This window comes from Mesorhizobium qingshengii (genome assembly GCF_027563465.1).
Taxonomy (GTDB): Bacteria; Pseudomonadota; Alphaproteobacteria; order Rhizobiales; family Rhizobiaceae; genus Mesorhizobium; species Mesorhizobium qingshengii_A.
Genome location: NZ_JAPFQA010000022.1, coordinates 1 through 54,976, shown reverse-complemented (window position 1 = coordinate 54,976; position 54,976 = coordinate 1). Strand labels below are relative to the sequence as shown.

Here is a 54,976-nt window from a genome sequence, read left to right as displayed (position 1 = left end):
GATCCTGCATCGGCCACAAGTCACGGAACGGGAATATGAAGCATACCCCCACCGCGCCAATGTCGGCAGGTCTTGCTGCGCTGGAAGCACAGCTGGCGCAGGATCTCGACTTTCTCGAGCTGCCCGCCAAGCCCTGGGTTCCCGAGCGTTCGAACGATGGCGTGCCGGTCCGTGACGTGGTGGTGATCGGCGCCGGGATGTGCGGACTTGCTGCGACGGCAAAGCTGGTGCTGACCGGAATAACCAATGTCGTCGCCTATGATGCGGCTCCGGCCGGGCTCGAGGGGCCGTGGGTAACGTTTGCCCGCATGCAAACGCTCCGGTCGCCGAAGACCCTGCACGGTCCGTCGCTCGGCCTGCCACAATTGACGTTCCGCGCCTGGTTCACGGCGCAATGGGGCGTTGAGGCCTGGCGGTCGCTGGACAAAATCCCCAAGGGCCAGTGGATGGACTATCTGGTCTGGTATCGCAAGGTCCTTGCGCTGCCGGTGCGCAACAGCGTGCGCATGACCGGCGTCACTCCCGTTGGTGATCTGATTGCAATCGATATCGAGGGCGCGGAAACAGGTCGGGTTCTCACCCGTCATCTCGTTCTGGCCACAGGCCGGTCTGGCCTCGGCGGTTTTGCCGTGCCCGATTTCCTCAGGGGTATCGACCGCGCCTATTGGGCCCATTCTGCTGACGACATCGATTTCAACGCGTTGAAAGGTAAGCGTGTGGCGGTCATCGGCGCCGGCGCCTCTTCCATGGACAATGCCGCGACGGCACTCGAGGCGGGCGCCAGTTCAGTAGACATGTTGATCCGGCGCAAGGAAATGCCGCGCATCAACAAGCTGACCGGCATCGGCAGCCAGGGTGTGGTGCACGGCATCTACCACCTGCCCGATGCCTGGAAGTGGAAGTTCTTCGACTACACCGCCTCGACCCAGACGCCGCCGCCGCGTTCATCGACGCTTCGCGTGTCTCGCCACCCGAATGCCCGGTTCTTTCTCGACTGCGGCATAATCGCGGTAAAGGAAGATGCAGGAGGCCTCCTAGTCGAAACCACGCAAGGGTCGATGCACTACGACTTCCTGATTGCTGCAACCGGCTTTTCAAACGACTTCAATGGCCGCCCGGAATTTGCAGCTCTCGCGCCACATATTCGCACCTGGTCGGATGGCCGATATACGCCGGATATGGGGCCGGCTCATGCGGGTATGTCCGACGCGCCCGATCTCGGTCCTACCTTCGAGTTTCGCGAACGTGTCCCCGGGTCCTGCCCGATGCTGTCGCACATCCACTGCTTCAATGACGCCGCCATGCTGACCCACGGCAAAGTGTCCGGCGATATCCCGGCCGTCAGTGCCGGCGCCGACCGTCTGGTCCGCGGCATTGCCGCGTCGCTGTTTGCCGAGGATGTCGAAACCCATTTTGCAAATCTGGTCGCTTACGACATCCCCGAACTTCTGGGCGACGAATGGGTCGATTCAACACCCTTGCTACAGAAGGAGGCCGCGTTGTGATCGACGCAATGGACAAGGCCGCCGGTCTTTCGCCGCACGATGCGCTTTTTGCCGCACGGCGGTTTCGACCCGAATTCGTGCGAGGGGCGGAGGAATGTCGCCTCTCTGTGCTGCAGCCGGCAAATGACCAGGGGCTGGCGCCGAATTTGCGGGTTGCTCTGGCCCGTCGCATGGCCGCTCTGAATGCCGATCCGGTCCTAATGGCCGAATATGATGTGCAGCTGGCTCAGCTTGGTCCGACTGAGCAGCTTCTGGCCTTGGCCCAGGGTGAAACGGATTTGAATGAACCCCTGGCGACCATCGTCCGTCATGTTGACCTGATCACCCTAACGCCGAAAAAGGCGGAAGCGAGCCACATCGCCCTCCTCGCCAAGGCCGGATTGAACAATCCTCAGATCGTCGCGCTCTCCGAGCTGATTGCCTTTGTCAACTTCCAGACACGGGTGGCGGCCGGCTTGCGGCTGATGAGGTCGACATGATTTCCTCGGTTCGTCTGAAGCCATTGAATTGGCATCCGTACATCGCGCCGGTCGAGCTATCCGAGGCCACGCCGGAACAGCTTGACGCGATGAAGGTCACGCCATCGGCCAAGAAAGTTTCGGAATATGTGCGCACCCTTGCGCATGACCCAGAGAGTTATCTTGCCCGCACCATCTTGTTCAACGCAATCATGTACGTCGAAGGTGGGCTTGCCCGTCCCGACCGCGAACTTGGCGCATTGGGTGCCTCGATCGTCAATGGCTGCAAATTCTGTGCCGTTGTTCACGCCCGCAGGCATGCAGAGCTGACCAAGAGCGACGAAGTGGTCACCGCGCTGTATCTCGACAAACCTGAAGCGCTCGGCCCACGCGATGCGGCAATCTACAGCTTTGCCCGCCGCCTGTCGGCGGCACCGTCGGAAGCGACGGCAGACGATATCGCCGCGCTTCGATCCGTCGGCATGGATGACCGCGAGATCATCGACCTGATCCACGCCATATCGATCTTCGGCTGGGCAAACCGGCTGATGCACGTTCTCGGCCATGCGGAGAGCGGATGATGATGATGCATGCGGTCAAGGCACTCCGTCCCACACTCTGAAGGGCACCAACCAGAATGCTTGAACTCAAAGATCTAAAGCTGTCCTACGGAAGCACGCAGGTCCTGAACGGCGTCAATCTCTCGGTAAAGCGAGGTGACGTTGTGTCAATCATCGGCCCCAGCGGCACCGGCAAGACCACCCTGCTGAAATGCATCAACTACCTGGTCAAGCCGGCATCTGGAACCATCGCGTTCGATCAGATTCGGATGGATTACCAGCGCGCTGACAAGGCAGCTATCCAGGCGATCCGGCTGCGGACAGCGATGGTCTTTCAGCAATTCAACGTCTTCAAGAACATGACCGTCCTCCAGAACGTCATGGATCCGCTGGTCGTCGTGCAGCGCAAATCCACGGACGAGGCGCGTGAAATCGCGCTTAGGGAGCTAGAACGAGTTGGCCTCTCCGCCAAGCGGGACAGCTATCCGTCCCAGCTGTCAGGCGGACAGCTCCAACGGACTGGAATCGCACGAGCGCTGGCGGTTCGGCCGGACGTGATGCTCTTCGACGAACCGACATCATCGCTTGATCCTGAACTGGTCGGTGAAGTTCTGAAGGTGATCAAGGACGTCACGTCATCCGGGATCACTTCGCTGCTTGTGACCCACGAGATGCAATTCGCAAAGAACATCTCAAACCGGATCGTCTTCATGGATCGTGGCGTGGTTGCCGCCGACGGCAGTCCGGCTGAGATCTTCGATGCGCCTTCCAACCCGCGACTTGCTCAATTCCTGCAGTCAGAACTTGCTTTTCAATAACTCAACAAGAAGGGAACCTAAGAAATGTCTGCAATCACATCCAGTTTTCCCCGTCGTTATGCCCTGGCCGTCGTCGGCGGCATCGCAATTGCCCTTGCCACAGCAGGGATCAGTTACGGTCAGACCGTTCGGACAATCAAGATCGCGACGTCTGCCGAATCCAAGCCGCTGGCATGGGGCGCGCTCGGCGTCGAGCCGCAAGGCTATGAACCCGACCTCCTGAGGGCGATTAACGCAAAGTTGCCGCAGTACAAGTTTGAAATGGAAGGTGTCTCCGATATCGCGCAGGAAACCGGCCTGGCCACAGGAAAGTACGACATCGCGGTCGGTGGCTACTACAAGTCGCCCGAGCGCGCCAAGCAGTTCTTCATTCCGGAAAACCCCATGGGCGCAAGCCTGATGAAGATCTACAGCAAGAAAGGCAGCGGCATCAAGGAAATGAAAGATTTGGTCGGCAAGAGGATCGTTCCGACCACGGCCGGCGGCGGAACCTACAAGTTCATCATGAATTGGCAAAAGGAAAATCCGCAATACAAGCTTGATGTCACGGCATCGAGTGCCGGTATTCCGTACCCGAACCGACTGGACGAAGTTCAGAACGGCAAGTTCGACGCGCTGGTCCTGCCTTCAAATCTGGGCGAGCAGACCGTAATCGATGAAAAGAAGCTTGATATCGTGGCGTCGGAACCAGTCTTCAGCAACAACACTTATATGCTTGTTCACAAATCGGATGAAAACAAGGTTTTGGCTGATGATGTGAACAAAGTTCTCAAGGAATTAAAAGACGACGGCATGATCGAAAAGCTCTCGCGGAAGTGGTTTGGCGAAGGCATCGTCAAATATATGAAATAACACGTCCATCTGCGTAGATAGTTTCTAGTCAGCGGCAAGGCTGAATTGCAAGAAGGAGCGTTTCAAAGTGGATGTTTCTGCTATGATTCCCGAGTTGTTCTCGGCGTTGCCGCTGACGCTCGCCATCACGTTTACGGCCATGTTCGTCGGCTTTTGCTTGGCGCTCGTCGCGACAACACTCCGGGTTCGCAGGATACCAGTGGTCAGTCACCTGACCGACCTCTACGTGTCCTATGCCCGCAGCGTTCCCGTCGTCCTCCAGTTGTTTGTAGCGTTCTACGGGCTTCCCTTATTGGTGGCCCTGTTGGGCGCTGAAGACTTCTTCTCGCCGACGATCGCTGCGATGGTCGGACTGAGCTTTTATCACGGTGGGTATCTGTCGGAAGTGATGCGGCCCGCATACCTGGCTGTCGATCGCGGCCAGCATGATGCAGCCGACAGTCTAGGATACACCTTTCGCCAGAAGATCGCTCGCATCGTGGGTCCTCAAGCGGTTCACTTCGCATTGCCGGGTTATGGAAACTCCATCATCTATCTGATCCACAACGTTGCGCTGGTCATGTACATCGGGGCGGCGGACGTGATGGCGACCGCGCACTTGATCATGGAGCGCGACTATAACCAGTACCAGTTCGAAACATACCTCGTGCTGGCCGTCATCTATGCGCTGATGTGCCTGATCGCTTGGTTCATCGTGCACTTCTTCGAGCTTCGCTCGCCGATGCAGGCACCTGAGGCGACGACAACAGCTCAGATCAAGAACGCGGCCATCGCCAGCGTCTGACCTAAGGGTGAACCATGTTCGATACCGAAATTTTGCTGCAGGACACTCAGGAAATTCTGGGCGCCGTACCTGTAACGCTTGGAATGGCGCTCACGATTTTCGTCTTGTCGACGATAGTCGGCAGCATTTTTGCACTCGTCGAATATAGACGAGTGCCGGTTTTGCGAGAGCTTATCATGGCTTACAAAATCGTCTTCAAGGGCGTTCCGATGGTCATCGTGATTTTCCTCGCCTATTTCGGTCTGCCCCCGGCATTCCAGTTCCTGCTCTCGTTGCTCGGGATCAACTTCAACGCCCATGAAACACCCAACTGGGTCATCCTCGTTATTGCGGTGACAGGCTGCATCGCCGCGTTCCAATCGGAGATTATCAAGGGAGCCCTGAACGCCTTCGACACCGGTCAGTCAGACGCCGCCCATTCGCTGGGCTATACAAACGGCCAACTGTTCCGACGGATCCTATTTCCCCAGGTGGTCCTCACGGCAATTCCCGATCTTACTACCTCGATGATGGTCATCATGAAGGCGCTTTCTCTCGGATTCGCCATCGAGGTAGTCGATATCTTCGCCCAGTCCCAGTTGACCGCCGCGCTGAACTACTACTACCTCGAAGCCTTCGTGATTGCCGTCGTGATCTACATGGTGATTGCCTATATCGTCACCCAGATTGCCGACAGGCTGGAGCAGGCGTTGAGGGTGCGGACCTAAGGGCAGCCTCCTCGCAGCTCTCTTGAGTGGAATTCGTTCAGCTGAAGCGCAGTCTCGCAGGTAACCCAGGATAACCTCACAGGATCGAGACAGACGGCCAAGTGGTTGCCCATGAGCTGCCGGCCGGCCATTACCCGACGCCGATCAGCCGTCGCCATCTCGAAGTGCAATTGGGCGGTACATCAGGCGGTCAACGACGCGGCTGCAATTTTGGCACGGGTTGAGGGCCGCGACGATCTTGGGGGCCTCAATGACTGCAACAGGAGCATTGCTATGCGGGTCAGTATTCTGGGCGCCGGAGCGATTGCTTACGGCCTTGCCGCCTATTTGGCGGAAGCGGGACACGACCCAATGCTTTGGTCGCCGTCCGGAGAGCGCACCAAGGCGTTGGCTGGCGGCGAATTGCTGAAGGCCACGGGGGCTATCGAGGCAACGGTACCGGTGCGAATCGCCAAGGATTGCAAAGATGCCATTGCCAATGCAGACGTCGTCATAATCGCGCTGCCGGCTAACGGCCACAAGATGGTGATGGACGCTGCCACTCCTCATCTGAGCGAGGGTGTACCGGTCATCATCAGCTCTCACAGTTCCTTCGGAGCGCTGTATCTCTCCAAGCAACTGGCGGGGCGCAAGGTCAGCCTGCCGATCGTCGTCTGGGGCACAACGCTCGTGACCGGCCGCCAGCGCGGACCAACTGAAATCGATGTTGCCAGCGTTCGCCAGAAACTTGATGTTGCGACGCTGCCTTTCAATGCGCTGGACCAAGGGTTCCAGCTTTGCACGGCCTTGTTCGGCGATCGTTTCGTCAAGCGCGACGGCCTGCTTGCGATCGCGCTTAGCAACCTCAATCCGCAGAACCATCTGGGAATTGCCCTTCTCAATCTCACACGCATGGAGAAGGCCGAGCAATGGAGCCAGGGGGGAAACGTCACCCCGGCCGTTGGCCGCGTTATCGAGGCTCTCGACGCCGAACGATTGGCGATCGCTGACCGTTTTGGCATAGCCGTACGCACCGTCGAAGAGCATTTTTCATTGTCGTTCCATGTCCCCATGAGCACCGTTTCGAAAATGAACCAGGAGATGGATCGCCAAGGCCGAGGCGGCTTTGGCCCGACAACTATCGAAAGCCGCTATATTCTCGAGGATGTTCCGTTCGGACTGCTGCCGACCGTATTTTTGGGGAAGATCAGCGGAAATCCAGCGGCCCTCCACGAATCTGGAATTTCCATATTGTCGGCGGCTTATGGCCGCGATCTCAGGGGAGACAATGATATTCTTCCCGCACTCGGCATTGAGGGAATGGCAAAAGCAGATCTCGAAAACCTTTGCCGTAAGGGATTTTAACAACTCTTCGCTGTGATTGCAGTATAGGCCGATACACCTCAGAAGCCGCGGGCGGTGCTCGCCGGCGAGCAAGACGTGGCAGCCGCCTCGGCGAGGGCCTGGAGAAGTCCCTTTAAGACCCGGCACAAAGCCCGCATAGTCACGTCCCGCCGTGGCTACCAATGCCAAACAACATAACGCCCGGCCTTGGAAGGATTATCAGCCATCGGCGGATGCTCGAATCGATATTGTCTTATCCCCTCCAGGGGGATAGGAAGAAAGCCATGAGCGAACAGCCACACATCCACGAAACGCACCCCGATATCGTCAAGCGCCTGAAACGCGCCGACGGACATCTCAAGGGCGTCATCGAAATGATCCAAGCGGGTCGGCCTTGCCTCGACATCGCCCAGCAGCTTCATGCTGTCGAGAAGGCCATTTCGCAGGCCAAGAAGACGCTGATCCAGGATCACCTCAACCATTGCCTTGAAGACGTCGTCGGACCGCTGGCGCGCGAGCAGCGCCGCTCGATCGACGAATTCAAGGACATCACCAAGTACCTGTGAGAGACGCAATGATGGACAAAATCCGCGATTGGTTCGGCTTCGGCCCGATGACACAGGGCTTCGGCGCCCATGGGCACGATCATGGCGATGGTGGTGGCCATGGCCACAACCACGGCGTCATCGACCCGACGATCGCGACGACGACGCGAGGCATCTGGGCGATCAAATGGTCATTCGTCGTTCTGGCCATCACGGCAGCGCTTCAGCTCGTCGTCGTGATCCTTTCCGGGAGCGTGGCGCTGCTGGCCGATACGATCCACAATGTCGGCGACGCGGTGACAGCCGTACCGTTGTGGGTCGCGTTTGTGCTGGCCCGCCGCCAGCCGAGCAAGACCTTCACCTACGGCTTGGGCCGCGTCGAAGATCTCGCCGGAATCCTGATCGTTCTCATCATCCTCTTCAGCGCCATCGTCGCCGGCTACGAAGCGATCGACAGGCTGATCAATCCGCGACCTATCGCATTTCTCGGCTGGGTCGCCATCGCCGGCCTCATAGGCTTCATCGGCAATGAGGTCGTGGCGGTGTTCCGCATCCGTGTCGGCCGCGAGATTAACAGCGCAGCACTGATCGCGGATGGCTATCATGCCCGCACGGATGGCTTTACGAGTCTTGCGGTTGTCCTGGGTGCTCTTGGCGTGTGGCTTGGCTTTCCGCTTGCCGATCCGATCATCGGGCTCCTGATCACGCTAGCGATCTTCGCGATCGTTTGGCAATCGTCGAAAGCTGTCCTCACGCGCATGCTCGACGGCGTCGAACCCGGCATCGTCGATGAAATCCGTCATGCCGCCGAGCACGTGCCCGGCATCGAGCGTGTCCAAAGCGTGCAGGCGCGCTGGATCGGGCATCGCCTGCATGCGGACGTTGCCATCGGTGTACTGGACACCGCGACGGCAAAAGAGGTCCTAAGCGTCACCGAGGCCCTGAAGGAGGAACTGTCTGCTCACTTGCCGGCCCTGGCGGAAGCGAATGTTCGTCTTGAGAACCCGGCCAATCCGCCCGCACCGGGCATGGGAAGCTCTCATGCTCATCATGCTCCCGCGCCCTTCAAGGTCGAGTGCGATCTGGCCGCAGGGACATTGGAAATCGTCGATACGCCTGGCGGCGAGCGGATGCGTCTCACGATCGACCGGCACGCTGATGATTTGACGGCTATGGTGATAATCGACCGGCCAAAGGGACCGGAGACACTTCGCCTCGAGCCCGTCGCCGACGATCATCATCGCCTTGAGAGCACCGTGGCCCCTGCCGAACCCCATGAGTTCGAAGCGAGGCTGATCTTGGCTGCGACGAATCGCGAGCAGGTGCTGCCGTTCAAAATGATCGAGCCGGAAGGCCACCATCACTGAGATACGGTAGCTATCGATGTCTGCCGCGTCGAGGAACCAATGCTGCGATCTGTACCGCATGGCGGCGTTGCAGCTTGCCATTGGCTGACCGCAACCGCCGCCCGGTGATCTGAACACCGCGTTTGGCGTCCATGCGCGTCGGATGGTTGCGAGGGGATTGTCCTGCGGTCCAGTGGTGATCTCATCGCATCCGGTTGAGATCCGACGGGCGGCTCTGAAAGATCGCCTCCATCGAGAAGAAGCCAGTCACAGTGGCCAAATCGAAATTGGTGATTAGCTGTTGGTAGAAGGCGTCGTAGCCTGCCATCCCCTTGGTGACGACCTTCAGCAGATAGTCCCAATCGCCGCCGATCCGATAGAAGTCGGCAACTTCCGGCAGGCGCTCGACATGCCTGCGGAAGTCGTCGGCCCATTCGCGCGAATGGTGGCGGGTCTTGATCATCACGAAGACAATGAGATCGAAGCCGAGCGCCTGCAGGTTGATCTCCGCATGCGATCCGCGCACAAGCCCGCTTGCATGGAGGCGCTGCAGGCGGCGCCAGCACGCGTTTTGTGAGAGGCCAACCTTTTCGGCAAGATCCCGCTGGGACAGGCTGCTGTCATTTTGCAGGCTGCTCATGATTTTCAGATCAAAGCTATCAATTTCTGACATTGATTCGATCAAATGACCCAAGTTTTGGCAATTGTTGCAGAATTTTGATGGGGATTCAACAGCGGCGCGTGGCTATACTGCGGCACAGGCCAGACAAACCAAGTGTTTTAGCTATGAACGTGAACCGTCACCATTTTCCCCCCGCGCTGAGCCTTCTGGAGCAGTTCGCAGGTAGCCTTGGCGACAGTGACGTGGTAACCTCACTTCAGGCAGGGCTGATCGGCATCGACGCGGAGATGGACGGACCCTTTGGACGCAAGACGCTGGTCTATGCGGACTACGTGGCGTCGGGACGGGCGCTGCGTCAAGTCGAGCAGTTTGTGATCGAAAAGATTCTGCCATACTACGCGAACAGCCATACCGAGGCGTCGTTTTGCGGTGGCTTCATGACCCGCCTGCGCCGAGAAGCCCGCAGTACGGTCGCCGCCTTCTGCGGCGCGGATGAGCGCCACGCAGTTATATTCGCCGGCTCGGGAGCAACGGCTGGCATCAACCGCCTGACTGCTTTGCTGGGAATTCCCGGCGCACTCGCGCGGGGTGAGACCCCGTGCGTCATCCTTGGCCCCTACGAGCATCACTCCAACATTCTGCCATGGCGGGAAAGCGGTGCGGAAGTCGTCGAGATTGGCGAGGGCGCCGACGGTGGGCCAGATCTGGCCCAGCTCGCGGAAGTCCTCTCGCAGGTCGGCCCAGACCGATTGATCATCGGAGCCTTTTCCGCCGCATCAAACGTCACCGGTATCCTGACCGACGTGGTCGCCGTCACGCGTCTTCTCAAGCAGGTCGGCGCGAAAGTGATCTGGGACTACGCCGGTGGAGGACCTTATCTGCCCATTTGCATGTCTCCTTCCGAAGACGCAGAGATCGACGCGATCGTTGTTTCTCCGCACAAGTTCCTGGGAGGTCCGGGTGCCTCCGGTGTGCTGGTAGTGCGTCAGGATGCTGTGGTCTCCGTCAAGCCGACTTGGCCAGGCGGTGGCACGGTGAAGTTCGTTTCTCCCAGCGGCCATGATTACAGCGACAGCGTCGAGGTCCGCGAGGAGGCCGGTACGCCCAACGTCATTGGTGATATCCGGGCGGCACTGTCCTTTCTGGTCAAGGATGCGATCGGCGAGAACAAGATTGCGCGGCGCAATCGCCAACTGACCGAACGCGCAATCGACGCCTGGGCATCCGTCGACGAACTCGAACTGCTGGGTCACTTAACTGCCGAACGCCTGCCGATTTTCTCGTTCCGGCTTAGGAACGGCAGGGGCGGCTATGTCCATCAGCAACTCGTGACAAGAATGCTGAGCGACCGGTTCGGCATCCAGGCGCGCGGCGGCTGCGCCTGCGCAGGCCCCTATGTTCATCGCCTCCTCGCGATCGACAAAAGCGAGTCCGACCGTCTACGCCGTGCGATTCTCGACGGTGACGAGATCAGCAAGCCAGGCTTCACCCGACTGAATTTCAGTGTGCTGTTGCCGGACGATAAGGTCGATTACATCATCGGCTCCGTCATCCAACTCGCCGCGGATGCTGCTTCGTTCGAGGAACGGTATGAGTTCGATCCCAAGCGCGCGATATTCTCTCCAGTGCAAGCGTGATCTCAGCCGCATCTCTTCAGATTCAACCGACACGCGCTGGATAACGATGTCCTTGCCCTCTCCGAACGTCACTGCGTTCTTCGATCCGCGCACCTTCTCGGTGCAATATGTCGTTGCCGACCCGGCCACGAAGAAATGTGCAATCGTCGATCCCGTGCTGGACTTTGACGAAAAATCCGGGACCACCAGCACTGCCGATGCAGACCGGCTACTGGATTTCGTCAGACAATGCGACCTGCAGATCGAGTGGATCCTTGACACTCATCCGCACGCCGATCATTTTTCGGCGGCGCATTATCTTCGAGATAGAACCGGAGCGCCCACCGCCATCGGCGCCCGGATCGTCGACGTGCAGAAGCTGTGGGCCGACATCTACGAATGGCCTGAACTTGCGACCGATGGCTCCCAATGGGACCGGCTCTTCGCTGCAGGTGAAAGCTTTCATGTCGGCGAGATACCCGGCAGAATTCTCTTCTCTCCCGGGCACACATTGGCCTCGATCACCTATGTTGTGGGCGACGCCGCATTCGTGCACGACACGGTCTTCATGCCAGATAGCGGAACGGCGCGCGCGGATTTTCCCGGAGGCAATGCCGGTCAGCTCTGGCGATCGATCCAGGAAATCTTGTCCCTGCCGGGCGAGACGCGGATCTTTGTCGGGCATGACTATCAGCCGGGCGGCCGTGCGCCGCGCTGGGAAAGCACGATTGCCGAACAGAAAGCCAGCAACTCTCATTTGGCGCATTGCGCGGCTGAAGCGGAATTCGTAGCGCTTCGGGAGACGCGGGACAGGACGCTCCCCATGCCGAAACTCATCCTTCACGCCCTCCAGGTGAATATCAACGGCGGTCAGCTGCCCGAGCCCGCGGTCAACGGCAAGCGGTTTCTGAAGTTTCCATTGAACGCTCTACCCGATACTGTCTGGGGATAGTGAAGCGTCGCGAAATGCGCGTGAACTTATCGCCGCCATGACCCGCTATGGTCATGTTTCTTGTAGGCCAACAAAAACCCATCAAGCTTATACTTTGCGCAATCCTGCAAAATTTGTTGCGCTCTTCATGTAGTCCCAAAGGCAACATGACGCGCCAGCCGTTGCCCAACATCGGTGCGCACCACCGAATGATCACCTTCGAAATTGATCTCTTCAACTGCAACGCCGAAACTCGACCGGCAGGCTATGCGTTGCGCTGAACACGTTCAGGTGACGGGCGGCGGCAGTTCGCTTCCTTGCGGGTTTGATCGCGCACTTTTGTAAGTTCCATGAGTATCCCTGTCGCCGTCATGGCGGTCATAACCGCGATTGGCGCGGAAGTGTATCTGGCAGTTTGACGCTTTCGAAGTACGCCATTAAGCCACGCCGTCACGTCGTGAAACCCTAAGAATTCACGACCGTCGGGGCTCTTTTCGGTCGATCTAGCTGCCGCAACAACCTCCGGCCTTGGCAGGCGCCGCCATATCCTTGAAGATCACGCAATCCTGTCCGGGACCGCCGGCGCAGGCAACATTGCAGCGGGTTACGAAGCTCTCAAGCCGCCGTTCGAGCAGGCGCATCTCGGCGAGCTTCTGGCGCACCTCGTCAAGATGCACCTGGGCGATGTCGCGCGTTTCCACACAATCGCGTTTGGTGCTGATCGACAGATCCAGCAGGACTCGCACCTGATCGATGCCGAAACCGAAGTCCCGGCACTGCTTGATGAATGTCAGCCGACCCAGATCGTCATCGTCATAGCTGCGTTGGCCGCCGGCGGTGCGCGGGGCAGGGGGCAGCAGACCGATCTCCTCATAATAGCGAATTGTCGGCGTCGTGACGCCGGTGGCCTTGGCGAGCGCGCCGATGGTCAATACGCGGACGTGAAGATTCATCGCAAATACCTCTTGAACTTCAAGTTACTTGAAGGAGTACGCTATCTCGATAGTGATGCGAAAGGAAAATTATTCGATGGGCTTTTTCGGAAACCGGATCGTCCTCGTCCGTTGGACGTCGGCAATGCTGGCGATTTCGGCACTCCTCTTCGCCGCCGCCGTCTTGATGGAAGGAAGCGGGCATCACGAGCCCGCGCGCGCGGCCGCGCACGACGAAGCAGCCAAGGCAGGCGAACAGGCTGCGGGCGGCCATGATGAAGCTGCCGAGAATTCCAATGTGAAACAAGGTGGTGATAGCGCTGAGGTCGGCGAAACGAGCAGTCACGCTGAAGCTAGCGAAACCGGCAGTCGCGCCGAGGCCGGCGACGCGGTCGGGCGCCCCAAAGAAGCGATCCTTGGCATCGACCTTGAAAACCCCCGGCTGGCATGGGGGTTCGTCGGTGTTTCAATCTTGCTCGCCGCCGCCGTTATGCGCTTTGGGGCCGTTGTGCGGCTTGGCAACGCGACGCTCTTGCTAGCCATCCTGCTGGCGGGTGTCGCGGCTATTCTCGATGGCCGCGAGGTAATCCTGCAACTCACTCGGGCCAACGCAAGCGTCGCGGGCCTGGCCACGCTGACGGCGCTTGCCCACGCTGCGGTCGTCATCCTGGCCGTGCTGGCCTGGCAGGCCGCTTTCCCCAACGCCGGATCGGCAACAAGGAGAGATACGCAATGAACATTGGCAAGACGAACGCAGGCACCGGCCTTTTTCTGGGAGCCTGCACGGTTTGCTGTGCGCCCCTGATTGGGCCGCCGATTATCGCCGCCATAGCCGCCGGCGGCCTCGGCTTGGCATTGGTCGGCCAGCTTGGCCTGGCTTTGGGGGTTGTCGCCGCTGGTGGTTTTTTTCTTCTCTCACGCCGCAAAGCCGCGCCGAATGCCGACTTCCAAACGCTCATGGCAGCGGGTCAGTGCGGGTGTGGTCCTTCTTGTGAAGAAAAGCCGATCGCCTGCACGCTCGATGCCGGCGACTTCAAGGAACGGGCGGCGGGCATCCTCGATCTTGCCCGGCGCTCGCTGCGGCACGCATCGCGAACGCCGCTCACTCTAAGTCTCACCTATGAGCCGAAGGCGCTGGATGACATACGCGACCTCGTCGCCAAGGAAAAAACCTGCTGCGCTTTCCTGACCTTCGACCTGACGAACGACGCGCGCGGCGTGTTCCTCACCATCACCGCGCCGCAGTCGGCGGCCGACTCGGCAGACCTGCTCTTCGAGAGCTTCGCCCCTGAACTCGCTGCGTCCAACCTCAAGGAGACTGCCTGAAATGCAACGTCGTCAATTCCTAATGTTCTCGGCCGCCGCTGGCATGGCCGCTGCCGCCGACCCAGTATTCGCCGACAGTGGCGACGAAACGATTCCCGGCTTCGACGAAGCGCTCAAGGCAGGCGGCCCGATGTTGATCCATGTTACCGCGCCCTGGTGCGAAACCTGTCAGGTGCAAAAACCCATCGTGGCGTCGCTGCTTGCGTCACCCGACTTCAAGCGCATGAAGAAATTCGATGTCGACTTCGACACGCAAAAGGAAATTCTGGCTCGCTACCGCGTGCAGATGCAAAGCACGATGATTGTCTACAAGGGTGGCAAGGAGGTCGATCGGCAAACCGGCCAAACCGACCCTGTCGCCATCGACGCGCTGCTGCGCGAGGCGCTGTAAGATGCTGCTTGCCCTGCTTGCCGGTGTTCTGTCGATCCTTTCGCCCTGTGTGCTGCCGCTGCTGCCGGTCGTCCTGACCGGCGCCGTGGCTGAACATAAGCTGGCACCGCTGGCCCTGGCCACCGGCGTTGCCGTGTCCTTCACCGCGATAGGCGTCTTCGTGGCCACCATCGGTTTTTCGATCGGGCTAGACATGACGGTGTTTCGATCGGCCGCCGCCGTGCTGCTGATCCTATTGGGGGCGGTGCTGCTCGTCCCGCGCTTCCAGACTCAGTTTGCCAGTGCGGCCGGCCCCGTGAGTAACTGGACGCAAAGCCGCTTCGGTGGCCTCTCCACCTCCGGCATCTCTGGTCAATTCGGCGCAGGGTTGCTGCTGGGCGCTGTATGGACGCCTTGCGTCGGGCCGACGCTAGGTGCCGCTTCGATCATGGCCTCACGCGGCGAAAATCTCGGCATGGTGGTGTTGACCATGCTGGCTTTCGGCATCGGCACGTCATTGCCGCTGCTGGCTCTCGCACTGATGTCGCGCGAAGCGCTCGTGCGCTGGCGCGGCCCGATGCTGGGCGCGTCCGGCGGCGTCAAGATGGTCCTCGGCGTGCTGCTGGTCATCGCCGGCGTCATGACCCTGTCCGGCTTCGATCGCACGATACAAATCGGCCTCGAACGAGCCTTGCCGGACTGGCTGGTGGCCATCACCACGCGCATATGACAAGTTCGGCTGACATGCCTGTCCTGTTCAGCACTTTCCTGACGTTCGCAGCGGCCGCGCTGGCCGAGATCGCCGGCTGCTTTGCCTTCTGGGCTTGGCTGCGACAGGGGAAATCGATCCTGTGGCTGGCGCCGGGTGTCGCCTCGCTGATTTTGTTCGCCTACCTGCTGACGCTGGTGCCGAGCGACTATGCGGGGCGGGCTTACGCCGCCTATGGCAGCATCTATATCATCGCTTCCTTGCTGTGGCTGTGGCTGGCCGAAGGGCATCGGCCGGACACATGGGACCTGGCCGGAGGGGCGATCGCCATCGTTGCTGCAGGCGTCATCCTGTTCGCGCCACGCGGCGCCTAACCACGATAGCACGCCAGGTCCGAGTCAAGGTCGCCACGCAGGAGTTTGTTATGTATTGGAATCAATAGCGGCGTGCGCCTGTTGCATTGAAATCCGGCGTCGAATGGCCAAATGCATGGAAAGCACAACAATCATCCTGGGCATCCCCATTCCCTCCAACAGTCCAATCTTTCTGGCTGTTGTCGGTGCCCATGTTCTGTTCGGGCTTGCCGCCGTGATCACAGGCGCTGTCGCGATGCTTAGTCAAAAAGGGCGTGGCCGCCACTCTAATTTTGGGATCTTTTATTTCTGGTGCCTGTTCGGTGTGTTCGTCACCATGAGCGCTCTGTCGCTTGTGCGTTGGGCCGAAAACTACAACCTGTTCGCGCTAGGGACTGTTTCTTTCGCGTCGGCATGTCTAGGACGCACTGCCGCCCGACGGCGCTGGCGCCAATGGCCCAGACTGCATCTCACTGGCATGGGCGCATCCTACATCGTGATGCTTACTGCATTCTACGTCGATAACGGCAAGAATCTGCCGCTGTGGAAGGAGCTTCCGGATATTGCGTTTTGGATTCTGCCTGGCGCGATCGGAATGCCGATAATCCTCTATGCTTTGTTCCGGCACAAGCTGGTTCTGGACTTCGATCGCTCACGAGCGGCTATCGTCAGGTCCGCAAATTCCGACTGAGACACGACCGCCGTTCAGCGGCTGATACGTTCTGACGCTCCGGGCAACCGCAGCGATAACCGCCAACGCGTCGGCGGTACCGTCGGCTTCGCCCTTCTCAAAATCACCTTCGGCCTGACCCATCTGGTTTGTTACATGGGCGAAGCAGATCACGTGCTTGTGACGCGCCGCCGCAAACGCGTAGAGCGCGGCTGCTTCCATCTCGACGGCAGCAATTCCCTGCATCCGACGCGCTTCAATCGCACGCTCAGTTTCGCGAAAAGGGGCATCGGTGGTCCAGCTCGCCCCCGTGTGAATTGGTTCGGGCAAGTCCGTTAGGGAAGGGCGTACCCATGCAATCAGGTCGGCGTTGCCTTCGGCGAATTCAGCAGGCGGAGCGTAGTGGTGGCTTGTTCCTTCATCACGAAGGGCGCGGTCGATCAGCACGAAATAGGGCGGCGGTCCGAGAACTGTAATCTGCCCGGCCGAGGTGATGCTGATCAGCAAGAGGCATCCCGACGCAAACAGCTGCTCGGCGACCAGCACGGCGAACGAAGAACCGACCGCACAGCCAACGATGCCAAGCGTCTGGCCATCCAACTCGAACTCGTCAAGGACGGTATGATAGCAGGCCCAGCCCGGTGAGGGGCGGGCGCGGCCATCTTTCCGCAAGCGGCGCACTATGTCGCCGTCCGGATCAAGGACGCATACGGCAGGCACGGGCTCCAAAGGCAGACCTTTCTGCCGCCGCGCCTCGCGCAGCATGTTTTCAACCTGAAACACGGACTCGGCCGAATAGTCCTTCAGCTCGAGCAACGGTGATCGCGGAATTGGTGGCGTCATGTTGCTTGTCCGAATACTTTTGGATGCGGGACCACTTCAGGCCACCGCCGCCTGGACCGGTAGGCCTGCAGCCTTCCATTCGGGATAGCCGTCCTCGAGCCGGTGAACGACATACCCTCGCGTCCGCAATGCCGCGACAGCCTCGAAGGACAGAACGCAATAAGGACCACGGCAATAGGCGATGACCTCCCGGTTCGCGGGAAGCTCCGCCAACCGGCGCTCGAGTTCAGTGAGCGGGATGTTGAGCGCCCCCGGAAGATGTCCGAGCGCAAATTCATCCTCCGAACGGACGTCGAGAACCGTGACAAGGCCGTCATGCAGCCTCGAGACAAGATCTTCGCGCGACACAGCCTCCAGCGCGTCGCGAGTGTGGAAATAGTCGGTCATGACGCGATTGACCTCGGCGACGTTCCGCTCGCCGACGCGCCCCAGGGCCTTCATCAATTCGACCACCTGGGCATCTCCGGCAAGACGATAAAGCACATGCTTGCCGTGCCGCTGCGCCTCGACAAGTCGCGCGCGTCGAAGGATTTGAAGGTGGCGTGAGGCGTTGGCAAAGTTGAGGCCCGCTCGCGCCGCAAGTCCCTCGACGCTGCGTTCGCCCTGGGCGAGATGCTCCAGCAATTCCAGCCGGTGCGCATGCCCGAGCGCCTGAGCTACTTCGGCAAGGCTGGCGAAGATCGCCTGTTTTGGCCCGATGCTTGACATGCGATCTTCTCGATGAAACATTCAGCAGAATAATTGAATGTTATCCAGGAGAGGTAGAGAGCGCAAGCCATGATCCTCCGTCAATTCCTCCATTCCGACCCCGTCGCCGCGTCCTACCTGTTCGGATGCGGCGGCAAGTCGGCCGCCGCCGTCGTCGATCCGGTCGGCGACATCGCGCCTTATCTTAGGGTTGCCGAGGCAACCGGCATGCGCATCCTCTATGTGGTCGACACGCACATCCATGCTGACCACATTTCCGCCGGGCGCTCACTCGCCGCAGCTTCCGGTGCGCAATACGTGCTGTTCGATGGCGCGCAAGCCGGTTTCCCGTTTCGGGGCGCCAAGGACGGCGAGGTGCTCGAGCTGGGTAACGTGACCATGACCGTCATGCACACGCCCGGACACACGCCGGAGCACGTCTCGCTCCTGGTCACCGACAGGACACGCGCGGCCGAGCCATGGTTCGTGCTGACAGGCCACACGCTCATGGTTGGCGATCTCGGACGAACCGAGCTTGCAACCAGCGCCGAGGCCGGTGCGCGGACGCTGTTTTCCAGCGTGCGCCGTCTCAAGCAACTGCCAGATCACGTCGAGGTGCTGCCAGGCGCCTATTCCGGCTCGGTCTGCGGGCGCTCGCTCAGCGGCAAGCCGACATCGACGATTGGCTTCGAAAAGCGCTTCAACAAGGCATTCCGCATCGAGGACGAGGACGCTTTCGTTGCTACTATGATCGCGGACATACCGCCCCCGCCGCCGGATGCGGCGCGCAACCGCGCAGCCAATGCCGGCCTGGCCGCCGCCGCGGCCTGACCGGTGAGCAATGCGGCATCGCTTTCGCGGTCAGCAGGCTCCACGGTCAGGCTTGGGCTCAAGGAAAACTGGCGGCAATTTGCTCTCCTGATGCTGGTGAATGCCTTTGTCGGCGGCATGGTCGGGATCGAACGCACGGTCGTGCCGCTCATCGGGTCGGAAGAGTTCGGCATCACGTCGACGACACTCGTCGTCTCCTTCATCGTCAGCTTCGGCGTGGTCAAGGCGCTTGCCAATCTCGTCTCGGGCCAGCTCGCCGATAGCTGGGGGCGCAAGCGCGTTCTCGTCCTCGGCTGGCTTGTCGGCTTGCCGGTCCCGTTCATGATCATCTGGGCCCCGAGCTGGGGATGGGTGATCGCGGCCAACGCACTGCTCGGCATCAACCAGGGACTGGCCTGGTCGATGACGGTGATCATGAAGGTCGATCTCGTCGGCCCGAAGTCGCGCGGCCTTGCCGTCGGCCTCAATGAATTTGCCGGCTATCTCGCCGTTGGCGTAACGGCGTTCCTCACCGGCTATCTTGCTTCGCGATACGGATTGCGGCCGGTGCCGATCTATCTCGGCATCGGCTACGCGGTCATCGGCGCCATGCTGTCGATCCTGCTGGTCCGCGACACGCGCGACCACCTCCGGCTCGAGGCATCCACTCACGCACAGCAATCCGCGCCGATGAGCTTCCGGGAGGTTTTCGCGCTGACCTCGTTCCGGGATCGCAATCTGTTCGCGGCCTCGCAAGCCGGCCTCGTCAACAACCTCAACGACGGCATGAGCTGGGGTATCTTCCCGCTGTTCTTCGTGTCCTTCGGACTTGGCGTCGAGCGCATCGGCATCCTGAAGGCGATCTATCCCGCGACATGGGGAATCCTGCAGATCGTCACCGGCCCGTTGAGCGATCGCTGGGGTCGCAAAGGCCTGATCGTTGCCGGAATGTGGACCCAGGCCGGCGGCCTGTTTCTTACCGCCGCCACGAGCCGGTTCGAATGGTGGCTTGTCGGCAGTCTTCTTCTCGGCCTTGGAACCGCAATGGTCTATCCAAGTCTGATCGCGGCTGTTTCCGACGCCTCGCATCCAACCTGGCGCGCCCGCTCGCTCAGCGTTTATCGATTCTGGCGCGATCTCGGCTACGCGATCGGCGCGCTCTCCGCAGGTCTCATCGCCGATCGCTTCGGGCTCTCATGGGCGATCACATCGATCGCCTCATTGACGTTTGTCTCTGGAGCCATCGTCGCGCTCGTCATGCGCGAGCGTTCGGGTGGCCTTCTTGATCTCGCGCAAGATACCGAGCCACCAGGCGGAGTAACATAATGGCTTATGAAGGAAGCAATTCGCCAGCGTTCGGTCATTGCGGAGCAAGCTGATGGAAAAATTTCCGACCAAGAACTTCGCCGCGGTGACTGCGGCTCTGGTCCTCTTGCCTGGTCCAACATGGGCACAGGCACCGGCAGACACGGATAGATACGCTTATGGCCCGCACATGATGTGGTGGGGTGGAGGCTGGTACGCCATGATTTTCGGTCCGCTGTTCATGATCCTGATGCTTGCTGTGCTGATCGCCGCTGTAGTCGTTCTTCTGCGTTGGATAGGCGGTCCATGGCAGGGAACAGTGCTCCCACATCACACGCCCCCGGGCCGCACATCGCTCGACATTCTCAAAGAACGCTTTGCGCGCGGGGAGATCGACAAGGACGAGTTCGAAGAGCGCCGACGCGTACTCGGTGAATAAGCCACCTTCGCCGAATGGTTGAAGGCTGCAAAAGTCGCTACCCGACGGAAGTACTTTCGACCAGCCGAAGAAAGGACACTTGTGCAGATACTGCTCATCCTTAATGACCCGCCTTACGGTACGGAGCGTTGCTACAATGGCCTTCGGCTTGCTCTTGCTCTCATCAAGAGCAAGCCTGAAACCATGATCACCGTGTTTCTGATGGCCGATGCCGTGGCGGCCGCGAAAGCGGGCCAGAAGACTCCCGACGGCTACTACAATGTTGAACGCATGCTAAAGGGGGTGGTTGTCGGCAAGGGACAGGTTCTGCTGTGCGGCACCTGTATGGAAGCGCGCGGCCTCGCAGACACCGAGATGGTGCTGGGCGCGCAACGCAGCAGTATGGCGGAACTCGCTGCCGCCACGCTCGCCGCCGACAAGGTTCTGGTGTTCTGAACAGCTGTCGAGGAGTCTGCCGGACATGGCTTTGATCTATCTCAATTATAACGCCAGCACGCTGATCGGTCCTGCGGTTGCGGCAGCCAACTCAAGAAGCCGATGGCATAAGTCCGGCGCGGGCGACGGCTTCGGGTCTCGCTCAATGGGCCGATACCTCACCGGCGCAGCGCGCCTCGGATGTTCGTTCATATGTCTTGGGGCAAGGGCGCACGTTTCCTCCAAATCGGATGAGCGTTTTTCACCAGATTCCGGCAGGTAGTCGACCGGAAGCGGGTCGACCTGATATCCAATAGCTCTCATGGACTCGCTCACACTCATCCTGCGGTTCGTTGGCGTTGCGCAACTGGCCATCGTCGCCTGCCTGGCCGTTCGTGACCTGCGCTTCAGCCTCGTCGGCTACCTCGTTGCAGTGTTCTGCTTTGGGGTCGCCTCGTATTTGATCTGCCCAGTCATTGCAGTCCACGGGGATCTCGGGCTTCTGGACGTTCTGATCTATTTCGGCTGTTTCGGGAATCCGGTCTTCTTCTTGCTCCTGTCGCAGTCGATCTTCGACGACCGGTTCCGCCTGAGACCAGCACACGCAGCTTTGCTTGCCCTGATGGAGATGCTCGGTTTCTGGCGCTTGGCCGAGCTTATCCACGGGCCCTGGAATTGGGGCCTCGACACGACAACCGCATCCCTGATAGCCCAGCAATTCGCCGCGCTCGGCATCATCGTCTGGTCACTGGTCGCAGCCTATCGGGGTCGCGGGATCGACCTGGTTGAACCGCGCCGACGCTTTCGCGAGGTGTTCGTCGCCAGTTGCGGAAGCTACATGCTCGTCGTCGTTGCCTCCGAGATACAGCTCAATGGCCGCATGGCGACCGAGGGACTCGCGCTGATCAATGTGGCTGTTATCGTCGGGTTCGTGCTGGTCGCATCGTTTTGGATGCTGCGGTTCTCGGACAGGGTGTTTGCGATTGCAGCACCAGGACGCAAGCGGGCCTCGGAGGTCCGCGCGCCCGTGGATCAGAATCTCCTGAAATCCCTGGAAGCGTTCATGAAGGCCGGTGGTTTCAGGCAAACCGGGCTCACCATCGGTGGGCTTGCCGACCACCTGCAGGCAAAGGAGCAGGGCCTGCGACGCGTGATCAACGGCGAGCTGGGATTTCGCAATTTCAACGCGTTCCTGAACAGCTACCGGATACGCGCGGCCAGCGGATTGCTGGCAGCCAACGGGCCTGGCCGCCTTCCGATCCTCACGATCGCCATGGACCTTGGCTACGGCTCCATTGGTCCGTTCAACCGGGCCTTCAAGGAAGCGACCGGCAAAACGCCCTCCGAGTATCGTGCGTCTTTTCTTGTGACCCAGAATAGCGAAGCGACCCCTCAACGGTAGAAAACCGCGCCGATTCCGGAATCGGCGCTATTTTGTCAGAGTTCGGCGAGACACCGCCCGACACGCGCCTCCTTATCCCCCCGCACTGAGGCTCAATCCGCTCAGGTGATGGGAGCTGCACAATGAAGCCTGACTTTATCGCCCGCCAGGGAAGACGTCCCAGTGGCCTGCTCGGCCACATCGTGGCGCGCGTCATGGCGATGGAGACAAGAGTGGAAAACGATCGGGCGCTTGAGCTGCTTGAGCTGCGCGCCGATGACGATGTTTTCGAGATCGGCTTCGGCCACGGCGCTACCCTCTATCGTGCGGCTCAAATGGTTCGTAACGGGCATCTCGCCGGCGCCGATTTCTCGGAGGTGATGGTCAAGATCGCAAGAGATCGCAATCACCGATCCATCGAGGAAGGTCGCATGGATCTCAGACTTGCGGACACCGCGAATCTGCCGTTTGACGATGAAGGCTTCGACAAGGCCTATAGCGTCCATACGATCTATTTCTGGGCGAGCTTGGAGCCTCATCTAAGGGAAGTGCTACGCCTGCTTCGCCCCATGGGGCGCTTTGTGCTCGGCTTTCGCCCGCATGAGGATGCGAATGCCGTCGCTTCCTTTCCGGCGTCGATCTACCGATTCCGGACAATTGCCGAAGTGCAAGCCGCACTTCAGCTCAGTGGCTTTGCGGTGGTTAAAACGGTCACCTCGCCACTCCAGTCGCGCCTCATGACGTGGATCGTGGCGGAAAGGCCGGTTCACGGATAATTGGGCCGCCAATCAGCACCGTGCATGCTCGCATTGAGATTCATGGCGTGTGATAGCGCAGGGTTTTGAACCCCCGCGACGAAAATGCATTTATTATCAAATGTGAGAAAAACCAAGAGCGTAAGAGCTCCGTTTTCGACTCGTTCAAGACAAAAAAATACGCGACAATATCAAAGGTGGTGGCGGGAGAGCGCTGCCGCCTTTCGCCCCACTCATCGGATCCGTGGTTCCGCCTTCGTTGTCTTGGGTGAGGATTCATTTTGAGCAGGCGCCTCTGCTCAAGCTGACGTTGACCATCTCGCGCTAATACCGGCGTCGGGATTCAGAGACCTCGTCTCGCCTATAACTGAGATCCGTACAAAGTGTCCCTACAGAAATCGACTTTTGAAATGCTGATTGGGCGCTGCCTCGATCAGTGAATGGGAAACGGTAGTTTTGCCGGACAAGGTTTCAAGCCGCTTGGCATTGCCGAGCAGCGCGAGATCCTTGCCAGTTCAAGATGTTTGTCGCCGCCCAAAATCGAAAATGACACCGCTCGAAGTGGTGAGAGGCGTCAGAATGCCTGGGTTGTCCCGTCTTCAAAGCTTGCGGAATGCATTCTCCTCCTGAGCGGCGAACACATTGTGCGCGTACGCATCCATAATGCTTTCGCATGTGGTCAGCCACTCCCGCGCCACCTGCGCGAGGGGTGCGGTGTAAAAATCGTTCTTCTCGATCTTGGCGAACCACGTCTTGAACTTGGCGACCTCCTGCTCGTTTTCCTCAAGCTCGGCATAGGTGAAATGCCGCACGCGGGTTTCCTCGGCAATCTCCAGCTCATACGCCTCGCACTTGCTGATGAGCTCCTTGTATTCCTCGTCGCGGTCGGCATTGTCGCTTCTTCTCTGCATGTCTGCAGTGGCTCTCGGCTATGCGGCCGGCTCGGCCATGTTGGGTGCTAACGCATGAGCCAGTGGGAGGAAGTCGAGGCCGACGAGCAACCCCCGACGCCATTGCAATCCGAAAGCCCAGGCAAGGTTCGACGGTGGGCAATTCCAGAGACCGTGCAACTCTATCTTGCCGTTTCGGCAGGCGCCGTCATCGGCAGCGTCTTGCGTGCTCTTGCCTCGATCGGCGCCCTTGCCTGGCTTGGTCCGGGCTTTCCCTGGGCGCCTTGTTCGCAAACATTCTCGGCTCGTTCGTCATCGGCTTTTATGCGGCCCTCACCGGCCCGGATGGACACATCCTTGCCGGCACGCGGCGGCGCCAATCCGTCATGACCGGGATTTGCGGCGGGTTCACCACCTTTTCGACGTTCAGCCTTGAAACGTTCCGGCTCGTGCAGGGAGGCCACTGGCCGATGGCAGGGCTGAACGTCGGCGTCTCGATTGTCACCTGGCTGGTCGCCGTGTGGCTTGGCCACATGGCCGCATCGCGTCTCAATCGGTTGGGAGGAGTCTGAACCATGCAGATACCAAGGCAGGCGGTGCTTCTGCGCATTTTCATCGGCGAGGACGACCGGGACGACGGCCGCCCGCTCTATGAATCGATCGTGCTCAAGGCCCGCGAAATGCATCTGGCGGGCGCGACGGTGCTGCGCGGCGGGATGGGATTCGGCCATTCGAGCCGGCTGCACACGACAAAGATCCTGCGGCTTTCGGAAGACTTGCCACTGGTCGTCGAGATCGTCGACAGTGAGGACAAGATCAACACCTTCCTGCCGGTGCTCGAAACGATCATGAGCAGCGGTCTGGTCACGCTGGAGAAGGTACAGGTCCTGCAATATGGTGCCAATCGAAATTAAGGGCCGCCACCGTGCTGACGGCTTCCGTAGGCCGTATAGTGAGTCTGGACAACTCGTCTGATGCCAATGGTCGACGTTCATCGGCGAGGCTCACGGGACGGCAAAAAAGTTTCGGCTAACGTTGCGTGCAGCTTTCTACTTGGCGCAGGGAGCGCTCTCGTTGACAAATCCCATCAACCTTCCGCCGTTGCGCGTCATGGCTGCCTTTTTGTTGGAGAACGTCAATCCTGGCGCATCGGCGATCGGCGCCTCCATTTCGACGCCCAGTGTGGGTAGATCTTTGCTTGCGAGAGCGCTTTGAAGGCGTCGAAAGCCGTACGTGGCTGGCTGCCGCAGAACATCGAAATTCTCGGGCGCGAACGCACCTTGGCGCGCGGCGAGATCCTGTTCCGAAAGGACGATGCGGCGGTCGGAATCTACGAGATCGAGCATGGCCAGATGCGGCTGTCTCGAATCGACCAGGCTGGCAGCGAGATTGTTCTCCATGTTGCTGGCGCGGGCGATCTCATCGCGGAAGCGTCACTTTTCTCCAAGGTCTACCATTGCGATGCCATCGCCGTGACCGATGCCCGCGCGCGTCTCTATCCCAAGGAAGCGCTTCTGGCTGAATACAGGCGAAACCCTCAGGCGGCCGAGGCATTCGCGTCAAGGCTCGCGCATGAGCTGATGGCCCTCAGAACTCGCCTTGAGCTGCGCAACATCCGTTCTGCGCGCGAACGCGTGCAGAACTATCTGGCGCTGAATACGGGAGCCGACGGGTGCACAATCGAACTGCAGGGGACGGTGAAGGATCTCGCAGCGGAACTCGGGCTCACCCATGAAGCGCTCTACCGGACGCTTCGCAAGCTCGAGGCTGAAGGGGAGATTGCACGCGCGAAGGACAAGATCTTCCTGAAGAAAATGGACGCCGTATGATCCCAATCATATGAGCTACCGCTTCATTCGGGATAAGTTGCGATCAATTGCTCAGCTCAGAGAGGCTCCAATGAAACCGTTGACCCGAAGGCTCGGGATCGTTTCGGCGACCGCCGCCGTTGCGCTCCTGGCCGCACTAGCCATTGTCCACCCGCTCGGCGCTGCGTCTTCCCTGCAGCCGCCCATGATGGACCACGCCATGCCGGGATCCGATCAGATGCAGGGCATGATGCAGCATCACCAGCAGATGATGCATGACCAAGGGACGATGCAGATGGATGACCAGGGCCCGATGCAGATGGGCCTGAGTACACCGACGATGCCCGGCCAGGACGCATTCGGCGCGATACAGGAAATCGTCCGCATGCTGGAGGCCGATCCCGAGACCGACTGGTCGAAGATCAACCTGGAAGCGCTGCGCCAGCATTTGATTGACATGAACGAGGTGACGCTCAAGGCAAACGCTTCGCCGACGCCGATCGACGGCGGCCTGCAAATTGACATCACCGGAGACAACCTCACGTCCGCCGCCATTCAGCGTATGGTGCCGGCCCATGCCGAAGAGCTCAATCAGATGAACGGCTGGAGCGCCAGGACTGAAGTTCTGCCCGACGGCGTGCGTCTGACGGTCACCTCGAACGATCCCAAGGAAGTTGCCCACATCCGCGGTCTCGGCTTCATCGGGCTACTCGTCAGCGGATCTCATCACCAGCCGCATCACTTGGCAATGGCAAAGAACGAGATGCCGCACCAGCATTGAGCGAGAGGCGGGATCCACGACCCGTTTGATTCAGGTCAGACCGTCGCGGACGATTGACCCTTATGGTGCGGCCCAAGACAGGGACGCCGCGGTCTGCGCGCGAGGGTGGTCCCGGTTATGGAGCCACCGTGTCGCTGCAGATTTCCATGGAAGCCACGATTGCGACGGGCCTGACAAGCGCAGAAGCGCGGCGCCGTCTCGCTGAATTCGGCCCTAATGCCATCGCAGACCAAACACCGTCTCCGTGGCGGGCTTTCATCGCCAAATTCTGGGGCCCCCTCCCATGGATGCTCGAGGCCGCGGTCGCGCTCCAGCTCGCGCGCGGCGCCTATTTCGAAGCTGCGGCAATTGGGGGCCTGCTGCTGTTCAACACGACCCTGGGGTTTATCCAGGAGGGCCGAGCCGGAGCGGCGCTAACGGCGCTCAAGAAGCGGCTCGCTCCAACGGCCCTTGTCCGCCGCGACGGCGACTGGGTCAGGATTTCCGCCTCGGAACTCGTTCCAGGGGACCTAATCAGGCTGCCGCTCGGAGCATTGGTTCCGGCCGACGCGACCATCACGTCGGGGTCAGTGATGGTCGACCAGTCGATGCTTACGGGCGAATCCGTTCCCGCCGACGCCTACCCAGGAAACCAGGTCCATGCGGGTTCCCTGGTGCGTCGCGGCCAGGCGATTGCCGAGGTGACGGCGACAGGATCGAAGACCTATTTCGGACGTACGGCCGAGCTGGTGCGCGTCGCGCATGCGGCGAGCACCGAACAGGCAGCCATTTTCGGCGTAACCCGGAACCTCGCCATGGTGAACGGCGCAATCGCCATTCTCATTGTCGTCTATGGCTATGCCACGGCACTGCCGACCGGCGATTTGATCCGCCTGGCCCTCACCGTCCTGCTGGCCACAATTCCGGTCGCGCTGCCAGCCACGTTCACGCTCTCGGCCGCCTTCGCCGCCCAGGCGCTTGCCCGCCGCGGCGTTCTCCTGACGCGCCTTTCGGCCGCGCACGAGGCCGCCGCCATGGATGTGTTGTGCGCCGACAAGACAGGGACGCTGACGCAGAACGCGCTGGAAGTGATCGACGTTTTGGCAATGCCGGGCTTCGACCGCGATCGCGTGCTCGCCTTGGCGGCATTGGCAAGCTCCGAGGCCGACCAGGATCCCGTCGACGCCGCCATTCGGGAAGCCGCCAGGCAGACGGTTCCTGACACGGCTGAACGAATCCTGCGCTTCATTCCCTTCGATCCGTCGACCAAGACCTCCGAGGCTCTTGTAGTCGACCGCAAGGGAAATGAGCGCCGCATCATCAAGGGCGCATTCGAGGCGGTCTCCACTGTCGCTGAGATGCCCGCCGACGCCAGGCGCATGGTGGACAATCTCGCCGGACAGGGACATCGGGTGATCGCGGTTGCCACCGGGGCGCCGCCATCGCTCCGTCTGGCTGGCTTGGTCGCTCTCAGCGATCCGCCGCGCGAGGAATCGGCCGGGCTCATCGGGGACCTGCGCGGCATGGGCGTACGCACCGTCATGGTGACCGGGGACTCGGCCGTCACGGCAGCGGCGATCGCCGGGAAGGTCGGCATTGCCGGCGCCGTCTGCCCGCCGGAACGCATTTCGGATGACCTCAGCGCAGACGAGTTCGGCATATTTGCGCGCGTCGTTCCGGAAGAGAAGTTTCGGCTGGTGGAGGCGCTGCAGGGCCACGGCCATGTGGTCGGCATGTGCGGCGACGGCGTCAACGATGCGCCTGCGCTGCGGCAGGCGCAGATCGGCATCGCCGTTTCGTCCGCGACCGACGCCGCCAAGGCAGCAGCAGGCATGGTCATGACCGAACCCGGCCTCGCCGGCGTGGTCTTCGCTGTGCGCGAGGGCCGGATCGGATTCCAGCGGCTGTTGACCTACGCGTTCAACATGATGGTCAAGAAATTCGAGATCGTCCTTTTCCTGGCGGTCGGACTGGCTCTGACCGGCCACGCGGTCCTGACGCCGGCGCTCATGGTCCTGATGCTCATGACCAACGACTTTCTGGCCATGTCACTTACCACCGACCGCGCCAGCCCCGCACCGTCGCCAAGCAAATGGCGCATGCCCAACATCACCGCCGCCGCCGTTGTCCTCGGGGTTTTCAAGCTCGGCTTCTCAACGGCGGTGCTGGAAATCGGAAAATTCCAGCTCGGTCTGGGGTCGCAAGAGCTGCAGACCCTGGCTTTCATCACTCTCGTGTTCGGAGCACAGGCAATACTGTACGTGGTCCGCGAGCGGCGGCACATGTGGTCTTCCAAGCCAAGCAATTGGGTGCTGGCGTCGTCCGCAGCGGACGTTGCAATCGTCTCGGCATTGGCGCTGTCGGGCACGCTGATGGCACCGCTGCCGTGGCGCCTCGTGGGGGCAGTGTTCCTCGCCGTTGCGGTATTCGCCCTGGTTCTCGACCAGATCAAGGTGCCCGTGACGGCAGCATTCAAGGTCGAGTAGTACGTCGCGTCGGGCGGCATCCTGCGGCTGCGCTGGCGCCCGACTGAAAGGTTCAACGACATGACCCGAACAGTCACAACAGACGCTCCCAGACCACCGTGGTGGCGAACCTCGAAGGTCTGGTGGATCGTTGGCATCGCCGCGGTGCTGATCCTGCTACTCGGATTTTTCATCCAGCAAGCGGGCAAGCCAGCTCCAATGCCTTACAGCACGTTTCTCGATCAGCTCGACGCGGCCAATGTTGCCAGCGTCACGTTCAAGGAAACCGAGGTCGACGGCATCTTCAAGCATCCGGTCGACGCCTCCGTCGCCACTGGTACGGCGCACCGCGACAGCTTCAGCACGCGCATGCCCGACTTCGGCGATCCCGCGCTGATACCGGAGTTGCACAAGCAGCGTGTCGTGATCGACGTCAACGTTCCGTCGGCATGGGCCTGGCTGCTCGGGCGAATTCCATTCCCGATCCTGATTTTTCTCGGCGCCATTGTCGTTGGGTGGCTCGTCAGGCTGGTGCGCGGAGGGAAGGCACGATCAGAGTCTGCGATGCCCATGCATGGCATGATGGGACTGTTCGCCGGTCTATTCGGAAAGCAGCAGCAAGCGTCGAACCCGCCAGCGCACGACAGCGACGAGACGAAAAATCAATAGGATGTTCGCTTGACGTGGATCGGTATCAAGCCTGTCGCGCTGGCGGCCGTGAACAGTCCGACCAGCAGGATGAAGACGGCGAAGATACGCTTGAGACGGCGCTGATCCGGGCGACGGACCAACATGGCGGCAGCGATGTACCCGGCATATACCAAGCCGACAGTGGCGTTGAATGCGATGACCAGCAACGAGGTCGCTATCTGGCGCGCCGGTATTGCTGGATGCCGGCGCGCCAAGAGCCGTTCGCGTCAACGCCAGAACGGCGGGCCTCCGGCGTGGCCATGCATCATACCGGGACCAAAGGCCAAGCCAGGCAAGCTCTCCTGCGCCTTGGCCTTTTGTGCGTCGTCAAGTGTGGCGAGAAGTTCGTTCGCCGCGGTTTGCACAGCTTCGAACTGCTTGTGGCCCAAATCACGGATTTTGGTCATCTGCGCAAAATGATCCTGCGGATTGGCGTCGTTGGGATCATTGCCGGCTGCTTCGAACGCTGCCGTCATCGTCCCGGCCGCGTCCTTCAAGGCCGAGGCGTATTTGGTCCAAGCGGCCTCCTGTTCCGGCTTGATGGCAAGATCGGCCTTGAGCGCATCGACCTGCGCGGGGTCGGCGAAGGTCTGCCCGCCGCCCATCATTCCGTGCATCATACCGGGTCCCATCCGGCCACCCATCATTGACCGCATCATTCCGGGTCCCATGCCGCCAGGTCCGTGCATGAACATCGGGCCGAAGCCACCGGGGCCATCAGCGGCCGATTGCGCGTAGGCCCATCCGCCTGCGAGTAAGATCGCGGTGGCGAGGCCACCAAGGACAACTGTTCTCTTCTTCATGTCTGTCTCCATAGTCGAGGCAACAGTCAGTTCCGTTGCTGGGCGCATTCAAGGCGCTGGATGTCACTGGGGTTTTTCAGGAAACCGCCATTTTGTGACAAACTGTGACTGAACCGACCTCTGAAACATCCGGACACAACAATTCCGGGACGGCCGGCACGGGTTCGGGTTACAAGCCCGCGATGAGCGCAGCGCCCCACATCCTTGTCGTTGACGACCATCGGGAGATCCGTGATCTGGTTTCGCGCGCGCTTTCCCGGGACGGCTATCGGGTCAGCACAGCAGCCGACGGGCGCGCCATGCGCAAGGCGCTGGTTGACAGCCGGATCGATCTTGTCCTGCTCGACCTGATGCTGCCGGGCGAAGACGGCCTGTCGCTCTGTCGCGCCCTGCGCGCGGAATCGAATATCCCGGTCATCATGCTGACGGCCAAGGGCGATGAGGTGGACCGCGTTATCGGGCTTGAGATGGGCGCGGACGACTATGTGGCCAAGCCGTTCGGCAGCCGCGAACTGATCGCGCGCATCAGGGCCGTTCTGCGCCGCAGCGGCGAAGCCCCGGCATCGGCGCACGGAGAACGTCCCAAGCACTACCGTTTCGATAGATGGGCGCTCGACACGGGTGCGCGCGAGTTGCTTCGGGACGATGGCGTGACGGTCCCGCTCAGCACCGGCGAATACGACCTGCTGATCGCTTTCGCCGAACGGCCACAGCGGGTGCTCAGCCGCGAACAGCTGCTCGACCTGGCGCGTGGACGCTCCGCCGCCGCCTTCGACCGCAGCATCGACACCCAGGTAAGCCGCCTACGCAAGAAACTGGAGCGCGACCCCGGCGAACCGAAGATCATCAAGACCGTCTGGGGCGGCGGCTACATGTTCACGCCGGCGGTCGAGCATAAATGACGCGGTTCGTTCCCAAGAGCCTGTTCGGCCAGACGCTGATAGTCCTCGTCGCAGGCCTCCTTTTTTCCCTCATTCTCGGTTCGTGGATCTATTCGCTTGACCGCGGGCAGGCAGTCCGCGCCGTGGGCGGTTTCGCACTGGCGCAGCGCATTGCCAACCTGACGCGGCTTGTCGAGGAGACGCCGGCCAGTTGGCGGGAGCGGATTGTCGCCGGCATCAGCGATCAGACCTTTCGCGTCGTCCTTTCAGCCAACGTCCCCGCGTTCAGCCAAACAGAGAGCGATACGGCGGTTTCGCAGGCGATCAGCGAATTCCTCATTGAAGAATTGTCGCTTGGGCAGGAGCGGCGACCGCTTGTGTCGGCGACGGGTGCGGGCGGCATGCTAGCCGGGCGAGGCCCGATGATGCACGGCATGGGCCCATTTGGCATGTTTGGCGGATTCCGGGAGTTGCAGGTTGCGGTGCCTCTCGCCGATGGCCGATGGCTTACCTTCGCAACGGTCGTGCCGGAGAGCGGGTCTGGCTTCTCACGCCAGTTCCTGGTGTCGATGCTGATTATGGCGGTCGTGGTTCTTACGGCGTCAGCGTGGGCGGTGCGCCGCGTTACAGCGCCGCTCGGCGCATTGTCGGCTGCAGCCGAACGATTCGGCAGGGATTTGGACGCGCCGCCTTTGCAGGAAGCAGGCACGACGGAAACCCGCGACGCGGCGCGCGCGTTCAACTCCATGCAGGAGCGCTTGCGCAGGCTCATCGAAACCCGCACGCGATTGCTGGCCGCCATTTCGCATGATCTGCGCACGCCGCTCACCCTGCTGCGCTTGCGCGCTGAAAATGTCGAGGACGCCGGCGAGCGCGAACGAATGCTGGCGGCTATTGCCGAAATGGATGCCATGGTCGGCGCCGCGCTCGACTTCGCGCGCGACGAAGCGAAAACGGAGCGCGCGCGCCCGACTGACGTCACCGCGCTCATTCAAAGCATCGTGGACGACATGGGCGATGTCGGACTTCCTGTCGAAATGAAGCCATCGGAGCCCATCATCCTGGAATGCCGGCCGATGGCGCTCAAGCGCGCGCTGGCCAACCTGATCGAGAATGCCGTCAAGTATGGGAAAACTGCCCGCGTGGCGATCAAAGAGACCCCCGCGTCAGTCACGATCACGGTCGATGACGAGGGGCCGGGCATTCCGGAAACGGAACTTACCCGCGTCTTCGAGCCCTTCTACCGCGTGGAGGGATCGCGCAGCCGCGAGACCGGTGGCGTGGGTCTTGGCCTCGCAATTGCCCTGTCGGCTGTCGAGGCAAATGGTGGTCGGTTGACACTCGGGAACCGGCCAGAAGGTGGACTTGCCGCCGTGGTAATGCTGCCGCGCTCCTGACATTGATCGCGTGACCGTCAACGTCGCGCAGCCCGGAATTTCAGCGGCCCAGTGCCGCAAGTCGTTGACACCGTCCATGGTCATGACATGGGCCGACAGCCGGCGTTCGCTTGTTGCCACGCAACGGATTTCGGACGAGACGAAAAGTCTACAGGATGTCATTTGACATGGATTGGAATCAAGCCGATCGCGCTCGCGGCCGTAAACAATCCGACCAGCAGGATGAAGACGGCGAAGATGCGCTTTAGGCGGCGCTGATCCAGGCGGTGGACCAGCATGGCTGCCGCAATGTTCCCCGCAACCCCGCCGACGAGGAAGGCGCCGACGATACTCCAGTCGATCGATGCCGTGGCGAAACGCGTCACCAAGCCGACGGCGGAGTTGAACGCGATCACGAGCAGCGACGTCGCTATTGCGGTCTGCATCGAGCAGGCGAAGGCGAACACCATCGTTGGCACGATCAGAAAACCAACGCCGACGCCGAGGAAGCCAGTCAGGAAACCAATCCCGAGCCCAGCGATGAAGACAACCCATTGTGGGGCCGGCTTGCTCCAGGGTTCGTCGGTGCTCTTTGAGAGGAGCATGCTGATCGACGCCGCAATCGCCAATCCGGAGAACAGCAGCAGAAGGGTGGAGCTCGAGACGTAAGGAGAGAGCAGCGAGCCCGGAATGCTGCCGGCGATGCCGTAGGCACCCAGCAGCAGACCGGGCTTCCACTGGACGCTATCTCGCTGCTCGACCACGCCTTCGGCCGCGATCCCGCCAACAACGGCCAGCGACGTCCCGATCGCGGTGTGCACGTCCTGTCCGACAAGATAGACCAGTATTGGCACCGCCAGGATCGATCCGCCAGTGCCGGTCAGTCCGAGCGCGCCGCCTATCGCGGCTCCATAGGCGAGATTACCGAGGAGTTGGGGGATGTCTTGCAACGGTTGTGATCCTGACGGTTTGCCTGCGGCCTGCCGATAATCGTGAAGCGCTCTGGTTTTCCAAGCGAGTCGCTCAGCCTCCCATCTGCCAACGCGAAATTGCTTCACTCGGGTGGATGAGTTGGATGATGTTGAGCATCAGGTTGTCGCGGATCATGAAGGCGGCGAACAACTCCATGCCAATCACAAGCACGACCGTTGACCACACGGGCAGTATCCGCGCGAGAACAAAGCCGAAAGTCGCCGCGAAGGTGTCGGCGACCGAGTTGACGACGCTGTCGCCGAAGTAACCCTGCGCGAGCGCCGACTGTCTATAGCGATCAATGACAAACGGCGTGTTTTCGACGACCTCCCAGGTGGCCTCGAGACCAATTGCAAGCGAGAGCTTCAGACCGAATGGCAGGCGTGGAGCGATCAGCCACAGAAGGAGATAGAAGCCGAAACCGTGGATGACATGCGTATAGGTGTACCAGTCGGTGAGCTGCTGCGAGTTTTCCGGGCTTGAGACGATGCCGTGCCATAGCTTGACCGTGCCGCACGTGCAGATCAGCGGATGGCCCATCAAAACAAGAACGACTGCCTGCAGTGCAATCAGTGCTGCGCCAATCACAAGCAGCATGTTGACGGGAATTCGCACGTGCAAATTCATGGCTGGACCGTATCACGCATCGGAGGGCTCGCCATCATTTGACAGGCACCGCGAATATGTGAGGCAGCACAACGCTTGCCGCATAATAGAGCCAATGGACGATGTAGGAGTATGCGAGTCCGTTCGGCACGCGCAGGATCAGATAGGGGAACACGAAGCCGAACACCGTAGCTGCGACCATAAATCTGACCACATAGCCCAATGGTACCCCGCCAAGCGCGAGGAGCACATGTGTGCCTCCGAACAAAACCGCGCAGTAGATAGATATCTTCCAAAGGCTGTACCGGCGGGCGGCAAAGGTGAGGACGAGCGCGACGATCAGAAGCTGCTGAAAAAAGATCTCGATGGTTTTTGGCAGAAAATATGACGGGGTCGCGATCCTGACGTCCGGCGGGTTCCAGGATTCCTTCCAATCGACCGGCGGCAAGTGAGGAAGCACGTATGCCGCGAATACTGTGAAAGCCGCGAATGAAAGCGTCCAGACGGCTAAGCTCGTCAATCGGCTGCCGAACGTCGTCCATCGGCCATAAAGAGACCAGGTCAGATAGACAGGCCAGAAGGTGATAACCGCGATGCCGGCGCAAAAAAAGTAATAAAGGGTGATCGCGACGGAACTCTCGTTATAGCTGGATTGCACACCGAGTGTCGGCAGCAGATAATAGCCGATGTCGGAAATTGCCCATATACTTGCGATTTGCACAAGCGTCCAAATGAACTCTGGCTTTGGTTGGCCATCGCTGCTGAGGGATGAGCTATCCGGCACATCTCCATCGTGAACCATTGGCCCGGTTTCGTCTTCCACCAGCTTTTCCTTCGCCCCAATTACACACGGCGTAACCGCCTGCGGATCGTACTCAACCTGCTCCAACGGGGAGCAGCGAGAGTTCGCCAGTCGCAGTCTCGAGCCGCCCGTCGCGCAAACGGAAGATATGGTCGAAGCGGTCGAGAATCATCTCGTCGTGGGTGACGACGATAATGGCCGCGCTCTGTTCGATCGCGATCCTGCGCAATAGGTCCATCACGATGCGGGCGCGGGCGGAATCGAGCGGCGCGGTCGGTTCGTCGGCGAGAATGATGCGCGGCCGGTTGGCGAGCGCGCGGGCGATGGCGACGCGTTGGGCTTCGCCGCCGGAGAGTTGCGAGGGCATCGCATGCTTGCGGTGGCCGACCTCGAGGTAATCGAGCAGCTCGACGGCGTGCGTATGAGCTGCCGCGGCGCCAAATCCGGCAAGGTGGAGCACTACGGCGACGTTGTCTGTGGCGTCCAGGAACGGCAGCAGGTTGGGGTACTGGAAAATGAAGCCGATCTTGTCGAGCCGCAGCCGGCGCAGATCGGCCTTGAGCCAGTGCTCGTCATAGACGGCTTCGCCGTCGAGCGTGAGACGGCCGCCGCTCGGTTCCAGAATGCAGGCCATGCAGTTGAGCAGCGTGGTCTTGCCAGAGCCGCTCGGCCCCATCAGCCCGACGACCTGGCCGGGAAAGACCTCCATGTTGATGTCAATCAGCGCGTCGACCCGCGCACTTCCCGCCCCGAAATGCTTGGAGAGGTGTTCGACCCTTACGACCGCTTGTCTGCCTGGCTCGGTCATGATCCTACCCTGCCGCCGAGAGCGCTTCCGCCGGGTCCACCTTGAGCGCGAGCCGAATGCCCAGCGTGCTCGCGGCAAGGCAGACCACGATCGTGATCGCGAATACGGCCACGACGCTTTCTGGATCGAAGACGAGCCGCCGCGGGAAAAAGGGCCTGAAGAGAAAGACAAGCGCGAGCCCGGCGACGTAGCCAGTGATCCCCAACGACAGGGATTGCTGCACGATGAGGCCGATGATGGTGCGGTCGGGCGCTCCGACGAATTTGAGCGTGGCGATCGAGCGCACCTTGTCCATGGTCATCGTGTAGATGATCAGGGCGATGATGACGGCCGATACGATCACCAGCAGAACCATGATCAGAAGCTGCTGCTTGCGCGCCTTTTCGATAACGAACTTGCTCAGCAGGGTTTCTTGCTGGGCCTGCGTAAGGGCCGTAAGGTGTTTCCACCGCGACAGCGCTGCCGCCGTCTCGTCGATCGGGACATAGGGCGATACCTTGGCGATGACGGCATTGATCTGGTCGTTGGTTTCCACGGACCCTCCGCGCGCCTGCTCGCGTCGCGAAGCCGGGGGTGCCAGTTCGAACTGGAGCGCCTGCGCGTCGTGCAAGGTGACGTAGGCCACGGGATCGCCGGAGGATGTGACTTCGTTTTGCATCAAGCCGACAACGGAAAACTTGTGATCATGGGTTCCGAGAGGCACCTCCTGGCCGAGCGCAAGCCCAGCGGAGCGGTCGACGATCATTTCGTAGTGGTCGCGCAAAATGTCGCGGCCAGCCGAGAGTTGGCGCGGTCCGCCGGGCCTGCCGGGCTCGAAGCCGATGATGAAGAGACGATGCGGTGCGCCGTTCAACTCGGTCTGGACCGATTGATAGGTGACAGACCCGGCGCGCTGCACGCCATAGACCCGGCTGACCAATTCCCTGGTGTCGCCTGGAATTCGCGATGACTCGGCAAAAGGCCCGTTGGTGCCAGCCTCGACCACCCAGAGGTCTGCGTTGGCCGCACGGGCCTGACGCAATGCGTCATCGATCAGTCCGCCATAGACGCCGGTCATCATGATCACGATGCCGAGCAGCAGGCTCAATCCGAAGTTGGTCAGGACGAAGCGCAGGAGATTGTGCTTGATGTCCCGGTAGGCCAGATTCATCGACGTGCCCCTTCGGTCACCTTGGCCGCACGGCCGACGCGCAGTCCGCTGCGCAACGTCGTGACGACAAGCGCGTGCTCCGGGACGCCGCCGGTAATCTCAAAGCGTCCATCGAGCAACCGGTGCCCGAGTGTCACGGCGCGCTGCTGAAAGGATCCGTCCTCGACGGTCCATACGGTTCCCTGATTATTGCCGAGCCCAGTGATCGCCGCTTCCGGGGCCAACAGGGCCTGCGGCAGCTGGACCGTCGTGATGTGAACCTCGGCCTGTTCGCCCAGGTGCAATTCAGTTGGCAGCGTATCGAATGCGATCTCGACGCGCCGTTCCTCGTTGACGCGATCGCTTTCCGGCTCGATGCGCACCACATGGCCGGCGATGCGCCGGGCAGGCTGAGACCGCAACACGATCTCGGCGGGCTCGCCGACAGAGATCTCGCCGGCCTTGCTCTCGTCGACATAAGCAAGCGCCCACACGGTCCCCGGGTCGATCAGCGTGAACACCGGCTCGCCCGCGCCGAGTGCCGAGCCGAGTTCCTTCAGGCGCGCAGTCACCATCGCATCGTAGGGAGCCGCGAGGGTGTAAAGGTCCAATACCGTTGATTGCAGCTGCTGCTGTGCCTTGGCGTCGCCGATGTTGGCCTTGGCCACGAGCACATCGCTCTGTGCCAGGTTCACATCGGCAAGCGCCGCATCCTGGGCCGCCTGTGCCGTCTGCGCAGCTTCGATAGAGGTGCTGTTGCCCTTTAGCAGCATTTGCCGGCGCTCGTTGATGCTCCTGGCGTTCGCGTAGTTCGCTTGAGCCTTTTCGACGCTCGCCGCAGCCTTTTGAAGATTGGCGTCGGCCAGTTGGACAGTCGCGGTTGCCCGGGCCACCTGTGCACCCTGCTCGCGGTCATCAAGGCGGGCCAGAATCGCGCCTTTGGCAACGCGGTCGCCGACATCAGCGCGCAGATCGACCAGCACACCGGAGACCTTGAAGCCGATCCTGGAGGTCACGCGCGCCTCGACCGTCCCGAGGCCGAAGACCTGCACGGGAACGTCTCGCTCCGTGCTCGCGACTTGGACCTCGATTGGACGCAGGAATACCGCCCATACGCCGAAACCTCCGCCGATGGCGACTGCTAGCGCGATGGCGTACCAGAGCATTCGGGCGGTAACGGGCCGCCGTGCCTTCCCGACGACTTGATCCTGTGCCTTTCCGGGGGCGGAAGGGGTCTCCTTCACGATCGGCTTTGGAATCTCAAGCATGTACGTTCCCTACAACTGAGATGGGACGGGTCATGCTGTCTTTGCTGCGCTTTGGTAGCGGCAATCGCAATGACGTGGATCAAATCGCGGCTTCTGTTGGTCAAACGACCGCGCTTCGGTACGCCAACCCGCAGGCGCTGTCCTGACGGCCCTTGGCAGGTAGCCGCTTTGCTGCTCGGGTTACGGTCGCTCTTGCGGTCATCGCAAGGCCTCGAGCGCCAGAGCGATGCCCTGACCGCCGCCGATGCAAAGCGTCACCACGCCGCGCTTCAGTCCGTCTCGCGCCATCGAATGCAGCAGCCTCGTTGTCAGGATCGCGCCGGAAGCGCCGATCGGGTGGCCGTGAGCGATGGCGCCGCCCTCCACATTGACGATATCCTCGGCGAGACCAAGTTCGCGGGTGACGGCAATCGCGATCGCAGCGAAAGCCTCGTTGATCTCTATCCTTTCGATGTCGCCGACCGCCCATCCCGTCCGTTCGAGCGCCTGGCGCACGGCGGGCACTGGGCCTATTCCGAACATGCCCGGCTCGACAGCGCCCACCCCATAGGCAACGAGCCTGGCCATCGGCGCGAGCCCATTCGCTTCGGCAAAGCCGCGCTCTGCGACCACCATGGCGGCGGCCCCCGTATTCAGTCCCGGGGCATTGCCTGCGGTGATCGTGCCATCCTTGCGGAACGCTGGCTTCAGCTTCGACAGGCTTTCGATCGTGGTGTCCGGGCGGTTGTGCTCGTCGCGAAGAAAGGGTTCCGGCCCCTTGCGCCCCTTGACTTCCACCGCGACGATCTCCGCATCGAAGCGTCCATCAGCCTGGGCCGACGAGAAGCGTCTCTGCGAACGCTCCGCCCAGCGGTCCTGATCGGATCGGCTGATCTGATACTTCGTGACGAGGTCTTCCGTGTGCCATCCGGAATGCTGATCGGAAAACGCGTCGTTGAGGCCATCGCGCAGCATGGAATCATAGATCTGCGCGTCGCCCATGCGATAGCCCCAGCGTCCGCCGCTCATCAGATAGGGAGCGGCGTCCATGTTCTCCATTCCGCCCGCGATCGCGGCGTCCGCAAAGCCGAGCCAGATCTCTTGAGCGGCCGATGCAACGGCTTGGGCACCCGAACCGCAGACGCGGTTGACGGTCATTGCCGGCACCTCGGCGGGAATTCCGCCGTGCATTGCGGCCTGCCGTGCCGGGTTCATCTTGTTGCCCGCCTGAACCACGTTGCCCATCACGACGGAATTCAGCTTTGCCGGGTCGACCTTCGTACGGCTCAGCGTCTCGCGCACGACAGCCGCGCCGAGTTCCACGGCCGGCGTCGATTTGAGGCTGCCGTTGTAGGTGCCTATTGCGGATCGGACCGGAGAGCAGAGGACGACTTCGCGCTTTGACATGGTTCACCTCGAACAGAGTTGCTGGAAGACAATAGGCTCGAAGACAATAGGAATGCTGTCGCCAAGGCCTTGATGCAGATCACGCGGCGGCCTGTATGTCGCGCGGAGCGGCGTATGCCAGCAGGCGCAGCGCGTTGAGCACCACCAGCACCGTCGATCCTTCGTGGAAGACCACAGCAGCTCCGATCGGCAGGCCAAAGAGAGCGGCGGGCACAAGCAGAGCGACCATGCCGAGGCTGATCCAGAGGTTCTGGCGGATCACGGCACCGGTGCGACGGCTGAGCCCCAGCACGAAGGGGAGATGTCCGAGGTCGTCGGCCATCAGCGCCACGTCGGCCGCCTCCAGCGCGACATCCGAGCCGGCCGCTCCCATGGCTATGCCAACAGTGGCGTTGGCCATCGCCGGCGCGTCGTTGACCCCGTCGCCGATCATCGCGACCTTGCCTTCCTGCGCGAGCAATGCCTTGACGATCCCTGCCTTGTCCTCCGGCATCAGTCCGCCTCTGGCTTCGTCGACGCCAAGGTCGCGCGCCACGTTGTCAGCGACGCTCTGGTTATCGCCCGAAAGCATGACGATGCGCCGGATGCCTAGCGTCCGGAGCCTGGAGATCACCTCACGGGCACCCGCCCGAGGCGTGTCCATCAGTCCCAGGACGCCAAGATAAGTTTTTCCATACCGCACCATGATGACGGTGCGACCGGCTTTCTCCAGTTCCGCAGCCATGTCAGTGACGGAAGCCGGAACGGTCGCGACATATTCTGTCGCGAAGAACCGAGGCTTGCCAAGGATTGCGACCTTCTTGTCGACCATGCCACGGACGCCGCTGCCGTTCAGGCTTTCGATCGAAGTCGCGGTCTTGATCTCAGCCTCTCCCAGCCGCTCGATACCGTCTCGCACGACGGCAGCGGCAAGGGGATGGTCGCTGCCGCGCTCAATGGCGACCGCGATGCCTAGAAGCAGTTTTTCGTCTATGCCCGGCGCAGGCATCACGTCGGTCAGCCGGGGTTTGCCTTCGGTCAGCGTTCCTGTCTTGTCGAAGGCGAGAACCGCAAGCGACCCCAGGTTCTCCAGAGGACCGCCTCCCTTGACGAGCACTCCGCCGCGCGCAGCCCGCGCCACCCCGCTCAGGACAGCGCTCGGCACGGAGATCGCCAGCGCGCATGGGCTGGCGGCGACCAGAACCGCCATGGCGCGATAGAAGCTGTTGCCGAAGGGTTCGTCGAGGACCAGGAAGGCGAGCATCAGGGCACCGACAGAGACCAGCACCGCTGGAACGAAGATGCGCGCAAAGCGATCGGTGAAACGTTGGGTGGGCGAGCGTTGCGCTTCGGCTTCCGCCACCATGCGAACGACGCGGGCAAGCGTCGTCTCGCCTGCCAATTTGGCGACCTTGATGTCGAGTGAACCCGCGCCGTTGATACTACCGGCGAAGACACGATGTTCGTCGGCGATCCTGCTGAAGTCGGGGTTCTGGTCCGAGCTGTCGATCGGCCGCTTGTCGGCGGGCATGCTTTCTCCGGTTATAGGCGCCTGATCGACGCTGCTCCGTCCAGCGATGACGATGCCATCTGCGGGCAGGCGTTCATTGGGTCGGACTACCACGATGTCCCCGACCTGGAGAGCGTTTACGGAAACCTGCTCCAGCGTGCCCCCGGTGCGCCGTGTTGCCAGTTTCGGGGCAAGCTGCCCCAGCGCATGGATCGCGCCGCTGGCCCTTCCCATGGCGTAGTGCTCCAGCGAATGTCCGAGGCTGAACAGGAACAGCAGGAGCGCCCCTTCCGCCCATTGCCCGAGCGCTGCCGCGCCCGCGGCGGCGACGAGCATCAGCGTATCGATGTCGAACCGACCATGCCAGAGGCTCACCACCGCTTCGCGCAAGGTGAAGAAGCCGCCCAGGGCGTAAGCAAGGCCATAGAGCCAAAGCGTGGCCTCAGCGGGCACGTAGCCCTCGGTCAACCATCCGGCTGCGAGCGCTAGCCCGCAGGAAAGCGATGCGACGAGTTCCGCGCGTCCACCAAGAAGGCCGTCTTTAGCACTGTCATGCTCATGCGCCGTTTCAGCGGGCGATTGCGCTGCGAGTGGTTCGGCCCTGACGTTCACGCCGCCGCCTTGCGGCGGATGGTGCCTTCCAGCTTCGTCGCGTCCGCCACGGTGTTGGAAATCGTCCCGTACTTGCGGACGTTGGTGTGAAGCAACTCAAGGCGCTGGTCGCTTTCGTCGGTGTCGACGATCAGCTCGTAATCCACCGACACCATCTTGGGCGGAGCATCCTGGCGCTCGCCATGCAGGCGTACCTCAACGCCGCGCAGCTCGAACTTCAGCATCGGGCTCACGCGCTCGATTCCCTTGATCATACAGGCGGCGATCGACGCAAGAAACAGCTCGGCCGGGTTGAAGGCGTCACGACGTCCCGCAATGTCGGTGTCGAGGACGATCTCGGCGTCCTTGGTGTTCGCTAGGGCACCATGCGCATCGACGCGATGCGCGGTGACATTGTAGCTCAGCAGTTTGCTTGGTTCTCCCACCTTCGAACTCCTTATCGATGGTTTCGCAGCGGCAGCATATTGCCTGGCATGCGAGCTTGGCCGCAGGGGAGGCGAACGTTCAACAGCATGAAGGTTCTCCCGGCGCCGCGGACCCGCAACAGGAGCCTTCCCCCGACGGCGACGTTCCGCAGCCGCATCCACCAGCATCCTGTGCCCCTGGCTGTTGCGAGGATGCTTCGCCTTTGACGGGAAATCCCTTGCTGGCCCATTTGGCCATGCCACCTTCCATGTTGGCGACCTTGTCGAACCCCTGGAACATCAGGAAATAGGTGGCCTTGAGACTCCGGCCTCCGCTCTGGCATGCGAGCACCAGCTCGCGGTCACGCGGCAGCTCCACGTAGCGCTTCTCCAGTTCCCCAAGCGGTATCCGAATGATGTCGGGAACGTCGAATGCGAGCCGGTCAATCTCCGCCTGTTCGCGGACGTCGACCAGCACTGCTCCTTCGGCGACCCGACGCCTTGTCGTGGTAGGACAAATCTGTCTGGCTTCATCAAGCATGGCGGCAATCCTTAGGTTGGGGTTTTGACTTCCGAATGGGCTGCAGCGTCATGCCAGCCACAGTTCGACCTTCTCACGGCTCGGCACGCCGCCCGCGTGGACGACCTTGCCGTCGACCACGACCCCTGGAGTCGACATAATGCCGTAGCTCATGATCTCGCGGAGTTCCTCGACTTTGGCCAAGGAGATGGGAACGCCTTTTTCCTGGGCGACGCGCTCGATCAAGGAGGTCGTGTTCTTGCAGTTCGCGCAGCCGGGTCCGAGGACCTTGATCTCTTTCATGGGTTGATGCCTTTCTTGGTTCTTCAGCTGAAAATCATGTTGAACAGGAAGCCGACAGCCAGGATTCCCGAGGCGACCACGCCGATGAAGACGGCGATCAGCTTCACGCTCAGAACCTTGCGCAGGATGATCATCTCGGGCAGCGACAGCGCGATCACCGACATCATGAAGGCGAGCACGGTGCCGAGTGCCGCGCCCTTGCCGAGTAGGGCCTCGACCACCGGGATTATCCCTGCGGCGTTCGAATACATCGGGATACCGAGGAGAACGGCGGCCGGCACGGACCACCAGGCGTCCTTGCCCATGATCGAGGCAAGGAGATCCGATGGCACGTAGCCGTGGATGAAGGCGCCGGCGGCAATGCCCGCGATGATCCACATCCACACCTTACCGACGATGTCGCGGAGGGCTTCGAGGCCAGCCTTGATGCGGTCGACGACGGTCAACCGGTCAGTCGGGAGATCTACGGCACCGGACCGCACGTTGCGGACCCATTCCTCCAGCCAGCCCTCGAGATGCAGCTTTCCGATGACCCAGCCGGACACGATCGCGACGGCCAGACCGAAGGCCAGATAAGTCAACGCGACCTTCCATCCCAGCAATGCGAAGAGCAGGCCGAGAGCGACTTCGTTGATCATCGGGGCCGCGATCAGGAATGAGAACGTCACGCCGAGCGGCACTCCCGCCGAGACGAAGCCGACGAAGAGCGGCACAGCCGAGCAGGAGCAAAACGGCGTGAATATGCCGAGGCTGGCAGCCGCGACATTGCCGATCCCCTCGCGCCGACCCGCCAGCAAGGCGCGGGTCCGTTCCGGCGAGAAGAAACTGCGAACCACGCCCATGGCGAAGACCACCAGCGTCAGGAGCATCAGCACCTTCGGCGTGTCGTAGGCGAAAAACCTTATCGCCTCTTGAAGATGCGAATCAGGCTCGAGAGGAAGCAGGGAAACGATCCAGTCAGATAGTGGAACCAGCTGGGCGTAAGCGGCAAACCAGAGGGCCACGGCACCCACGGTTACTGCAAGCCAAAGGGCTGGCGAGGGCTCCGGGCGCTCAGGTAGGGTAAATGACTGTTCTGTGTTCATGCGACTTACCTGTGACGCGGAACAACGACATCTTGTTGGGCTCAACTCTATCCACTGCGAACCTTCCGCAGTTTGTATATGCTTCCGTCAGAATATTCCTTCAAGGGCATATGCCAGATAATTGATCGCGTCGTAGGTGCTGTACGTTGGCCGGCACGCCACGTCGTTGCGGTGGATCAAACGCAGATTCGGCCAGGAATGCCTCGGGAAAGCCGAGGGAACAGGGAACGCATATGCCGTTGCGGGGATATGCCCGCGGAACTATATTATCTGCATGAAACAGCGACTTGCCCTGCTCTCCGCGATTTCCGAACCGCTCCGCCTTCGGGCTCTGGCGTTGATCTCGGCACATGGGGAGGCATGCGTGTGCCAGCTTACCCACGCGCTGCAGACATCTCAGCCAAGCGTTTCGAAGCATCTCGCCGTCTTGCGTGAGGCTGGTGTCGTGGCTCAGCGGCGAGATGCCCAATGGATGCTCTACCGCATCGCCGATCTTCCCGACTGGGCACAAACGATTGTAAATGGCGCGCTTGACGGGATCGAGCTGGAGCCCGAGCATCAGAATGATCTTAATCGGATGGCCGATGCTCCCGATGGCCCCCCGCCGTCGAGCAGGAGTCCGGCTCACCATCGGCAATTAACTGTCTTGGCAGGCGAACGCGGCTGACGCGTCTGGTGGCGCAGCGAAACTGACGTTGCTGTGGTCAGTTGCCGGGCGCCCAACTGTCGCCACGCTGTCGTTTATCGATTAAGATCGTGCTGGCGACTAAACGGCCGCCACTGGGAGGCATACTTGACTCGTGATGCGCGGCATTGCGTGCGGCAAGGCAATCCACCGAGCCGGCGTGTCCTTTTGAAGGGGGCGCTAGCGGGGGCGGCCTCGCTTGCTTTCCATTCGAGCGCTTCGGCAGAGGACGTTGCGTTCAAGTTTGGCCTCACGCCAGTATTCCTCTCGAACGACCTCGAACTTCTCGGCCATTTGCAAACCTTCCTGTCGTCCAAACTCGGCGGCCCTGTCGAACTGGTGACACGTCGGACCTACCAGGAGATCACCGCGCTGCTCGTGTCGGGCGAGATCCATTCGGCCTGGATTTGCGGCTATCCCTACGTCCAATTCAAAGCCAATCTCGATCTGGTCGCAACGCCAGTCTGGCTCGGCAGACCGCTGTACCAATCCTACCTGATTGCGTCCGCCGACCGCGTCGTCGAAGACTGGACCGGGCTTAAGGGCGATGTCCATGCGTTCTCCGACCCGGATTCGAACTCGGGCTTCCTGGTCACCCGGACGCTCCTCGCGAAGAACAAGCTCTGGCCCGAGGCTTTCTTTTCGCGGAACTTTTTTACTTACGGGCACCGCAACGTCGTTCGCGCGGTGGCGTCTGGCCTGGCACAATCGGGCAGCGTCGACGGCTACGTCTACGAAGTGATGCGCCAAACGGAGCCTGACCTGATCAAGCAAACCAGAATTGTCCGACAATCGGAATGGCTCGGCTTCCCGCCAGTGGCATCGCCAAAATCCCTTGCGAGCGATACCCGGGTGAAGGCCCTGCAGCAGGCACTTGTTTCCATGAAAGATGATGCCGAAGGCAAGAAAGTCCTCGACCTTCTTCGGCTGGACGGCTTTCTGGCAACGGCCCCCTCGCTCTTCGACACGATTGCGGCCGAGGTCGAAATCGTCAGGCAATTCGGATGACCATGATCCGCCGCTTCAGGTCGATCCCGGTCACCTATCGCGTGCCGGCAATCGTTGCGTTGCTGATGGTTGTAATCAGCGCGGTGATTTCGGAACACGTTCTGGACCGCCTCTCGCGCACGCAAGAGGGCTTCCTGGACGGCCTTGCCGAGACATATCTCGACGGCCTCTCATCCGCCGTCATTCCTTCGGTCCTGAGAGGAGATGTCTGGGAGGTGTTCGACGCACTTGACAGGTCCAAGTCGTCTTATGCGGCTCTGTCACCGATCGAAACGGTCGTGACTGGGTCGGATGGTAGAATCCTGGCAGCGACGGACCCCACCCGAATGGCGACGTTCTCGCAACTGCCGGACAGCTATTTGAAGCGCTATGGTCCCGGTATCGTGACGATCGACGAATCCGCGCTGACCGGTTTCGCCAAGCGCGATCTCATCTATCAAGGACAGCCTGTCGGGACCATCCACGCCACTTTCGACGTCTCGCGCCTGTTCGCCGAGCGCCGCGAAATCTTGTTCACTCTGCTGGTAACCAATGGCGTGCTGGCCGTGCTGTTCTCGCTGGGCGGCTTTCTCATCGTCCGGCAGATGATCGCACCGATGCGTGTCCTCGAAAACCACATGCGATCCGCCGCGCATGGATCGGCCGAGCCAATTTCGCCGGGCGAAATTCCAGCGGGGGATTCGGAAGTGGCGGGGCTTTTCCGCGGCTACAACACCCTCGTCCATGCCGAGCGTGAGCGTGCAAACTTCGCCATGCAGTTGGCCGAGGAAGAAAAGCTGTCCAGCCTGGGTCGGCTGGCATCCGGAATGGCCCACGAAATCAACAACCCCTTGGGGGGCCTCTTCAATGCCCTGGATACTTTGAAGACGCATGGCGAAACTCCTGGTGTTCGCGACACGTCGATCAGTCTGATCGAGCGCGGCCTCGCTGGCATTCGGGATGTGGTCGAGGCCGCGCTTGCGACCTATCGTCCGGAACGGTCGCAACGGCTTCTCACCGCGGAAGACTTCGATGATGTCCGCCTTTTGCTCAAGCCTGAACTGCGCCGCCGACGGCAGCGCCTGGATTGGGACATGGCATGGAACGGTGCTGGGGAGCTTCCGATCAAAGGAGGTCCCGTCCGCCAGGCCGTGCTCAACCTGCTTCTCAATGCGAGTACAGTAACGCCGGAGGGAGGAGTGGTTTCATTGAAGGCGGGGAGCAGGGAGGACCGATTGCACATCGAGATCGGCGACCAAGGCCCGGGAATGCCGACGGACATTGCCGCGATACTCACGCACGAGGACCCTGGACCCGCGGTCCGGGCTGGTCGGGGTCTCGGTCTGTGGATGGTCCGTCGTGTAGTTGACGATCTTGGCGGTCGCGCCATTATCACGGCCAAGCAAAACGGAGGGACGGCGGTCACGCTCGAAATTCCCTTCGGCGGGGAGATCGCCAAAGCCAATGCTGCCTGACCGCCCACGGATAGGACTTGTCGAGGACGATCTCGTCATGGGCGGATCGATCCTTCAGCGCCTTGAGCTCGAAGGTTGGCAAGTAACGTGGTGGCAGTCGGGAAGCGAGGCGATCAATGGCATATCTGCGGTTGCGGGTACGCTCGATCTCATCATCTGCGACATCCGGTTGCCCGACATTTCCGGCGAGCTGGTCTTCAACGCCGTGGCCAAGATCCCGAACGCGCCGCCGTTCATGTTCGTTACCGGGTTCGGCGAGGTCGACCAGGCGGTGCGGCTGATGCGGTCGGGCGCAGTCGATTTCATGACCAAGCCCTTCGTCATGGACGAGTTCCTGCGGCGCATCGAGGCGGGGCGCAGGACGACCAACGCGGAGCTTCGCCTGAAAGGCCATTTCCTCGGCGAGTCTCCTGCCATCCAGCATGTGGAAGATCTCCTGCATCGTTATGCGCGACATGACATGCCGGTTCTGATCACCGGAGAAACCGGATCTGGCAAGGAGGTAGCGGCCCGGCTGCTGCACCAGATATCGCCGCGAAGCTCCGAACCGTTCGTGTCCGTGAACTGTGCGGCCATTCCTGCGGAGCTACTCGAAAGTGAGATTTTCGGTCACGAGAAGGGCGCCTTTACGGGGGCGCAGCGACGCCACCTCGGTTATGCCGAACGCGCCGGCAAAGGCACGCTGTTTCTTGATGAGATCGGCGACATGCCGCTGTCGCTTCAGGCAAAGATGCTTCGGCTGATCGAGGAAGGGAGCTTCCATCGCGTCGGCGGCGAAGCGCCGGTTACTCTTTGCGCGCGCATCGTGACCGCGACCCATCGGGATCTTGCGGTTCGCGGCGGAGCGACTGGCTTCCGCGAAGACCTATATTTCCGGCTGGCGGTACTGCCGGTGGAGATCCCGCCGCTCAGACAGCGACCGGAAGACATCGACTGGCTCATGGACCGATTCCTCGAAAACGCCGTCAGCCGCTCCGATACACGCATCCGTGGCTTCAGCGCGCTGGCAGAGGAGGCCGCCCTTGCGCATCCCTGGCCAGGCAATGTTCGGGAACTCAGAAACCGCGTCGAACGCGCCGTAGCCCTCTCGACCAGTGAATGGATTATGCCCTGCGACCTGTTCCCCGACCGCGCGGCCAGGACAGTCAGCGCTTCGTTCGCGCCGCTCGCCGATGTCCGCGACGCCGCCGAGCGCCGCCAGATCGAGCGCGCCCTCGAAGAGACTGGCGGACAGATCGCCAAGGCGGCCGGCCTTCTTGCCATATCCAGGACGACGCTTTGGGAAAAGATGACCCGCTTTGGCCTTGTAGAAGGGCCACGTTCGGGAAGCTGAACCTTCGGCGCTGCAGCATGTTCGGAATTCCGAACGTCGCGACCGGCCAACCGGATGATTCAATGCACTTTCCCTAATGAAATGAGCGACCCGCTCGTTTGGCATGGCTGTTGCTACACCCCTTGGCGGAGAAGACTTCGCCAACGGGAGGAATGCATGGATCGCTGCAACAAGCTGGTCGACGTCGGCCGCCGTCAATTTCTGAGGGGAGGGGCATTTGCCGCCGCAGGGATGGCCACGGCAGTGGCCTTGCCGGCGCAATCTCAGGCCAAGGCCGCACCGGGTCTCGCCCTGGTCGAATACCCTTCGAACAAGTTGGCCAACGTTGCCGACCTGAAGGTCAACGAACCCCTGGAGGTCAACTATCCAGACGAGAACGCGCCCGGCGTGTTGCTCAAGCTTGGAACCAAGGTGGAAGGCGGTGCCGGTGCTGAAGGCGACATCGTCGGGTTCTCGACTGTATGCCCACACAAGGGATTCCCGCTCAACTACAACGCCGAGGATCACTCCTTCAACTGTCCTGGCCACTATTCGCGCTTCGACGCGGATGCCGGAGGGCAGCAGATCTGGGGCCAGTCGACGGCCAACCTTCCCCAATACGCGCTGCGCATCGACGCCAAGGGCGACATCTATGCCGAGGGAGTCGACGAACTCCTCTACGGCCGCCTGAGCAACGTACTTTAAGGGAGGATCGGATCATGGCTTACAAACGTCACATCGACCGTCTGCCGATCGTTCCGGCCGACGCCAAGAAGCACAACGTCACTTGCCACTACTGCATCGTCGGCTGCGGCTATCACGCCTACACGTGGCCGGCCAACAAGCAGGGCGGCACCGATGCCGCCTCCAACGCTTTCGCGGTCGATCTTTCTCAGCAGCAAGCCGCCGAGACGGACGCCTGGTATGCGCCCTCCATGTACAATGTGGTCAAGCAGAACGGCCAGGATGTCCACATCGTCATCAAGCCCGACAAGGACTGCGAGGTGAATTCCGGACTGGGATCGATCCGTGGCGCCCGCATGGCTGAAAACCGCTTCAGCGCCACGCGCGGAACACAGCAGCAGCGCCTGACCTCGCCCATGGTCTGGCGATATGGCCAGATGCAGCCGACCTCCTGGGACGACGCGCTCGACCTCGTCGCAAGGGTGACGGCCGCCGTGGTCAAGGAGCAGGGCGAAGATGGGCTGTTCGTCTCCATGTTCGACCATGGTGGCTCAGCCGGCGGCTACGAGAACACCTGGGGCACTGGAAAGCTCTATTTCGGCTCGATGAAGGTCAAGAATGTCCGCATCCACAACCGTCCGGCCTACAACTCCGAAGTTCACGCCACGCGCGACATGGGCGTCGGGGAACTGAACAATTGCTACGAGGATGCCGAACTGGCCGACACGATCATGGCGGTTGGCACCAACCCGCTCGAGACCCAGACCAACTATTTTCTCAATCACTGGATACCCAATCTGCGGGGTGCGACGCTCGACAAGAAGAAGGCGCAAATGCCCGACGAGCCGCACGCCGCGGCGAGGATCATCATCGTCGACCCGCGTCGCACGGTCACGGTAAACGCTTGCGAGGCGGAAGCCGGGAAGAACAATGTCCTCCATCTCGCACTCAATTCGGGAACGGATCTCGCGCTCTTCAACGCGCTGTTCACCTACATCTCCGACAAGGGATGGACTGACAACGACTTCATCAAGAACAGCACGGTCCAGGAGGGCAAGCCGCGGCCAGCGCTTTACCCGGCACGCGGCGAGGCTGATGGCAAACCCGGTCACCTCACAAACTATTCGGGCGCGATGGAAGGCTGCAAACTCTCAATCGACGAGGCTGCCAAGATCACCGGCCTGAAGGCAGAGGATATCGTTAAGGCGGCCGAATGGATTGCAATGCCCAAGGAGGGCGGCAAGCGGCGGCGCACCATGATTGGCTACGAAAAGGGCCTGATCTGGGGCAATGACAACTATCGCACCAACGGCGCCCTTGTGAACATCGCGCTGGCGATGGGCAACATCGGACGCGAAGGCGGTGGCGTAGTTCGCCTGGGCGGACACCAGGAAGGTTACGTGCGTCCGTCCGACGCGCATGTCGGAAGGCCAGCGGCGTATGTCGACAAGCTGCTGATCGAAGGCAAGGGCGGCGTTCATCACATCTGGGCCTGCGACCACTACAAGACCACGCTGAATGCCCATCAGTTCAACATGGTCTACAAGAAGCGCACCGACATCGTGAAGGATGCGATGAACGCCGTGCCCTATGGCGACCGCGATGGAATGGTCAAGGCAATCACAGCCGCGATCAAGGCCGGAGGTCTGTTCTCGGTCGACGTCGACATCATTCCCTCGAAGATAGGCGCGGCAAGCCACGTCTGGCTGCCAGCGGCGGAGTCCGGTGAGATGAACCTCACTTCCATGAACGGCGAGCGCCGTATGAGGCTTGTCGAGCGCTATATGGACCCACCTGGCAACGCCAAGCCTGACTGCCTGATCGCAGCCGGACTGGCCCAGCACCTGGAGAAGGTGCTACGCGACATGGGCGACACCAAGTATGCCGACCAGTTCAAGGGCTTTGACTGGAAGACCGAAGAAGACGCCTTCATGGACGGCTATCATCAGAACGCCGGCGGCGGCAAGCATGTCACCTACGAGCGGTTGAAAGCCATGGGCAACAACGGCTTCCAGGAACCGGCCACGGCCTTTACGGATGGCAAGATCGTCGGCACGAAACGTCTTTACGCGGATGGCGTGTTTTCCGGGGAGGGCGGCAAAGCCCAGTTCATGGATGCTCCATGGCGCGGCTTCCAGGCGCCTGGCAAGGACGCGCAGAAGGCGAAGTTCAAATATCTGATCAACAATGGGCGGGCCAATCTCATTTGGCAAAATGCCTTCCTCGATCAGGCCAACGACTTCGTCATGGACCGCATGCCGTTCCCTTACATCCAGGTGAACCCGGACGACATGGCCGAACTGGGGGTCAAGGCCGGTGATCTGGTCGAGGTCTTCAACGACGATGGCTCGACCCAGGCTATGGTCTATCCGACGCCGACGGCCAGGAAAGGCGAGACCTTCATGCTGTTCGGTTTCCCAACCGGGGTGATGGGCAATGTCATCAATGATGGCGTCAACGAGTTGGTGATTCCAAACTACAAGCAGACATGGGCGGATATCCGAAAGATCTCGGACGCGCCGGAAGGTGTGAAGCACCTGACGTTCAAGTCGTTGGAGTATCAGGCGTCATAGAGTTCTGCACTCGCTCCGCCGCGGGCTTTCGCAAGCCCGCGGCGGGATTCCTTGGATCCTCATTGAATTTCCAAAAGGGAGAAAATTGAGTGAAGTTCGAAACCATTTTCGTTGCCGTCTCTGTTCTGACCGCGTTTGTCACCGCGGCCAACGCGCAGGACGTCGAAGCAGGCAAAACGGTTTTCAAGAAATGCGCAGTCTGCCACGCTGCTGACAGCACGACCAACAAGGTTGGCCCCCATCTCGGCGGTCTGATCGGCCGCACGGCGGGAACCGTCACGGGGTTCAACTATTCGAAAGCGATGACCACGGCGGGAGCAGGAGGCCTGGTTTGGAACGAGGAAACTCTTGCCAAGTATCTGGTTGAGCCGAAGGCGATCGTTCCGGGCACGAAAATGGCGTTCGCCGGGCTGAAGAAACCCGAGGACATTCAGAACATCATCGCATACCTGAAGACCATTCCCAACTAGAGGCCACATGGAAACCGCCATCGCCCTGACAAACGAGACCTGCCAGGCGGGTGCCAGTGGCAGGGTTATCTCCGTCGATATCGCCGCCGCCAAGGCAGTCGCAATCGCCAGGACCGTGCGCGAAACGGAGCATGTGCCGCTGATGGCGGCGAGGGGCCGAATCCTCGCTCACGACCTTTTCGGATCGATCGACCTGCCGCCATTCGACAATTCCGCGATGGACGGCTACGCGGTCAGGCTCGACGGTTTTGCGGGAACAGGGCCCTGGGTGCTTTCTGTCGGGGGCAGGATTGCGGCAGGTGAATTCCATGCCGGACAGTTCGCTTCCAACGAAGTCCTCCGCATCTTTACAGGTGCTCCGGTGCCCGGAGGATTCGATGCCGTCATCATGCAGGAGCATTGCGAACGCACGAACGATGCCGTGGTTATCACAACGCGCCCAAGGCGCGGGGAAAACATTCGGTATGCCGGCGAGGACGTCCGCGCAGGGGATCGCCTCGTGGCCGTCGGCGAGCAGCTTACGCCCCAGCGGCTCGCACTGCTGGCAGGGCAGGGACTGGCCGAGGTCGAGGTGCTGCGGAAAGTTCGTATCGGGTTGATATCGACTGGCACGGAATTGCAGCAACCCGGTGTGCCTCTCGGCCCCGGCCAGATTTACAACTCCAACCGCGTGATGATCCGGGCGATGCTCTCGGCCGTCCCTTGGGCTGAGATCCTCGACTACGGCATCGTTCCAGATCGTCGCGAAGCTTTGGCCCAAGCTTTTGGCGAAGCAGCTTGCGCATGCGATGTCCTGGTCACGACTGGCGGCGTCTCGGCGGGTGAAGAGGATCATGTCGTGTCTGCTCTCGGCCAGCACGGTGGCACGCTCGATGTGCTCAAGGTCGCGATGCGACCTGGAAAACCCGTCAAGATTGGAATGATTGGGTCGATGTTGTTTGCCGGACTTCCCGGTAATCCCAACGCGGCCCTGGTGACTTTCCGGCAGATTGCGCTGCCCGCGATCCGGGCTATCGCGGGCCTCGCCAGCACAGGGCCGCAATGGTCAGCGGCGGTGGCAGGATTCACTTATGAAAAGCGGCTCGGGCGGACCGAATTCGTTCCGGTCAGGATCACTGGGCGAGACGAGCTGGGACGCCCCGTTCTGGACATGCTCGGCCGTGGTTCGTCGGCGAGCTTAATGGCAATGGCTCTTGCTGACGGAATTGCAATGTTGCCGCCGGATGTCGGCTCGATAGAGCGCGGCCTGGCGCTTCGTTTTGAACCCTTATCCGGCAACTGATCTTGCAGGGATCGCCGTGGCAGCGAGAATTCCTACTAACCCACTGCGCAATAAAGTTGCCGACTGAGCGTCCGCGTAAGCCATCAAAAATATCCTTAACGGCAGATATCTAGCTTGTTAGTCCTTCCGCGCCCTCCAAGGCCGTAATGCCGGCGCGTGCAAACACCGCTTCGGCTGCCGCGATGCCGCGTTCGAGCTCTTGGGGTGTCGCCCCTTCAATGTTCAAGCGAAGTTCCATGGTTCGCCTCCTATGGCTATTTCCGCCAATAGTGAACAAAAAGAGAACACAGAGTCAAGCCTGCCCTTGACGAGGGAGGAATATGTTCCTTATTTCAGCGTGATCTGGAGCAGCAAAGGGACCATGGCTCGGCGTGAAACGCGCTGGCCGGCGAAGCTATGGCAAAAACCGCGGAAGACAATTTTCGGATCGAGGTTTGGGATCGCGACGAGCAGGCCCTATCCGAAACCATTTCGCGTTCCCCCGATTCAACGGTGAGCCAGGCCGCATGGCAAGCTGCCATCCGGCGCCGGCCGGGCATGTTGCTGATCCACTACAACAGTCGGCATGTGATGGAGAAAATCCTGACACCAGGCGAGGTGAAGATCCCACCGCAGGCCATCATTGATGGCAGCGTTCACGCCGGCATGGATGTGGCGCTCGGCGATCTTCGCGAGTGGCATGTGTTGCGGGCCTGGTGCAGATCCTGTTCGCATCATGCAACGGTAAAGCCTGCCGGACTCATCGAACGCTATGGAAAAGGCGCTCTGTTCAGTTCGATCGAGCGAGCGCTCTTCTGCACGAGTTGTGACAGGGGAGGGCCTGTCAGGCTGGAAATTCACAAGCTGCCACGCAATTGAGGGGTGAAGGGATGCAAGACCTCATCGATTTCGTCCAGGCCAAAACTCGGCGCTGGGTTGGACAATCCAATCGCGATCAGCGGCCGGACTGTCGAGAGCCGGAAATGCGCGCGATCTCCGCCGGTCGGCTTCGACGCAAAACATGCGGACCACCGCGGACGGGGACAGTCGGTCCCGCGCCCCGTCCTGCGGCCGGCGCTATGCTGACGCTCCTACGGCTGTCCCGTTCACCGCCCGCGGCGGGGGCGAATTTCCTCCGTCCTACGCGCGACAATCGTCCGTTGTTGCGGACGCGCGCAGGACTGCGGCTTATACGCCGTTCTTCCTTTTAGCGCCGACGGTCGCCGGCGCGAGAAGGCTTGGGCATGGAACCGAATCCCAAGCAGGGTATTGAATCGGACTATGTATCCGAGTTCCGCATGTCGGCTGTAGATGGTACCCTCAGCATCAGCAAAAGGCGCACACGGCGCAGAGACTCAATCTATCCCTACATATCCGCTGCCGGGGTTTCGGTCCTTCCAGCTCTGCACAT

The 54,976-nt window shown here is 60.9% G+C and carries 60 protein-coding genes and 3 pseudogenes (1 of these 63 cut by a window edge); 43 read left to right on the top strand and 20 right to left on the bottom strand.

Annotated features, from left to right (window positions below; all coding sequences use genetic code 11):
• The 11 genes from OOJ09_RS28750 to OOJ09_RS28700 all read left to right on the top strand — a co-directional run.
• Positions 1-39, top strand: the 3' end of a protein-coding gene (locus OOJ09_RS28750; protein WP_269908442.1) for a LysR family transcriptional regulator. It extends 933 nt beyond the left edge of the window; 39 of the gene's 972 nt are visible here — the last part of the coding sequence; its start codon lies beyond the left edge, outside the window; it ends in the stop codon at positions 37-39.
• Positions 36-1,505 carry an NAD(P)-binding domain-containing protein gene (locus OOJ09_RS28745; protein ID WP_269908441.1) on the top strand — a complete coding sequence of 490 codons (1,470 nt, stop codon included), beginning with the start codon at positions 36-38 and terminating at the stop codon, positions 1,503-1,505. The genes OOJ09_RS28750 and OOJ09_RS28745 overlap by 4 nt, the downstream gene beginning before the upstream one ends.
• Positions 1,502-1,984, top strand: a complete 483-nt coding sequence (locus OOJ09_RS28740; RefSeq protein ID WP_269908440.1) for a CMD domain-containing protein — start codon at positions 1,502-1,504, stop codon at positions 1,982-1,984. Before OOJ09_RS28745 ends, OOJ09_RS28740 begins: the two co-directional genes overlap by 4 nt.
• Positions 1,981-2,544, top strand: coding sequence for a peroxidase-related enzyme (locus tag OOJ09_RS28735; RefSeq protein WP_269908439.1), 564 nt, complete (start codon positions 1,981-1,983; stop codon positions 2,542-2,544). Before OOJ09_RS28740 ends, OOJ09_RS28735 begins: the two co-directional genes overlap by 4 nt.
• A gap of 56 nt (positions 2,545-2,600) precedes the next feature.
• Positions 2,601-3,341: an amino acid ABC transporter ATP-binding protein gene (locus OOJ09_RS28730; protein ID WP_269908438.1), complete on the top strand. Its 741-nt coding sequence runs from the start codon at positions 2,601-2,603 to the stop codon at positions 3,339-3,341.
• A gap of 24 nt (positions 3,342-3,365) precedes the next feature.
• Entirely contained in the window at positions 3,366-4,193 is an 828-nt protein-coding gene (locus OOJ09_RS28725; protein WP_269908437.1) for a transporter substrate-binding domain-containing protein, read from the top strand.
• A 67-nt stretch (positions 4,194-4,260) separates the two neighbouring features.
• Positions 4,261-4,977 carry an amino acid ABC transporter permease gene (locus OOJ09_RS28720; RefSeq protein WP_269908436.1) on the top strand — a complete coding sequence of 239 codons (717 nt, stop codon included), beginning with the start codon at positions 4,261-4,263 and terminating at the stop codon, positions 4,975-4,977.
• Positions 4,978-4,991: 14 nt separating this feature from the next.
• A complete protein-coding gene (locus OOJ09_RS28715) occupies positions 4,992-5,684 on the top strand; it encodes an amino acid ABC transporter permease (RefSeq protein ID WP_269908435.1) in 693 nt (230 codons plus the stop codon).
• A 273-nt stretch (positions 5,685-5,957) separates the two neighbouring features.
• Positions 5,958-7,028: an NAD/NADP octopine/nopaline dehydrogenase family protein gene (locus tag OOJ09_RS28710; RefSeq protein ID WP_269908434.1), complete on the top strand. Its 1,071-nt coding sequence runs from the start codon at positions 5,958-5,960 to the stop codon at positions 7,026-7,028.
• A 263-nt stretch (positions 7,029-7,291) separates the two neighbouring features.
• Positions 7,292-7,573, top strand: coding sequence for a metal-sensing transcriptional repressor (locus OOJ09_RS28705; RefSeq protein WP_269908433.1), 282 nt, complete (start codon positions 7,292-7,294; stop codon positions 7,571-7,573).
• 8 nt (positions 7,574-7,581) lie between these two features.
• Entirely contained in the window at positions 7,582-8,919 is a 1,338-nt protein-coding gene (locus OOJ09_RS28700; RefSeq protein WP_269908432.1) for a cation diffusion facilitator family transporter, read from the top strand.
• Positions 8,920-9,100: 181 nt separating this feature from the next.
• Here OOJ09_RS28700 and OOJ09_RS28695 read toward each other — a convergent pair whose 3' ends face one another.
• The gene (locus tag OOJ09_RS28695; RefSeq protein ID WP_256752878.1) at positions 9,101-9,571 is read right to left on the bottom strand and encodes an Lrp/AsnC family transcriptional regulator; all 471 of its coding nucleotides are present in this window, start codon (positions 9,569-9,571) and stop codon (positions 9,101-9,103) included.
• Positions 9,572-9,684: 113 nt separating this feature from the next.
• On the opposite strand from OOJ09_RS28695, the gene OOJ09_RS28690 reads away from it, so the two are divergent.
• Together OOJ09_RS28690 and OOJ09_RS28685 are read left to right on the top strand one after the other, a co-directional pair.
• Positions 9,685-11,157 carry an aminotransferase class V-fold PLP-dependent enzyme gene (locus tag OOJ09_RS28690; RefSeq protein WP_269908430.1) on the top strand — a complete coding sequence of 491 codons (1,473 nt, stop codon included), beginning with the start codon at positions 9,685-9,687 and terminating at the stop codon, positions 11,155-11,157.
• A 61-nt stretch (positions 11,158-11,218) separates the two neighbouring features.
• Positions 11,219-12,088, top strand: a pseudogene (locus OOJ09_RS28685) (MBL fold metallo-hydrolase); the annotation flags it as partial.
• Positions 12,089-12,570: 482 nt separating this feature from the next.
• Here OOJ09_RS28685 and OOJ09_RS28680 read toward each other — a convergent pair.
• Entirely contained in the window at positions 12,571-12,999 is a 429-nt protein-coding gene (locus OOJ09_RS28680; RefSeq protein ID WP_333474496.1) for a helix-turn-helix domain-containing protein, read from the bottom strand.
• Positions 13,000-13,048: 49 nt separating this feature from the next.
• Between OOJ09_RS28680 and OOJ09_RS28675 the strand changes: the two genes are divergently transcribed.
• The 6 genes from OOJ09_RS28675 (at position 13,049) to OOJ09_RS28650 (ending at position 16,448) form a co-directional block, all read left to right on the top strand.
• Complete coding sequence (locus tag OOJ09_RS28675) at positions 13,049-13,735, top strand: hypothetical protein (RefSeq protein WP_269908428.1); 687 nt, start codon at positions 13,049-13,051, stop codon at positions 13,733-13,735.
• Positions 13,732-14,325 (top strand): hypothetical protein, encoded by a 594-nt coding sequence (locus OOJ09_RS28670; RefSeq protein ID WP_269908427.1) that lies wholly within the window; start codon positions 13,732-13,734, stop codon positions 14,323-14,325. Before OOJ09_RS28675 ends, OOJ09_RS28670 begins: the two co-directional genes overlap by 4 nt.
• A 43-nt stretch (positions 14,326-14,368) precedes the next feature.
• Complete coding sequence (locus OOJ09_RS28665) at positions 14,369-14,716, top strand: thioredoxin family protein (RefSeq protein ID WP_269908426.1); 348 nt, start codon at positions 14,369-14,371, stop codon at positions 14,714-14,716.
• 1 nt (position 14,717) lies between these two features.
• Positions 14,718-15,425: a cytochrome c biogenesis CcdA family protein gene (locus OOJ09_RS28660; protein ID WP_269908425.1), complete on the top strand. Its 708-nt coding sequence runs from the start codon at positions 14,718-14,720 to the stop codon at positions 15,423-15,425.
• Complete coding sequence (locus OOJ09_RS28655) at positions 15,422-15,778, top strand: YnfA family protein (RefSeq protein ID WP_269908424.1); 357 nt, start codon at positions 15,422-15,424, stop codon at positions 15,776-15,778. The genes OOJ09_RS28660 and OOJ09_RS28655 overlap by 4 nt, the downstream gene beginning before the upstream one ends.
• 115 nt (positions 15,779-15,893) lie before the next feature.
• Positions 15,894-16,448, top strand: coding sequence for a hypothetical protein (locus OOJ09_RS28650; protein WP_269908423.1), 555 nt, complete (start codon positions 15,894-15,896; stop codon positions 16,446-16,448).
• On the opposite strand, the gene OOJ09_RS28645 is transcribed toward OOJ09_RS28650, so the two are convergent.
• Positions 16,410-17,270 carry a nucleoside phosphorylase gene (locus OOJ09_RS28645; protein ID WP_269908422.1) on the bottom strand — a complete coding sequence of 287 codons (861 nt, stop codon included), beginning with the start codon at positions 17,268-17,270 and terminating at the stop codon, positions 16,410-16,412. The two genes, OOJ09_RS28650 and OOJ09_RS28645, sit on opposite strands and share 39 nt — an antisense overlap.
• Before the next feature lie 36 nt (positions 17,271-17,306).
• Positions 17,307-17,978: an ArsR/SmtB family transcription factor gene (locus OOJ09_RS28640; RefSeq protein WP_269908421.1), complete on the bottom strand. Its 672-nt coding sequence runs from the start codon at positions 17,976-17,978 to the stop codon at positions 17,307-17,309.
• Positions 17,979-18,047: 69 nt separating this feature from the next.
• Here OOJ09_RS28640 and OOJ09_RS28635 point away from each other — a divergent pair, with 69 nt between their 5' ends.
• The 6 genes from OOJ09_RS28635 to OOJ09_RS28610 all read left to right on the top strand — a co-directional run bounded on the left by OOJ09_RS28635 (position 18,048) and on the right by OOJ09_RS28610 (position 23,082).
• The gene (locus OOJ09_RS28635; protein WP_269908420.1) at positions 18,048-18,788 is read left to right on the top strand and encodes an MBL fold metallo-hydrolase; all 741 of its coding nucleotides are present in this window, start codon (positions 18,048-18,050) and stop codon (positions 18,786-18,788) included.
• Positions 18,789-18,878: 90 nt separating this feature from the next.
• Positions 18,879-20,093 (top strand): MFS transporter, encoded by a 1,215-nt coding sequence (locus tag OOJ09_RS28630; RefSeq protein ID WP_269908470.1) that lies wholly within the window; start codon positions 18,879-18,881, stop codon positions 20,091-20,093.
• Positions 20,094-20,145: 52 nt separating this feature from the next.
• Positions 20,146-20,511 carry an SHOCT domain-containing protein gene (locus OOJ09_RS28625; protein WP_269908419.1) on the top strand — a complete coding sequence of 122 codons (366 nt, stop codon included), beginning with the start codon at positions 20,146-20,148 and terminating at the stop codon, positions 20,509-20,511.
• 81 nt (positions 20,512-20,592) lie between these two features.
• Positions 20,593-20,946 (top strand): DsrE/DsrF/TusD sulfur relay family protein, encoded by a 354-nt coding sequence (locus tag OOJ09_RS28620; RefSeq protein ID WP_269908418.1) that lies wholly within the window; start codon positions 20,593-20,595, stop codon positions 20,944-20,946.
• Between the two features lie 301 nt (positions 20,947-21,247).
• A complete protein-coding gene (locus tag OOJ09_RS28615) occupies positions 21,248-22,327 on the top strand; it encodes an AraC family transcriptional regulator (RefSeq protein WP_269908417.1) in 1,080 nt (359 codons plus the stop codon).
• A 122-nt stretch (positions 22,328-22,449) separates the two neighbouring features.
• The gene (locus OOJ09_RS28610; protein WP_269908416.1) at positions 22,450-23,082 is read left to right on the top strand and encodes a class I SAM-dependent methyltransferase; all 633 of its coding nucleotides are present in this window, start codon (positions 22,450-22,452) and stop codon (positions 23,080-23,082) included.
• A 578-nt stretch (positions 23,083-23,660) separates the two neighbouring features.
• On the opposite strand, the gene OOJ09_RS28605 is transcribed toward OOJ09_RS28610, so the two are convergent.
• Positions 23,661-23,972: a Chromate resistance protein ChrB gene (locus OOJ09_RS28605; protein ID WP_269908415.1), complete on the bottom strand. Its 312-nt coding sequence runs from the start codon at positions 23,970-23,972 to the stop codon at positions 23,661-23,663.
• A 263-nt stretch (positions 23,973-24,235) separates the two neighbouring features.
• On the opposite strand from OOJ09_RS28605, the gene OOJ09_RS28600 reads away from it, so the two are divergent.
• From OOJ09_RS28600 to OOJ09_RS28575, 6 genes are all read left to right on the top strand, one after another.
• Positions 24,236-24,523, top strand: a complete 288-nt coding sequence (locus tag OOJ09_RS28600; protein ID WP_333474495.1) for a CrcB family protein — start codon at positions 24,236-24,238, stop codon at positions 24,521-24,523.
• Positions 24,524-24,526: 3 nt separating this feature from the next.
• On the top strand, positions 24,527-24,865 hold the full coding sequence (locus tag OOJ09_RS28595) for a DUF190 domain-containing protein (protein ID WP_269908414.1): 339 nt from the start codon (positions 24,527-24,529) through the stop codon (positions 24,863-24,865).
• A gap of 366 nt (positions 24,866-25,231) precedes the next feature.
• Positions 25,232-25,780, top strand: coding sequence for a Crp/Fnr family transcriptional regulator (locus OOJ09_RS28590; RefSeq protein ID WP_269908413.1), 549 nt, complete (start codon positions 25,232-25,234; stop codon positions 25,778-25,780).
• Between the two features lie 70 nt (positions 25,781-25,850).
• Complete coding sequence (locus tag OOJ09_RS28585) at positions 25,851-26,540, top strand: hypothetical protein (protein WP_269908412.1); 690 nt, start codon at positions 25,851-25,853, stop codon at positions 26,538-26,540.
• A 62-nt stretch (positions 26,541-26,602) separates the two neighbouring features.
• Complete coding sequence (locus OOJ09_RS28580) at positions 26,603-29,005, top strand: HAD-IC family P-type ATPase (protein WP_333474494.1); 2,403 nt, start codon at positions 26,603-26,605, stop codon at positions 29,003-29,005.
• Between the two features lie 60 nt (positions 29,006-29,065).
• Positions 29,066-29,653 carry an ATP-dependent metallopeptidase FtsH/Yme1/Tma family protein gene (locus tag OOJ09_RS28575; protein WP_269908411.1) on the top strand — a complete coding sequence of 196 codons (588 nt, stop codon included), beginning with the start codon at positions 29,066-29,068 and terminating at the stop codon, positions 29,651-29,653.
• Here OOJ09_RS28575 and OOJ09_RS28570 read toward each other — a convergent pair.
• Together OOJ09_RS28570 and OOJ09_RS28565 are read right to left on the bottom strand one after the other, a co-directional pair.
• A complete protein-coding gene (locus OOJ09_RS28570; RefSeq protein ID WP_269908410.1) occupies positions 29,647-29,841 on the bottom strand; it encodes a hypothetical protein in 195 nt (64 codons plus the stop codon). The genes OOJ09_RS28575 and OOJ09_RS28570 overlap by 7 nt on opposite strands.
• 60 nt (positions 29,842-29,901) lie before the next feature.
• Positions 29,902-30,489 (bottom strand): Spy/CpxP family protein refolding chaperone, encoded by a 588-nt coding sequence (locus OOJ09_RS28565; RefSeq protein ID WP_269908409.1) that lies wholly within the window; start codon positions 30,487-30,489, stop codon positions 29,902-29,904.
• A gap of 170 nt (positions 30,490-30,659) precedes the next feature.
• Here OOJ09_RS28565 and OOJ09_RS28560 point away from each other — a divergent pair, with 170 nt between their 5' ends.
• Positions 30,660-31,379, top strand: a complete 720-nt coding sequence (locus OOJ09_RS28560) for a response regulator (protein ID WP_269908468.1) — start codon at positions 30,660-30,662, stop codon at positions 31,377-31,379.
• On the top strand, positions 31,376-32,755 hold the full coding sequence (locus OOJ09_RS28555) for an ATP-binding protein (RefSeq protein ID WP_269908408.1): 1,380 nt from the start codon (positions 31,376-31,378) through the stop codon (positions 32,753-32,755). Before OOJ09_RS28560 ends, OOJ09_RS28555 begins: the two co-directional genes overlap by 4 nt.
• Before the next feature lie 158 nt (positions 32,756-32,913).
• Here OOJ09_RS28555 and OOJ09_RS28550 read toward each other — a convergent pair whose 3' ends face one another.
• The 12 genes and pseudogenes from OOJ09_RS28550 to OOJ09_RS28495 form a co-directional block, all read right to left on the bottom strand.
• Entirely contained in the window at positions 32,914-33,684 is a 771-nt protein-coding gene (locus tag OOJ09_RS28550; RefSeq protein WP_269908407.1) for a sulfite exporter TauE/SafE family protein, read from the bottom strand.
• Between the two features lie 73 nt (positions 33,685-33,757).
• Entirely contained in the window at positions 33,758-34,333 is a 576-nt protein-coding gene (locus OOJ09_RS28545) for a DUF2585 family protein (protein WP_269908406.1), read from the bottom strand.
• Between the two features lie 34 nt (positions 34,334-34,367).
• Positions 34,368-35,135 carry a hypothetical protein gene (locus OOJ09_RS28540; protein ID WP_269908405.1) on the bottom strand — a complete coding sequence of 256 codons (768 nt, stop codon included), beginning with the start codon at positions 35,133-35,135 and terminating at the stop codon, positions 34,368-34,370.
• Positions 35,136-35,187: 52 nt separating this feature from the next.
• Positions 35,188-35,922, bottom strand: a complete 735-nt coding sequence (locus OOJ09_RS28535) for an ABC transporter ATP-binding protein (RefSeq protein WP_269908404.1) — start codon at positions 35,920-35,922, stop codon at positions 35,188-35,190.
• A 4-nt stretch (positions 35,923-35,926) separates the two neighbouring features.
• Positions 35,927-37,072, bottom strand: coding sequence for an ABC transporter permease (locus OOJ09_RS28530; protein WP_269908403.1), 1,146 nt, complete (start codon positions 37,070-37,072; stop codon positions 35,927-35,929).
• A complete protein-coding gene (locus OOJ09_RS28525; RefSeq protein WP_269908402.1) occupies positions 37,069-38,319 on the bottom strand; it encodes an efflux RND transporter periplasmic adaptor subunit in 1,251 nt (416 codons plus the stop codon). Before OOJ09_RS28525 ends, OOJ09_RS28530 begins: the two co-directional genes overlap by 4 nt.
• Before the next feature lie 198 nt (positions 38,320-38,517).
• The gene (locus OOJ09_RS28520; RefSeq protein ID WP_269908401.1) at positions 38,518-39,705 is read right to left on the bottom strand and encodes a thiolase family protein; all 1,188 of its coding nucleotides are present in this window, start codon (positions 39,703-39,705) and stop codon (positions 38,518-38,520) included.
• A gap of 79 nt (positions 39,706-39,784) precedes the next feature.
• Positions 39,785-41,845 (bottom strand): annotated as a pseudogene (locus OOJ09_RS28515) (heavy metal translocating P-type ATPase); the annotation flags it as partial.
• The gene (locus OOJ09_RS28510; protein ID WP_269908467.1) at positions 41,803-42,213 is read right to left on the bottom strand and encodes an OsmC family protein; all 411 of its coding nucleotides are present in this window, start codon (positions 42,211-42,213) and stop codon (positions 41,803-41,805) included. The gene OOJ09_RS28510 and the pseudogene OOJ09_RS28515, both read right to left, overlap by 43 nt.
• A 97-nt stretch (positions 42,214-42,310) precedes the next feature.
• Entirely contained in the window at positions 42,311-42,751 is a 441-nt protein-coding gene (locus OOJ09_RS28505; RefSeq protein ID WP_269908399.1) for a rhodanese-like domain-containing protein, read from the bottom strand.
• A 48-nt stretch (positions 42,752-42,799) separates the two neighbouring features.
• On the bottom strand, positions 42,800-43,033 hold the full coding sequence (locus OOJ09_RS28500; RefSeq protein WP_269908398.1) for a thioredoxin family protein: 234 nt from the start codon (positions 43,031-43,033) through the stop codon (positions 42,800-42,802).
• 23 nt (positions 43,034-43,056) lie between these two features.
• On the bottom strand, positions 43,057-44,118 hold the full coding sequence (locus OOJ09_RS28495; RefSeq protein WP_269908397.1) for a permease: 1,062 nt from the start codon (positions 44,116-44,118) through the stop codon (positions 43,057-43,059).
• Positions 44,119-44,392: 274 nt separating this feature from the next.
• On the opposite strand from OOJ09_RS28495, the gene OOJ09_RS28490 reads away from it, so the two are divergent.
• The 9 genes and pseudogenes from OOJ09_RS28490 to glp all read left to right on the top strand — a co-directional run bounded on the left by OOJ09_RS28490 (position 44,393) and on the right by glp (position 53,586).
• Entirely contained in the window at positions 44,393-44,785 is a 393-nt protein-coding gene (locus OOJ09_RS28490) for an ArsR/SmtB family transcription factor (RefSeq protein ID WP_269908396.1), read from the top strand.
• 126 nt (positions 44,786-44,911) lie between these two features.
• Entirely contained in the window at positions 44,912-45,811 is a 900-nt protein-coding gene (locus OOJ09_RS28485) for a PhnD/SsuA/transferrin family substrate-binding protein (RefSeq protein WP_269908395.1), read from the top strand.
• Positions 45,808-47,265 (top strand): sensor histidine kinase, encoded by a 1,458-nt coding sequence (locus OOJ09_RS28480; RefSeq protein ID WP_269908394.1) that lies wholly within the window; start codon positions 45,808-45,810, stop codon positions 47,263-47,265. The genes OOJ09_RS28485 and OOJ09_RS28480 overlap by 4 nt, the downstream gene beginning before the upstream one ends.
• Positions 47,255-47,551: pseudogene (locus OOJ09_RS32020) on the top strand (response regulator); the annotation flags it as partial. The gene OOJ09_RS28480 and the pseudogene OOJ09_RS32020, both read left to right, overlap by 11 nt.
• A gap of 36 nt (positions 47,552-47,587) precedes the next feature.
• A complete protein-coding gene (locus tag OOJ09_RS28475) occupies positions 47,588-48,598 on the top strand; it encodes a sigma-54 dependent transcriptional regulator (RefSeq protein WP_333474498.1) in 1,011 nt (336 codons plus the stop codon).
• A gap of 156 nt (positions 48,599-48,754) precedes the next feature.
• Positions 48,755-49,282: an arsenate reductase (azurin) small subunit gene (locus OOJ09_RS28470; protein ID WP_091574605.1), complete on the top strand. Its 528-nt coding sequence runs from the start codon at positions 48,755-48,757 to the stop codon at positions 49,280-49,282.
• Between the two features lie 14 nt (positions 49,283-49,296).
• Entirely contained in the window at positions 49,297-51,834 is a 2,538-nt protein-coding gene (locus OOJ09_RS28465) for an arsenate reductase (azurin) large subunit (protein WP_269908392.1), read from the top strand.
• Positions 51,835-51,923: 89 nt separating this feature from the next.
• Positions 51,924-52,304 (top strand): c-type cytochrome, encoded by a 381-nt coding sequence (locus OOJ09_RS28460; protein ID WP_420107565.1) that lies wholly within the window; start codon positions 51,924-51,926, stop codon positions 52,302-52,304.
• Between the two features lie 7 nt (positions 52,305-52,311).
• Positions 52,312-53,586 carry a gephyrin-like molybdotransferase Glp gene (gene glp, locus OOJ09_RS28455; RefSeq protein WP_269908391.1) on the top strand — a complete coding sequence of 425 codons (1,275 nt, stop codon included), beginning with the start codon at positions 52,312-52,314 and terminating at the stop codon, positions 53,584-53,586.
• 109 nt (positions 53,587-53,695) lie between these two features.
• On the opposite strand, the gene OOJ09_RS28450 is transcribed toward glp, so the two are convergent.
• The gene (locus OOJ09_RS28450) at positions 53,696-53,824 is read right to left on the bottom strand and encodes a hypothetical protein (RefSeq protein ID WP_269908390.1); all 129 of its coding nucleotides are present in this window, start codon (positions 53,822-53,824) and stop codon (positions 53,696-53,698) included.
• Positions 53,825-53,982: 158 nt separating this feature from the next.
• Between OOJ09_RS28450 and OOJ09_RS28445 the strand changes: the two genes are divergently transcribed.
• The gene (locus OOJ09_RS28445) at positions 53,983-54,444 is read left to right on the top strand and encodes a hypothetical protein (protein ID WP_269908389.1); all 462 of its coding nucleotides are present in this window, start codon (positions 53,983-53,985) and stop codon (positions 54,442-54,444) included.
• Positions 54,445-54,976: the final 532 nt, after the last annotated feature.

What these genes read in the sequence shown, in the direction of transcription:
- OOJ09_RS28745 (WP_269908441.1), top strand. Translation starts at nt 36, where the DNA reads ATGAAGCATACCCCCACCGCGCCAATGTCGGCAGGTCTTGCTGCGCTG.
- OOJ09_RS28735 (WP_269908439.1), top strand. Translation starts at nt 1,981, where the DNA reads ATGATTTCCTCGGTTCGTCTGAAGCCATTGAATTGGCATCCGTACATC.
- OOJ09_RS28730 (WP_269908438.1), top strand. Translation starts at nt 2,601, where the DNA reads ATGCTTGAACTCAAAGATCTAAAGCTGTCCTACGGAAGCACGCAGGTC.
- OOJ09_RS28725 (WP_269908437.1), top strand. Translation starts at nt 3,366, where the DNA reads ATGTCTGCAATCACATCCAGTTTTCCCCGTCGTTATGCCCTGGCCGTC.
- OOJ09_RS28715 (WP_269908435.1), top strand. Translation starts at nt 4,992, where the DNA reads ATGTTCGATACCGAAATTTTGCTGCAGGACACTCAGGAAATTCTGGGC.
- OOJ09_RS28710 (WP_269908434.1), top strand. Translation starts at nt 5,958, where the DNA reads ATGCGGGTCAGTATTCTGGGCGCCGGAGCGATTGCTTACGGCCTTGCC.
- OOJ09_RS28705 (WP_269908433.1), top strand. Translation starts at nt 7,292, where the DNA reads ATGAGCGAACAGCCACACATCCACGAAACGCACCCCGATATCGTCAAG.
- OOJ09_RS28700 (WP_269908432.1), top strand. Translation starts at nt 7,582, where the DNA reads ATGATGGACAAAATCCGCGATTGGTTCGGCTTCGGCCCGATGACACAG.
- OOJ09_RS28695 (WP_256752878.1), bottom strand. Translation starts at nt 9,571, where the DNA reads ATGTCAGAAATTGATAGCTTTGATCTGAAAATCATGAGCAGCCTGCAA.
- OOJ09_RS28690 (WP_269908430.1), top strand. Translation starts at nt 9,685, where the DNA reads ATGAACGTGAACCGTCACCATTTTCCCCCCGCGCTGAGCCTTCTGGAG.
- OOJ09_RS28670 (WP_269908427.1), top strand. Translation starts at nt 13,732, where the DNA reads ATGAACATTGGCAAGACGAACGCAGGCACCGGCCTTTTTCTGGGAGCC.
- OOJ09_RS28665 (WP_269908426.1), top strand. Translation starts at nt 14,369, where the DNA reads ATGGCCGCTGCCGCCGACCCAGTATTCGCCGACAGTGGCGACGAAACG.
- OOJ09_RS28660 (WP_269908425.1), top strand. Translation starts at nt 14,718, where the DNA reads ATGCTGCTTGCCCTGCTTGCCGGTGTTCTGTCGATCCTTTCGCCCTGT.
- OOJ09_RS28655 (WP_269908424.1), top strand. Translation starts at nt 15,422, where the DNA reads ATGACAAGTTCGGCTGACATGCCTGTCCTGTTCAGCACTTTCCTGACG.
- OOJ09_RS28650 (WP_269908423.1), top strand. Translation starts at nt 15,894, where the DNA reads ATGGAAAGCACAACAATCATCCTGGGCATCCCCATTCCCTCCAACAGT.
- OOJ09_RS28645 (WP_269908422.1), bottom strand. Translation starts at nt 17,270, where the DNA reads ATGACGCCACCAATTCCGCGATCACCGTTGCTCGAGCTGAAGGACTAT.
- OOJ09_RS28640 (WP_269908421.1), bottom strand. Translation starts at nt 17,978, where the DNA reads ATGTCAAGCATCGGGCCAAAACAGGCGATCTTCGCCAGCCTTGCCGAA.
- OOJ09_RS28635 (WP_269908420.1), top strand. Translation starts at nt 18,048, where the DNA reads ATGATCCTCCGTCAATTCCTCCATTCCGACCCCGTCGCCGCGTCCTAC.
- OOJ09_RS28630 (WP_269908470.1), top strand. Translation starts at nt 18,879, where the DNA reads ATGCTGGTGAATGCCTTTGTCGGCGGCATGGTCGGGATCGAACGCACG.
- OOJ09_RS28625 (WP_269908419.1), top strand. Translation starts at nt 20,146, where the DNA reads ATGGAAAAATTTCCGACCAAGAACTTCGCCGCGGTGACTGCGGCTCTG.
- OOJ09_RS28615 (WP_269908417.1), top strand. Translation starts at nt 21,248, where the DNA reads ATGGACTCGCTCACACTCATCCTGCGGTTCGTTGGCGTTGCGCAACTG.
- OOJ09_RS28610 (WP_269908416.1), top strand. Translation starts at nt 22,450, where the DNA reads ATGAAGCCTGACTTTATCGCCCGCCAGGGAAGACGTCCCAGTGGCCTG.
- OOJ09_RS28605 (WP_269908415.1), bottom strand. Translation starts at nt 23,972, where the DNA reads ATGCAGAGAAGAAGCGACAATGCCGACCGCGACGAGGAATACAAGGAG.
- OOJ09_RS28595 (WP_269908414.1), top strand. Translation starts at nt 24,527, where the DNA reads ATGCAGATACCAAGGCAGGCGGTGCTTCTGCGCATTTTCATCGGCGAG.
- OOJ09_RS28585 (WP_269908412.1), top strand. Translation starts at nt 25,851, where the DNA reads ATGAAACCGTTGACCCGAAGGCTCGGGATCGTTTCGGCGACCGCCGCC.
- OOJ09_RS28580 (WP_333474494.1), top strand. Translation starts at nt 26,603, where the DNA reads ATGGTGCGGCCCAAGACAGGGACGCCGCGGTCTGCGCGCGAGGGTGGT.
- OOJ09_RS28575 (WP_269908411.1), top strand. Translation starts at nt 29,066, where the DNA reads ATGACCCGAACAGTCACAACAGACGCTCCCAGACCACCGTGGTGGCGA.
- OOJ09_RS28565 (WP_269908409.1), bottom strand. Translation starts at nt 30,489, where the DNA reads ATGGAGACAGACATGAAGAAGAGAACAGTTGTCCTTGGTGGCCTCGCC.
- OOJ09_RS28560 (WP_269908468.1), top strand. Translation starts at nt 30,660, where the DNA reads ATGAGCGCAGCGCCCCACATCCTTGTCGTTGACGACCATCGGGAGATC.
- OOJ09_RS28555 (WP_269908408.1), top strand. Translation starts at nt 31,376, where the DNA reads ATGACGCGGTTCGTTCCCAAGAGCCTGTTCGGCCAGACGCTGATAGTC.
- OOJ09_RS28545 (WP_269908406.1), bottom strand. Translation starts at nt 34,333, where the DNA reads ATGAATTTGCACGTGCGAATTCCCGTCAACATGCTGCTTGTGATTGGC.
- OOJ09_RS28535 (WP_269908404.1), bottom strand. Translation starts at nt 35,922, where the DNA reads ATGACCGAGCCAGGCAGACAAGCGGTCGTAAGGGTCGAACACCTCTCC.
- OOJ09_RS28530 (WP_269908403.1), bottom strand. Translation starts at nt 37,072, where the DNA reads ATGAATCTGGCCTACCGGGACATCAAGCACAATCTCCTGCGCTTCGTC.
- OOJ09_RS28525 (WP_269908402.1), bottom strand. Translation starts at nt 38,319, where the DNA reads ATGCTTGAGATTCCAAAGCCGATCGTGAAGGAGACCCCTTCCGCCCCC.
- OOJ09_RS28520 (WP_269908401.1), bottom strand. Translation starts at nt 39,705, where the DNA reads ATGTCAAAGCGCGAAGTCGTCCTCTGCTCTCCGGTCCGATCCGCAATA.
- OOJ09_RS28505 (WP_269908399.1), bottom strand. Translation starts at nt 42,751, where the DNA reads ATGCTTGATGAAGCCAGACAGATTTGTCCTACCACGACAAGGCGTCGG.
- OOJ09_RS28500 (WP_269908398.1), bottom strand. Translation starts at nt 43,033, where the DNA reads ATGAAAGAGATCAAGGTCCTCGGACCCGGCTGCGCGAACTGCAAGAAC.
- OOJ09_RS28495 (WP_269908397.1), bottom strand. Translation starts at nt 44,118, where the DNA reads ATGAACACAGAACAGTCATTTACCCTACCTGAGCGCCCGGAGCCCTCG.
- OOJ09_RS28490 (WP_269908396.1), top strand. Translation starts at nt 44,393, where the DNA reads ATGAAACAGCGACTTGCCCTGCTCTCCGCGATTTCCGAACCGCTCCGC.
- OOJ09_RS28480 (WP_269908394.1), top strand. Translation starts at nt 45,808, where the DNA reads ATGACCATGATCCGCCGCTTCAGGTCGATCCCGGTCACCTATCGCGTG.
- OOJ09_RS28475 (WP_333474498.1), top strand. Translation starts at nt 47,588, where the DNA reads ATGGACGAGTTCCTGCGGCGCATCGAGGCGGGGCGCAGGACGACCAAC.
- OOJ09_RS28470 (WP_091574605.1), top strand. Translation starts at nt 48,755, where the DNA reads ATGGATCGCTGCAACAAGCTGGTCGACGTCGGCCGCCGTCAATTTCTG.
- OOJ09_RS28465 (WP_269908392.1), top strand. Translation starts at nt 49,297, where the DNA reads ATGGCTTACAAACGTCACATCGACCGTCTGCCGATCGTTCCGGCCGAC.
- glp (WP_269908391.1), top strand. Translation starts at nt 52,312, where the DNA reads ATGGAAACCGCCATCGCCCTGACAAACGAGACCTGCCAGGCGGGTGCC.
- OOJ09_RS28450 (WP_269908390.1), bottom strand. Translation starts at nt 53,824, where the DNA reads ATGGAACTTCGCTTGAACATTGAAGGGGCGACACCCCAAGAGCTCGAA.
- OOJ09_RS28445 (WP_269908389.1), top strand. Translation starts at nt 53,983, where the DNA reads ATGGCAAAAACCGCGGAAGACAATTTTCGGATCGAGGTTTGGGATCGC.